This window comes from Fibrobacter sp. UWR3, from assembly GCF_900143055.1.
Taxonomy (GTDB): domain Bacteria; phylum Fibrobacterota; class Fibrobacteria; order Fibrobacterales; family Fibrobacteraceae; genus Fibrobacter.
The window spans coordinates 345,305-402,975 of the sequence record NZ_FRCW01000003.1; the positions used below are offsets into that span (position 1 = coordinate 345,305).

Below are 57,671 nucleotides of genomic sequence, written 5' to 3' on the forward strand. Positions count from 1 at the left end.
CGCGAGCGGTCCTTGCCGAGACTCGCATCCGCCTTGCCATTCGTCTTGATGTAGTAATGCACGTTGGATTCGTGGAAACTGATGGTAGCCGTCTTGCCATCGCGCACAATGATTTTCTCGTCCGGGTGGAGGTTCTTGTAGGCACGGAACGCGCCCGAGGTAATCAGGTGCGGGTCAAAGTTCACGAAGATGGAGGGCAACACCATGAAGGAGCAAATCACGTAGAACGCGACGCTGTAGCGGAAGCGCTTGCGATAAACGACAAGCAACGCGAAGCCTATCGCGAAGTCGAGAACCGCGGCAAGCACGAGGGCGCCCTTGAGCTGCAGCAGCGGAAGCAGCAGGAGGCCACCACCCGCAGAACCGAGAATCGAGCCGACCGTATTCCAGCCGTAGACCTTCCCGATGGGGGCTTCACTCTTGAAGGCGCGCGTGAGGATAATCGTAATGAGCGGGAGCGTCATGCCCGCAAAGAAGCTCGTGGGAACCATCCACAGCACGGAGAGCGCATACTTGAAGAGGCTCCAGCAAACGTAACCGTCGTTCGTCGGGTTGAATATCTGGTTCGCCTCGTTCATCATCTCCCAGAACGGCTTGTGGAAGTAGAGCGTGCAGAGCGCGAAGAAGGCCATCAGGATTTGCGCCATCGAGAGCACGACAAGGGAATCCTTCTTCAATAGCTTGCCCGAGACGGCACTGCCTATGGCCAGCCCGAGGATGAACGCCGAAAGCATCTGGTCAAAACTGTGGCTCGACGACCCCATCAGGAGGCTCAGCAGGCGAATCCACACGATTTCATAGACAAACGAAGTGAGGCCGGTGATGCCCGCAATCCAGAACCACGTGGATTTCGGGGGCATCGCAAGGTGATGTTCCGCCGCGTAGTCCTCGTTCAGGGGCTCGCGGGCAGCAGTTGCCCCCTCGGCGGCATCGCCTGGAAGTTCATCCTCGTCATCCTCGTGGTTCGGCGACGTGGTAAACCCGATATACCCGAAAATAGCGGCAAGCAGGAAGTTTATGGACGCGGCTACACACAAGGTAACGTGGTTCCCGAGAACCGGAATGAGCATGTAGCTCGTAAAAAGGATGCCAATAGCGGAACCGAAACTGTTCGTGAAGTAGAGCATCGGGAGCGAGAGCTCGGCGCCGCTCTTGCGCATGAGACCCGCCGCAATGAACGGGAAGGTCATGCCCACCGCAATCGCAATCGGGAGGGTCGAACCCGTAGCAAGCACAATCTTTGCAATTTCCGCGCCCGTAAACCCGAGACCAGCCACCCATTCGCTATCAAAGAAGAACCCTGTGAGCGCATTATACAGCGGATGATACGCCACACCGCCAATCCCGATGGCAAGTTCCACCGCGGCGTACCCGAGCAGCGGGCGCCTCACCTTCTCGACCATCTTGCCCGCGACAAAGCTGCCGATGGCAAGCCCGCCCATGTAGATGCAGAGCGTGAGCACCTGGCCGTAGCTGGAATGCCCGAGAAAGAGTTTGAGGTACCGCGCCCACGAACCTTCGTAAATGAGGCCAGCGAACCCGGAAAGGGCAAACAGAAAATAAATGAGAACGTTCATGTTGAGTAATTATAGTAAGTAGTTACTGGTTGCTAGTTACCAGTTACTAGAATTGCCGGCCTCAAGATGTTTATTGCCGGTACGCGGGCAATTACTTTACTTTGTTTCTTCGGTAGTTTCGCTGGGCTTCTTGAATATGGGCATCTTGATGGTCTTGCCGTCCTTGTCGACCGCCTTCCACGGGGTAAGCCCGACCACGTCTTCCACGGGGAGCGAGAACGCGATTCCCTGCCCCATCGTGTCGAGGCCCGCCTTCTGGTAAAGCGCATGCAGCACCGCGTCCTTGATTTTCGAGTCCACGAGAATCATCACGATTTCTTTTTCGGGCTGTATCGCAATGTGGAAGAACGATTCGGCCTCCTTGTTCGCCGTACCGCGGGCATTCAGGATAGTGCCTCCGCGGGCGCCGGCATCCTTCGCCGCTTCCATCACGGTTTCCGAGAATCCGGTATTCACAATGCAGAAGATGACTTCGTGGTTGAATGCGCTCATGCTTCGTTCCTCCGTACCGCATCGCGGTTATCGCTCAGGAAGTTGAAAATGGACTTGCCGATAATGCTCGACATCGGGATAGTGTAGGCAATTCCCTTGCCTCCCGCAATGGTATTGAACTTCTCGCCGAGGCTATCGAGGGCGGTGCGCAGGTTGTTCTCGCCAATGACGCTGAAGATGACCGCGCGTTCAGAATTCGCAAGGCCCATCGCAGTCGCAATCTCGCGCGGGGCGGTCCCGTGCCCGAACACGAGCATCTGCATGTTCACGCCGAAGGACTGGATGTGGTCCATGTAGAAATCCGCCTTTGCGCGGTTCACGACGGTCACGAGAATCTTGAGGCGGTTCATGGACACGCGCGAACGCCCGTTCGCCCGCCCGTAAAGCCTTCTCGCAATGCTTGACTTCTTAACCTCTGCCATGACCTACCTACACAAAATCGATAATCTGTTCGTCGTCGGCATCCTGGATGCGGCGCATCATCAGGCGGTTCTTGATTTTCTTGGATGCAATCGCCCTGAAGCCCATCACCTGGATGGTAATGAGCGGGGTCATCGCGACCATCGCGACAATCCCGAAGGCGTAACTCAGTATGGAATCGCCTCCATCGTGAATCACAGAACACGCGCCGATAGAGAGCGGGAGAATAAAGCTCGAAGTAAGCGGGCCGCTCGCGACACCGCCCGAGTCAAACGCGATGGCGGTATAGAGCTTGGGCACAAAGAACGATAGCGCAAGCGAGATGAAGTAGCCGGGAATGAGGTAGTAGATAATCGGGAAACCCACGATAATCCGGATCATCGACAGCCCGATGGAAAGCCCGACACCCACCGAGAGGGCGATGAGCATGGAACGCTTGCTCACGAGGCCGCCGGTGATGTCTTCGACCTGCTTGTTGAGCACGTGGACCGCGGGTTCCGCGAGCACGACCACCATGCCGATGACAAAGCCAGAAACAACAAGCGCGCGCGGCATCTTCGCGAGGTTGCACCCGAGCTCGAAACCCACGGGCATGAACCCGACCGTCACCGCCGTAAGGAACACGACAAGCCCCACGAAGGTGTAGCAGATGCCGAACGACATCTGCACGAGCTTGGAGCGCGAAAGCCTGAGCGCCACGAACTGGAGGGCGAGGAAAAATACCACAATGAGCCCGAGGGCCACAAGCACCTCGTGGGCGACCGCGGCGACCGTCGGGATAAAGTTCTCGCCGAGGCTTGCGTCAATGGAATAGCTCTCGGGCGAAAGTTTGTAGGTAAGGTCGCCCTTCGAGAAAATCACGAGACCCATGAGCGCAATGATAGGCCCGATGGAGCACAGCGCGATAAGCCCGAAGCTGTTCTCGTTCGCGTTCTTGCCGCCGATGGCGCCGGCGACACCTACGCCGAGCGCCATAATGAACGGCACCGTGATGGGGCCGGTCGTCACGCCGCCGGAATCGAAGGCGAGCGGCACGAGCTGCTCCTTGCCGAAGGTGAGCATGAGCATGCCCAGCATGAACAGCGCCATGTAGAAGAAAATGATGATGGTCGAGAGGTCCTTCTTCCAGACCACCTTCACGATGGCAAGGAGCAGGAAGAACCCGACTCCGATACCCACGGTAACGATAAGCAACATCGGTTCGACCGCATTCTTCACCTGCTCGGCAAGCACGGAGAGGTCGGGTTCCGCGACCGTAATGAGCACGCCCATCACGAAGCACACCGAAAGGAGCAAAAGGAGTTTGCGCGACTTGGTAAGGCCCGAACCCACGTGTTCGCCCATCGGCGTCATGGCAAGGTCCGCCCCCAGGTTAAACAATCCGATTCCCACCACAAGGAACACCGCGCACACCGCAAACACGAGCAGTTCCTTCGTAGAGAAACTCACCAGCGGGGTGAACGAAAGCACGAGTACTATGAGCGTAACGGGAAGTACCGACGCGAAGGATTCCTTCAGCTTTTCGGACAGGATTTTAAGCATTACTCGCCCAGGTACTCCACAGCGAAGATAAGCGTCGCGCCGCCCGGAATGGGGCCCGCGCCGCGACTGCCGTAGCCGAGTCCCGGAGGAATCACGAGGATGCGCTTTTCACCCGGAAGCATGCCCGCGACACCCAGATCCCAACCGCGAATCACGCGGCCCTGCCCGAGCGGGAACACGAAGGGCTGCCCGCGGTCGCGGGAACTGTCGAACTTGTAGCCGTTGGTCATCCAGCCGGTGTAATGCACCTTCACCGCGGCCCCCACCTTAGCGGGTTCGCCTTCGCCCTGCTGGATTACCGCATAGCGCAGGCCCTCGGAACCGTTCTCGAACGTGAGCGACGCCGTATCGGGGAAGAAATCCATATTGGCCGCCACCTCGGGGTCCACCATGGATTCCACGAGCTCGACGCGGAACACAAGCGTAGAGTTCGGCGGGATCATCGTGAACGCGCTCGCGCCGTATCCCATGGAAGGGGGAACGCGAAGCCAGCGGACACCGCCCTCGCGCATGCCGTCAAGGCCTGCTTCCCAGCCCTTGATCATCTTGCCCACGCCGAGCACCACCTCGAAAGGCTTGCCCAAATCCTTGGAACTGCCGAACTTGCGGCCCGACACGAGCCATCCCGTGTAATGCACCTTCAGGGTAGAACCCGCCATCGCAGGCTTGCCCGTACCCGCCTTCTCGTCATAAATCTTGAGGCCCTTGTCCTTCGCCTTCCACGCGAGCTTGTTCACATCCTTCGGGAACACGTCGGGTTCCATCGGCTTTTCGGCAGAGACAAGTTCCACCTCGAAATACAGGTCGGAATACGGGGGAATGCCCTCGAGAGAATTCTCGCCATATGCCAGCACGTAAGGGATTGTAAGCTTGCGGACCTCGCCCACCTTCATTCCCACAATACCCTTGTCCCAGCCGGCAATCACCTGGCCCACGCCAATCGTGAACTCGAGTGGTTCGCCGCTTGCATACGTATCGGCAAAGGGAGTAAGCGTATCTGCCGAGGCCTCGTCCACGAGCGCGCTATCTACCGCGGCACTGTCCGCGACTGCAACCGTATCGACCGGAGCCTTTGCCTTCTTGTCCTTCGCCTTCGATTTCGAGTCCTTCTTCGCCGTAGCGGCAGCGACGGAATCCGCCTGCGCCTTCGCGATAGAATCCTGGGCCGCAGCGACCTTCAGGCTGTCATAGTGAAGCATGTCGGCATACAGGTAGCCCCTGTAGTGCACCTTGATGAGCTGCCCTGCGCGAATCTCGTCGCCTTCACCGGTTTTTACCACATCAATATTGAACGGAACCGCCCATACAACGCTAGAAAACAACAGAACAATAAAAATCTTGAATTTTGACATAAAAACTCCTACTCCACAAGATAGAAAAATGCTAGTTTTTGAAAAAAGAGGAATTGCAATATAGAACGGGAAAGATTATGCTCTCTGTCGTCATTGTCATTGTTATCGTACTCCTGTCCATAATCCTCGCAGGGATCGGCGCCTACGTGGTCATCCACAGTGCCGACGAAAAAGAGGAAATCAAGCCGGTCATTGACGTATCCGGCAAGTACGCCGTGGTGGTCCGCCCGGCAAGGGAATCCATTACCGCAGTAAAGCCCTCCGAAAATTCCATACGCGCCTGGCTCGAGACACAGATAAACCTCACGCCCGAACAGAGGAAGGAATACCTCGACAAGTGGAACGAGAGCATCGAGGAAACCATCAGGACCATCGACGAGGGCGACCAGAACGGCACCGTCACCTACCGCATAGAACTTGGCCCCAAGGGCAAGGAATACGTGAAGTTCGTCCACGAGGAAAACTTCATTACCCGCGAACAGATTAGAAACCACGCCGAAATCCTGCCACCCTACGTACTCGGATGCGACTGCAAGCTCTTGCCCAAGCAGCCCTGGGAAAACCCGAGCAAGTCCGGCTGGAAAGCGGTACTCCCCACGCACGGAAGCAGCTACGACGTTCCGGACTGGAGGCAACTTGTTTAACACGCCACGCAACCTACTTTCCGCGCTCCTTTTTGCACCAGCACTCTCGCTTGCCGCAGGTTCGGCAATCATCACGCTCGAAATGCCCGTTGGCGCACGCCAGCTCGGTATGGGCGAAGTGGGTGCAGCGCTGGCCGACGACGCAACCGCCATGTACTACAACCCCGCAGGCCTCGCCTTCGGGCCGCTTGCCGACGAATGGAAGGTTTCGTTCCCCGCCGACGCAAAGACAACCCCGCACTTTACCAACATGGCAAGCCGTGCCAAGAACGGGTTCTTTTCCAAGAGCGAACTCTGGGCAGGTACCGTCAACGGCATCCTCAAGTTTGACAGCGAGCAGTGGGTAGACTACCACACCGTAACACTGCAGGGCAACGCGAAGGTGAAAGACGCCGTGCGCGTTTTCGCGGGTACCGAACGCGGGCTCGACGAATACACCCGCCAGGTCAAGAAGTTCAACGACATCAAGAACGCCGACGACGAATCGCACGTGGTGGAAGTGAAAATCCCGTGGAACCTCATCGTGAAGGACACTATCACGGCGCTCCTCTACGAGAGCCGCACCGAAAAACTCTGGGTAGGTACCCCGAAGACGCTCTACCGCTTTGACGGCAAGGCATGGAAGAACTACGAAGACGAAATCGGGAGCCACCGCATCACGGCACTCGTGAACCAGGGCGCATCGCTCTGGATAGGCACCGACAACGGGCTGTTCCTCTACCGCAACGGCCAGTTCGAGCAGAAGGGCAAGGTGCTCCCGAGCCAAAAGATTAACGCGCTCGTGTGGTCCGAAAGCCGCAAGGAACTGTTTGTCGCCGTCGATGGCGCAGGCATCGCAAGGCTCGTGCCCAAGAAGAGCGTGAACGACAAGGACCGCTGGAGCCTCTTCAACGAAGAGGACGGCATCATGGACCTGCACCCGACCGCACTCGCCGTCGACAGTTCCGCACACGTATGGGCGGCACACAAGGGCGGCCTCAGCCATTTCAACCTGCGCAAGTGGGAACAGGTGCAGTTCGACGGCAACGTGGTGAACGACATCTCGGTGGACCAGAAGGGCCACATCTGGATTGCGACCGACAAGGGCGTGTGGCGCCACCTGCCGGACTACGCGACCGCAAGCGGGCGCAAGGCGGAACTTGAACGAGGCGTCGCCGAACAGGAAGGCAGCGTCAAGAAGGAAGACGAATGGCTCCACTTCCACTCGGGCAACGGACTTTCCACGAACAAGGTATGGAAGGTTCTACCGCAGGGCAACGACGTGTGGTTCAGCACCGCAAGCGGCATGGAAATCTACAAGGACGCCGACTACCAGCTGAGCGCCTTCTACGAAAAGCTCCTGCCTGTCCTGAACATTCCCGACCTCTACCACCTCTTCGGCGGCATGACCGTCCCCGTTGCGGAATGGGGAACGCTCGGGTTCTTCGTGAACTTCGTGAGCTTCGGTTCCACGGTCGTCTCGGGCGACGTGGACGCCGATGACCTGGTGGCCTACAACAGTTCCGAAATCGTGGGCGGCGTAAGCTACGGTACCCGCTTCCCGAACAACTGGGGTCTGGGCCTCAGCATCAAGCTATTCTATTCCGACCTGAGTTCCGGTGCAGGTGCCGGCGAAGAGGAAGCGACCACCTTCGGTTACGCGTTCGACATCGGCGTGCTCAAGAAGGACCTGTTTATAGACAAACTAAACTTCGCCCTCGTGCTCGCGAACATCGGCCCGAGCGTGTACTACGTGGACAAGACCATCGAAGACCCGATTCCGCTCACCTGGCGCGTCGGGCTCTCTTACGAAATCCTTTCGCTCGCCGACTACAGGCTCACCATCGCCGCCGACTACAACCGTGAAGTCGTGTACGACGACGACAAGGGCGACCCGGAACCGTTCTACATCGCCTGCTGGAAATCCATTGGGCATCCGGAACGCGGCGGACACGGGTTTACCGCATTCAAGAACTCCCTCCTGCAGGGCGTATTCAATACGGGCCTAGAATTCATCTACGCGAATACGGTGGCGCTCCGTCTCGGTTACCTCTACGACCAGACCGGCAAGCGCAACGAGGCCGACTTCGGTATCGGATTCATGATTTCGGACATGCTCCAGTTCGACCTCGCGACCATCATGGACGTGGGCGACAACGACGGCGTGCGCGACGGACAGATGCGCTTCGGCGCCCTGTTCAAGTTCTAGCAGACTCCCAATCCTGCAAAAGCAAAACGCGGGCAACCGACCCGCGTTTCTTTTTTAGACACATATTGATTTTAGGACTGTGCAAGCACACTCCACCACTCTGTACTTATGCGTTCTTCCTTTACCTTGAAGCCGGCTTCTTCAAACCACTTGAGAATGTAGTCCTTCTCGGTCAGGAGCTGGCCGCTGATAATCAACTCGCCACCCGGCGCGAGCAGGTCCTCGATATCGTCACGCAGGGGCCAGAGTTCGCTCCGGATCATGTTGCACAGGATAACGTCAAACTTCGCGCCATCCCGGAAGGCATCCAGGAATCCGAGCACGCAGTCGCTCTCGCCAAAACCGTTGCGCTCGAAGTTTTCCGCGATGCAGGGAACCGTGAGCGGGTCAATCTCGGTACCTACTGCAAGTTTCGCTCCCAGACGGCGCGCGAACATCGCGAGGATTCCCGTACCCGTACCGATGTCGAGCACCGACTTGCCGTCAAAATCCACCGACTCCATCAGGGCGGCGCAACTGCTCGTGGTATCGTGCTCGCCCGTCCCGAACGCGGTCTTCGCCTCGAGTTCGAGCACTACGGCCTTCGGGTCGTCGGGAGTGAATTCCACCCAGGGCGGGCGCACCCACAGACGTTCCGACACATGGACCGGCTGCGCACGGTCGCGCCACCACTTGTCCCAATCCTTCGCGGGCTCCTCGCTCAGCGTAAAATGGTACTGCGGGAACTCCGCCACAATGCGGTCACGCTCGGCCTTGTCGCCGGTATAAAAACAGAAGTCCGTGCGGCCTTCCGCCTTGGGGTCCAGTTCCTCGAGCGTCGCCACTCCCGCCTCAAAGAGCAGGTAGCTTGCGAGTTCAAAATCTTCGATAGGGCAATAGCCCTCCGCCTTGTACCATGTATCGACTTTCTGCATATGGTGAAATTTAATAAAAGACGCGCCGGGAAAACCGACGCGCCTTTTTTTGGAAGTAAAACTTCTAACTAATTATTCCACAGGTTCGTATTTCTTGGCGCAGAATTCCTTTGTGTCGATGCTCGAAATGGTGGAGCCGTCGCCAAGGGAAATCTTGCGGATTTCGCCTACGTCATACAAGGCAACCCATGCATTGCTGCCATCGATAGCAACGATGTCCCAGGGATTGACCCTGTCTTCAAAGGCCTGCTGCCAAGCAACTGTCTTGGCGGTTGTATTTACCTTCGCGATGCTGCCCTTGCCCTTGCGGTCCATTACATACAGGCCGCCATTGACCGTCACAATCTTCGTGTCGGTGGAGAACTGGATGTTTTCGTCGCTAATATAATAGCCTTCATCTTCATCGTAATCAATCCAGTAAAGCTTACCGGCGTTAGCAAAGTCGCTAATGTAGACGAACACTTCGCCATTGATAACGGAAATACCGGCGGGCTGGTAACCCATTTCGTCGTCATAAAGGGCGGTGAGTTTCAAGCCATTATAAGAATACGCCACCATGGGTGTCATTTCATACGTATCGAAATCTATGGAGCCACGGTCGCCGATATAGAAGAGTTCTCCCTTGCGATCAAAGTAAATGGAACCACTAGCATCGACAACACCATCAATTTTCCTTACCGACTTATCATTCAAATCGACTTCGACAGCGGGAACATTCTGGTAAGCCTTGTAAACGGCAACAACAGCCTTGCCAGAAACCGGATCAGCATCCATCATGTACACGCCACCGCCAAGCAGCGTACCGCTCACCCAAAGTTCAGACTTCTTTTTCTTCAGGTCAATCTTTTCGATACCACGGGTTTCATCGGCATCAATACCCCATGTATCAGGATTGTATTCGCCCTGAGTACCCACATAAAGCGATCCCTTCACCATCTTGATGACCTGAGGGTTCTTGGTCACAAGCGGAATCGTATCAAGAAGGGTGCCATCACTCAACTTGTACAGGGCCACGAGACCATTCTCGTACTTCAGCAAGGACGAACCATCCGAATAGGAGCGCTGGAACACAGCGAACAGCGTGTCTCCGGAAACTTCGAGGTCGGCGGCGTTCGGCGTTTCGGACAGGTAGGTTACCTTCAGTTCGACGGAACTGCTGGACTCGGGTTCTTCAGAGGAACTAGATACCGGAGGTTCGGAACTGCTGGATTCAACCTTTTCGCTAGAACTGGACTTTTCGTCCTTCTTTTCGCTAGAGCTAGACTCATCGTCCTTCTTCTCGGAACTGCTGGACTTGTCATCCTTTGCAGAAGAACTCGAGTTAACGGAACTGCTAGAGTCGTCCTTCACGCTAGAACTAGATTCGTCCTTCGTGCTGGAGCTAGACTTTTCATCTTTCTTGGACGAACTGGACTTGTCATCTTTTTTGACCGAGCTGGAACTCTTGGCGTCGTCGGAATCACTGCTGATATCATCATCCAGGCAGTTTTCGTTATCGAGGCAATCCACGCCTGCGCTCGAGCTGTTGTCATCACCGCAAGCGCTCATGAAGAACGCAAGCGATGCCGAAGCAAGTAGTGTGAGTATTTTCTTGTTCATGGTTTATCCTTTCTGGCTTTACGCAATTACCTTGTCATAACCCTATGCACTCGGTAATGCGCGGGGGCTAGAACCCCTGTATGATTGTGAAACGGTATTCCCGACCGGGAGCCGGATAGGGCGTATATATGTTGCGGTAGGTCTCGTCCGAAATATTGTCCACCGCAAACATAACCTGCGTCTTTTCCCAAGGCTGCCATGCGAGCGAAGCGTTGTAACGGGCAACCGGGGGCTGCCTCGTAAAATTCATGCGGTCACTGAAGATACGCGTCCTGTACGTAGCCTGGAAAATGGCCCTCAGGTCAAACGGCAAGAAGAACGTGCCCTCGACAAAATAACTGTGCACAGGTTCACCCGGCAGCAAGTTCCCGTTATAGGCCTTGTTCGCGCCATCGTCACGCGGATCCTGGATGGTCCCGCGCAGCACGGCCTGGAAGAACTTCACCGGACGGCTTTCCAATTCGAGTTCCACCCCGCGAATAACCGACTTGTCGATATTGAATGCCTTCATCAGGTTGGTACTTATAATCCAGTATATCCCATTCTCGATGTGGTTTTCGAAATAGGTAGCGCGCAATACCGAACGGTTTTTCGGGGTGGCAAGCGAAAGCCCCGCGGCAAAGCGCAAGGCAGATTCATCCTTGAGCGTTGGGCTCGAGAGCGTTCCCGGATACACGCCATAAAGTTCCATCAGCTGCGGCTGCCTATAAAAGCGCCCAAACGAAATGTTGCCGCCAATCCAGGAGTTCTTCTTCCCGAGTTTCGCCTGCACCATTCCCGCAAGGCTCAGGTCACGATCCGTCGCCTCGTTCACCACCGCGGCACCCGTAGTCATCAGCACCTGACCGCCACCGATATCGTCGTACGTCTTCAGGATGTTACCTTCGGCAAAAAGCGAGAACCAATCCGTAAAATTGTATTCCGCATTGCCCGCAATGGAGCCCGCAAGGCGTTCCAGTTCAAAACTCTCCAGCGTTCCGCGCGATTTCCAGAGTTCCGCGCTACCCGCGAGGCGCAGGTAAGCCTCGAACTTATCCAGCAACAGGTTCGCCGACATCTCGGGAATGGCCCTGTAACCCGCAAGCCCGTACTCCCTGAAATCCTTCGAGAGGTAGCCTATCTTGTCAAGCGGGTAATACGACGAAGACATGTTCTTCTCGAACTTGCCGGTAATACCCGCCGTCAGGAGCAAGATGTCGAAATAAGTCGGGAATTCCATCCGGTACGCGACCTGCGCCATGTCGCCCACAAATTCCGCCACATAAGTCTGCAGGTCTTCCATGCCGGGGTTCCCTGCCTGCGTGTGCAGCGCGCTTGCAGACAAAATAGAGAAGGCTCCGTTCCCGTGGAGCATGCGGTACTGGAAACTGCCGGAATATTCCGTGAACTCCGCGTTCCTGCGCCTGTCCTTAAAATCGTCCTCGTCGTTATAGAGCGTGCCGTTACGATTATCGAACTCGTAGTCGTTGTCGCTGTGGCGCATGGATGCTGTCGCAGAGAACTGCACGCTGTCCTTGACTCTTGCGGAAACCTGCACGGAGCCCTCGAACGTGTTGTGCGAACCGTAGCTCGCAATGACGCGCCCCTTCGGGGTCTTGCCGCTATGCAGCGCATCCTTAGTCACGAAGTTTATCGCACCGCCAAGGCCCGCGCCACCGAACTTCGCCGGAACCCTGTCCTTGTAGACCTCTATCCTCTCGATATTGTTGAGGTCAATCACCCCCAAGTCAGCAGCACCGCCGCCCGCATCGTTCAGGGGTATGCCGTCAATGCAGATCAGCACATTACGCGCAGCAATCCCGCGGATAGACACCGTCTGGAAACTGCCCATGCCGCCCTGCTTGTAGCCCTGTATGCCCGAAAGCGACGAAATAACTTCGGATGCCGAAAGGCCGAGCCCCTCCCATGCGGAAGGCGTAATTTCCATGTAGTCCGTTCCAGGATTTTCTGTCTCGGCAATAGCGTAAGACTCAACCTCCGATACGCCCAGATCCTGCACAGGTGCAGACTCATCGACAGCGGTATCCTTGGATGACGAGGGAACTTGCGCGTAGGCACCAGCCCAAGCACAGCACAAAAACACCGCATATACAGCGGCTTTGCAGAATGACGTCGTTCGCATCGTTCCTCAACACAGTTTCCCGCAGTTCTTCTGGCTCGGGGATCAACCTACTCCCGGCTCCTTCACACGCGGGTCACGCGCATTGGTTCATGCCGGTTTCGTCCTCCCTTACAGCGGCGCGACCGCCCCCGGCTTTCACGGGGTTCTCTCCTTGCAAACTGCCCGGCTGGGCCACCTGCAAGAGCTTTTCAGGGCACAGGAAACTTTTTGCAAAATATAGCATCTTTTTCTACGCATACAATGCGTCAAAAAAATTATATTCTTACCATGCTGTTCATCCACCAATTCCCCGACTGGACTCACTTCCGATTCGATTCAAAGAAAGTGCTCGACGCACTCGGCAGGGCTCGTTTTGCCGAAGGGAAACTCGCCGGCATCTACGACATCTGCGGCAAACGCGAACTCGAAAACAGGCTCCTCGCCGAAGACATCGTGGCAAACTTCGCAATTGATTCGCACCCGCTCGACACGGAACCGGTTCTCACAAACATACTGCTGAAGGCACAGGGGAACGAACCGCACGTCAAGAACTACCTGGGCGCCATCGCAAACTCCCAGAACCCGCTCACGCCCGAACGCCTCCAAAGCTGGCACCAGGCACTATCCCGCACAAGCAGTTCCGGCCTCCGCGACACAGGAAGCACCGTAACCGAAAACGCACAGGGCATCCAATTCAGCGGACCCGGTCCCGAAAGGTTGCAGGGCGAACTTGAAAACTTTCTGAACTGGTTCGAGACCACCCCGCAAGAAGGCATGATAAAGGCTGCGATTGCGCACTTCTGGTTCCTTACGCTAAGGCCGTTCCGTGAAGGGAACGGAAGGCTCGCCCGCACCATTACCGCGATGCAGCTCTGCAGGGCACGGAACTCCACGCACCTGATTTACGCACTGAACACGCAGATACTAAAGAACCGCGACGAGTACCTCAGCATAATAAACAAGACACAGTGCGGGAACGGAGACATTACGGGGTGGATACTCTGGTTTTTGAACCAGGTCGAAAGCGCAGTACATACAAGCGAAAAAACGCTTGAACCCGGGCTAAAACGTTTCCAATTCCAGGCAAGGCACTCGGGCACGCCCACGGGCGAACGCGAGCAGGCGCTTCTGAACGCCGTACTCTCAGGGAGTATTCCGCGGGATTTTACGGCAAAGGATGCCGCCGCCCTTTTCGGGACAAGCCACGATACCGCACTGCGCGAAATCCAGAGCCTCATGGAAAAAGGGCTTGTCGCCGCAAGCAAGAAGGGCGGGCGCAGCAAGACCTACAGCGTGGTGGAATAACCGCCCGCACGTTTATCGCAGTTATTAAGCCGCTCTCGCGTTTATTGCAGTTATTAAACGGCGCCGCCGTTCTCGCGCATGCGCCTGCGGGCACGGCTACCCGGCCTGTTGCGGCGGCGATGCCTGCGAGCATCGCCATCCTGGCCGTTGCTTCTGGGCTTTCCACCGTTAGTTTGTCCGCTAATCTGCGGCTTATTGCCAACAGGCTGCGCACCCGCGTCACCCCCGCGTTTATTACCATCGTCACCCTCGCATAGGCGAGGGTCTTTGCGCATCTGCTCAAATTTCGAACCATGCGCATTTTCAGCCCGTTGTTTCTTCCCGCGGGCGGGTTTCTCGCGGGACTTATCCGCGCGGGCCTGCGCTTCCCCGCGGTTCATGCGACCACGTGCATTTCGCATCTCGCTCTCGGCAGTTTCCTTCTGCGGGGGCGGCAACTTCTCGTAAATCGCCTTGTCGCCTTCCGGTATGCGGATGCGGGTCAGCTTCTCGATGGCGCGCAAATCCTGCTCCTCGTCGGGCGAGCAGAAAGAAATCGCGATGCCGTCCTTGCCCGCACGCGCCGTGCGGCCAATGCGGTGCACGAACGTCTCGGGCACATCGGGCAGGTCGTAGTTGAACACGTGCGAAACGTCGTCCACGTCGATCCCGCGGGCGGCAATGTCTGTCGCCACGAGCACGCGGATTTTTTCGCTCTTGAAGTTCCCGAGGGCTTCCTGCCTGCGGTTCTGGCTCTTGTTCCCGTGAATCGCCGCACACTTGACGCCCGCCTTCTCCAAGACGCGCGTAATCTTGTCGGCCCCGTGCTTGGTGCGGCTGAACACGAGCACCTTCTTCATCTCGGGGTGGGCCAGCAAAAGCTCCTTCAAAAGCGCTCCCTTGCGGCGCTTGTCGATGCGGTAGAGTTCCTGGCGGATGCGTTCAATCGGGGTACTCTGCGGGGCAACTTCCACGCGCACCGGGTCCGGGCGCAGAATCGTCGCCGCAAGCTTCGTGATGTCGTCGGGCATGGTCGCGCTAAAGAACAGGTTCTGGCGCACCTGCGGGAGCAAGGCTACCACCTTGCGGATATCGTGAATGAATCCCATGTCGAGCATGCGGTCGGCCTCGTCGAGCACAAAGAACTCGAGCGCCTTCAGGGAAACCGCCTTCTGGCCAATCAAGTCGAGCAGCCTTCCCGGAGTCGCCACCAGCACGTCAACGCCGCGCACCAGGTTACGCTTCTGCGAGGCATCGTTCACCCCGCCAAAAATGCACGCCGTCGAAATCGCGGTAAACTGCGCGTACTGTTTGAAGCATTCCTCCACCTGGATAGCGAGCTCGCGGGTCGGCAGCAGAATCAGCGCACGGCAGGTTTTGGGCGCACGGAACTTCCCGGAATCGAGCAGGCGCTGCAGTATCGGGAGCGCGAACGCGGCCGTCTTCCCGGTGCCCGTCTGGGCGATTCCCAGCAGGTCACGGCCCTCCAGCAGGCTCGGGATGGAGCGTTCCTGAATCGGGGTCGGTGTCTCGTAGCCCACGGCGCGCACGGCACGCTGCAGGGGATTTGCAAGGGGAAGTTCCGAAAATAGCATAACGCGCCCAAAGATAGAAAAGCACGCCCGCTTTTCCTAGAGTCTATTCCTCGATGCCCATGAGCCGCATCGCGGCCTTCCAGGTTTCCCTGTTCTCGAAACCGTCGCGCTTGCCACCGCCGTAGCGGGCGTGCGCGAATTCCTCTACAATCGTTTCCCAGCCTTCGAGCCTGCCTTCCTTCACGAGGGCATCCAGGTTCACAGCGGCGGCACTTTCAAAACCCGCGGAAGAACCGCCCGCGCCGTCCTTGCCCAAATTCAATCCCGAGCCGCCGTCCTTACCCGAACCGGCATCTGCGCCGAACTTCTCGAAAACGAACTCCTTCGCTATACTTTCCAACTCCAGGAGCCATTCGCGGCTGTCCGCCACGTTCACGCGCTGCTTGAGCACCATCATACGTTCGCGCAGGGCCTCCTGGGCGGCATTTTTCGTGGCAACGGCCTCCCGTGCCGCCGCCCGCCTTTTCGCGCGCCACAGGCCCGCAAAAAGCACGCAGAGGGCCACCACTGCACCCACCGCAATCGGGAGCGGATTAAAGGGCTCCTCTACGCGAATATCCACGCTCTCGCTCCGCAGGTCAATCGGCTGCCCCATCTGGGCCGGAATCTCGAAGCGCATCGCCGGAATATGCAGGTTGCCCGTATCCTGCGCCGCAATCCTGTAGGTAAAGGTAATCGAGGCGATTTCCTTGCCGTCCTTGACGGACCGCGAAGATTCCTGCGACAGGCCCACCTGCGTGAGCCCCTTCGCGTTCGCGGAGCCTGCAGGCACCACCAGGAGGGCGCTGCCCTGCACGCTCCAGCTCACCGTCACCGGGAACTCGAACGTATCTCCCACGGTAATCGCGGGCATGCCGCCCGCCGGCCCCGCCGTAATCGAAATCCCGAGCTGTTCGGGCGTCGGCATCGCCGGCGCAACCGCCCCCGAATCCAAAGATGCACCCGAATCTGGCACGCTACCCGCACCAGCATTCAACGCGGAATCCGCCGCAACATTTTTCACATTCAAAGAATCATTTTCCATACGCTATGAATATACAAAAAGCCAAGTGTCGCGTGCTAGCTCGCTTGCACATGACCGAGGCGCTCAATATGCATCTGCGAAGCAGATGCCATATACAAAAAGCCGAGAACCGCGCACATCCCCACTCCCGCCATAAACTTTCCTATACCCGAAACAATCATCGCCTTCCCAACAATAAACATCCCATACCCCGCAATTCCAGTAACTAATAACCAGAGACTAATGACTAATAAAAAAAACGGCCCCCCGAAGGGCAGCCGTCTTTTCCACAATTTTCGTTTATCCTAAAGCGGGAGCGTCGCGGGCTTCACGAACAGGCCGTTCAGAAGTTCGCTGTACATCGTCATCAGGATATGCGGGAAGTAGTTGAACCCGCTGAAGGTCTTCGTGTTGAAGCTCGCCGTGCAGGCATCGAGCCATGCCTGGTTGCCGCCCATGCCGGTAAGGCACCAAGCACCGTGCCAGTTCGGCAGCAGCGAGTTCGTAGAACCGTCAGGCTGGCCAGCCACCGCAGAATACATCACCTTGCCGGTCGTCTCGAGGTTCGCCGGGTCGCCGCCCGACTTGGTCGAGATGAAGGTGTTCAGGGTGTTCAGCACCTGCTGGGCGCGCGGATCCTGCGTCCAGTAGTAGTCCCACGCAATACGCCACGGAATGCGCACGGATTCGTGGTAGAACATCCAGTAGGTCTTGTCGGCACTGCCGTTCTTCGGGTTCACCGCGACACCCGCCGTATTCGTCCAGTCGGGGAACACGCCCGTGCCCGCTGCCTGCACTCTCAGCATGTAGTCGTACATCGTGTTGAGCACGCCGGTCCAGTCGTGGTTCTTGTCCACCTGGGCAAAGAGCCTGATGGCAACCGGAGAGAAGTAGCTCAGGTTGAAAATCGGGTCCGCGGTCTTCCAGGTCGCCATGTTGCCGGAATAAATCATGAGCGACGGGCTGATTTCTTCGGTCCAGATAGAGTTCGCGATGGCAAGAGCATCTTCCAGGTACGGAGCCAGGCCCGTCTGGTAGTACGCAATGATAAGCGCAGTTGCAATATCCAGGTCGGCATCCGTCGCCGAAGAGGAATTCGCCGGAGCGCCGAGGGATTCGTACGAGAACGTACCCGTCTTCCACGGGGTCAGCTGCGGGCCTCCCTGGTAATCACGGTAGCCCTTGCTGTAGTACCACAGGGAATTGAACGCATCAAGGTCACCCGCGAACAGCGTAATGAGCATGCCGTAGCCGATACCTTCCGAAACGGTGCAGCCACGCTTCTTGTAGCTGTTGGTGCATTCGTCAATCACGCAGTAGGAGTCGCTACTCGTATCCCAGATGATTCGGGCAGGGAACATTCCCGCAGCCGTATAGGCACCGAATACCACGCCCCAGTCCTGTGCAAGTATCGGGTATGCAGCCGCTTCCTCGATATAGGACTTGTAGTAGGTGCCCTTCCACGAGGCGTACCAGGTGAGCGAAGCCGCAGGATTCGCGGTCGTGGGCAAAATACCGTAGGTCTGCGTGGTAGGCGTGGTGGGCGTCGTACCAGGATCAGGCGTAGGAGTCGACGGGGTGGACGGGGTACCCGGAGTCACAACCGGCGTCGACGACGTAGAAGAATCGTCGCCACAGGCCGAAAACATCATAGCGGCGCTAACAGCGAGCGCCGGCAAGAACCAATTGCGTTTCATTCAAAAAACCTCTCTGTTTTGCCTATAATATACTTTAGAATTTGCATTTTATCTACAAAATAAACAAAAAAACAGCCCGATGCCAGCACTGCAGGCCGCTTTTGTGAATCTTATCACTTATTGCTGAAACGAAAGGCCCCGGACTTTCATCCGAGGCCTTTAGAGATTCTACACAAAAGACTATTCGAGGATAATCTTCTGGGCGAACTTGACGTTCCTGCCTGCAACGCGGAGCATGTACACGCCCGCATCAAGGCCGGTGAGGTCCAGCGTGCTGCCCACGGTCGCGCTCTTCACCACCTGGCCCTGCAGGTTAATCACTTCGGCCTTGGCAGAAGAGATGCCCGAGAACGAGACGGTGCGGCCAGAGAGCATGGCCTTGGCAGAACCGGCAGCGGCGATAGCCTTGATGCCGGAGCAGCAAGAGCACATGCCGTTAGAACCGACCTTCTGGATGAGGAAGTCGCCAGAGGTACCGGCGGTGCCTTCGAACTTCAGCTTGATGGCCGCAGTCTTGGCGAGGACGGTAGCCTGGTCAACAATCGTGCCCCAGCCGGTGCCCTGCTTGAACTTGCTCCACGGGAAGTCGGAAACAGTTATAGTGGCAGCCTTGGCAACGGTAGCCTTGTAGTTGTTGTATTTAGTCACGGTAGCTTCGTCTTCAACACCGAGTTCGATGCCGAAACCAATCGTAGACTGGTACGCAAGGCAGATGCCTCCCCAAGCGGTAATGTCAACACCTTCCTGGCCTTCGCTCCAGATGTTGAAGCCGATACCGGCATACGGATAGTCGTAGCCAGCGCCGAGGGTGACGGTGGCCTTGATGCCGCCGTAGGCTTCGACGAGCGGGCCGTAGAAGTTGTCGTAAGCGTTGGGTTCGACGTCGGCCGGGAACGTAAAGGCAGAAGAACCGCCATCGTTCGCGTCGTTGTAATCGTACCAGTAGCCGGACGTTTCTTCGTCGGAACCGGTTTCGACCTTACCTTCGGTATCGGTGGTGCCGTCCCAGAGGAAGGTCGGAGAGACTGCGCCCTGAGCAAAAGCCATAGCGGCAGCGCCAGCAACGGCTGCAAATGTTTTTACCTTGTTCATAATAACCTCCTTGTGATTACCCACGTGCTTGTACCCCTTTAATCTATACAAAAATTCTCGCACGAGTAAAAAAAATGTGCACCCCCGTAAAAAAAAGCGCACCGTTTGTGACTCCGGTCAAGCAAGGCCCTGTAAAAGAGCATACAAATTATTCCAACTTGGAATACAGATAACTTAAAAATAATCTTTTGCAAGCATTAAAAAACAGGAAACCCCGGACTCGCATCCGGGGTTCCCTTAGACATTCAATTCAGGAGATTATTCGAGAACGATCTTCTGAGAGAGCTTGACGTTCTTGCCAGCAACGCGGAGCATGTAGACACCGGCGTCGAGGCTAGAGAGGTCCATAGCGGAGCTGACGGTAGCAGACTTCACAACCTGGCCCTGGAGGTTGATCACTTCAGCCTTGGCGGAAGAGATGCCAGAGAAGGAGAGGGTGCGACCAGAGAGCATGGCCTTGGCAGAACCGGCAGCGGCGATAGACTTGACGCTGATCGGACTGGTGGAGCACATGCCGTTAGAACCGACCTTCTGGATGAGGAAGTCGCCAGAGGTACCGGCAGTGCCTTCGAACTTCAGCTTGATAGCAGCAGTCTTGGCGAGGACGGTAGCCTGGTCAACAATCGTGCCCCAGCCGGTGCCCTGCTTGAACTTGCTCCACGGGAAGTCGGAAGCGGTAATGGTAGCAGCCTTAGCGACAGTGGCCTTGTAGTTGTTGTATTTAGTCACGGTAGCTTCGTCTTCAACACCGAGTTCGATGCCGAAACCGAGCGTGGACTGGTAGGAAAGGCAAATGCCGCCCCAAGCGGTAATGTCAACACCTTCCTGGCCTTCGCTCCAGATGTTGAAGCCGATACCGGCATACGGATAGTCGTAACCAGCGCCGAGGGTGATGGTGGCCTTGATGCCGCCGTAGGCTTCAACGAGCGGGCCGTAGAAGTTGTCGTAAGCGTTGGCTTCGACGTCGGCCGGGAACGTAAAGGCAGAAGCACCGCCATCGTTCGCGTCGTTGTAATCGTACCAGTAGCCGGACGTTTCTTCGTCGGAACCGGTTTCAACCTTACCTTCGGTATCGGTGGTGCCGTCCCAGAGGAAGGTAGAAGAAACTGCGCCCTGAGCGAAAGCCATAGCGGCTGCGCCAGCAACGGCTGCGAGTGTCATTTTCTTGTTCATAGTATCTCTCTCTTTTTTTTTTGTGAACGCCCCCCGAAGGGAGCAAGGTTTAACGCAAATATATCTTTTTTTTTTGAATGTGCAAGAACAAAAATCAAAAAATAAGCATTTTCCGAAAATGAGTTCATTTCGTCACACTTTTGCCCACAATCGTAGAAAATAGGAACTAACTACCCCGAACCGGCATACGCGGTCCGGCTTTGGTGCGACCTGCGTCACTGTAAAAAGAATTTTACTAGTAATTGCGGTTCTATTAAATATTTTTAAGGCGGGAAACGGGTGTAGTGTTTAGGACACGAAAGTAAACAAGGAAAACGACATTTTACATCAGAAATAAAGACATATAATTTATTTTTGATGCAAAAGGAGTCTTTTATGACGATGTTCAGTAAAACTGTCAAGGCGATTGCAGCAGGCGCTATCCTCCTCGGGGCGGTAGAAGCCAACGCAGCAGCCGCAAACGCAAAACCCCTCCGCATAGGTCCCGTGCAGGTGCATGGCGTCCTGGGAACCAGCGGCAACAAAATCGTCGGCCAGAAGAGCGGCAAAGAAGCCATGCTCCGCGGCATGAGCATGTTCTGGTCCGATGCTACCGGCATCCAGTACTACAACAAGGAAGTCATCAAGTGGGCCGTCAACAATCTGAAAATCGACGTGTTCCGCTACGCCATGGGTGTCCAGTACTACGATAGCGATGGCGGCACAAGCAACAAGCTTGATGACAACTATTCCTACATGAAGGCAGGGGACACGCAGAAGAGCAAGATCGACCAAATGGTCGAAGCCGCTATCGAGAACGACATCTATATCATCATCGACTGGCACAGCCACCGCGCCGACAGCGAAAAAAGCCAGGCCGCTTCGTTCTTTAAGGAAATGGCCCAAAAATACAATAACGTCCCGAACATCATCTGGGAAGTGTTCAACGAGCCTGTCAACCAAGGCTCAGGCGCTATCGCAAGCTATGCGAACGACGTCATCAGCGGCATCCGTGGCACAGGCAACAACAACCTCGCCCTCGTAGGTACCCCGAACTGGTCCCAGATGCCAAATGGGTCCTGCGGTACCGTAAACCAAAAGAACGTCGGCTACGTGTTCCACTTCTACGCAGGCACGCACTCCGTGGGTCAATTCAGCGGCAACATCAATAGCTGCAGGAGCAACAACGCCGTGTTCATTACCGAATGGGGTACCACAACCGCCGACGGTAAGAGCGATGCCAATACAAGTGCATCTTCCGAATGGACCAACTTCATGGAGCAGAACAAGATTAGCAACTGCAACTGGAGCTTGCGCCAGAAGGTGACCACGATCGGTAACGCATCCGATGAAGGTTCCGCCATGTTCGCCGGCGACAAGGCCCTAATTACGCAGGCAGCCCTCTCCGCTGCAAGCTACACCAATTCCGGCACCTTCGTGAAGAACTACCTCACCAAGAACGCTACCGACTGGGCTAGCCAATTCGCAGCGACACTCAAGAGTGGCAGCTGCTCCTTCACTGCAACCACCGTCAAGGAAACTGCGGGCAGCATCGCAAGCTCGCTGAAGTCGGGCTGCACCTATACTTCTAGCAACGAAGCCGTCGTAACGAACGCCGGTGCGATTGTCGGTCCGGGCTTTGTCATCATGACCGGCAATGACGGTTCCCAGTCGGTCGTCACCGTGACCGAAGAACCCAAACAGACCATCGCCGGCTTCGAAGACTTCAACTGCTACATCAGCGGCTCCTGCACCAAGAGCCACACCATGGATGACATGGATGGCGACGGCAAGCAGGAAGTCGTCGTGAACGCCACCGGCAAGACCGACCAGGGCGCCACCTACACCCTCAAGTCCCTGAACGAAAGCATCGTGAAGGTCAACAAGGCCACCTGCACCGGCAAGAAGTGCTACGGCAGCCTCAAGAACTCACAGGTGAACATGTTCGAATTCACGGGCACCATCGGTGAAGCCAAGATCGTGGCTACGGCACCCGCCGTCACGGGCTACATCGCCATGAACGACACCATTACCATTCAGTTCACCAAGACCGGCGACAAGGTCGGCGGCGACTTCAAGAACATGAAGGTCGCGAAGGGCTCCACCACGGCAGTTACCTTCCCCACCGAAACCACCTACGGCAAGGCCCCCATCACCTACACCTTCGACGGCCAGGCTGCCTCGCCCTACATTGAATATATCCCCGGCGCCCCGGGCTACCTCATCGCGGGTAACGAAGACGCCATCGTGACGGTGACGGCAACCGCTCCCGAAACCGCAGAACGCGCCGCAACCGACCTCTCGATTACCATCATCGTGGGCGACAGCGCCACTGCGGCAAGCAAGGGCAACGTGCCTATACCGTTCGTCGCGAAGGCTGCGGGCAAATTCTCCGCGCAGTTCGTCAACGGCGGCATGGTCCTGAAGGCGACCCGTAGCGGAAGCGCCTCCGTCGAGGTGATTACTAGCCTCGGCCAGGTGGCAAAGAGCATGCAGGTGAACCTCGCTGCGGGCCACAACTGGATTCCGGTTGCAGGCATCAGCACGGGCAAGTACATCGTCCGCGTAAAGCAGGGAAGCAGCATCCAGAGCTTCATCCTCGAAAAGAAGTAAGCCGGATTCCCTTACGCTAAGGCATTTAATCCCCGGGCAACACGCCCGGGGATTTTTTGCATATGAGAACGAGCATCTCTGTCGAATCCACATGCCCTTTTCCATAAAATACGGGACGGGTTAATAGCCCACATACGTCACTCTCGCGAAGGCGAGAGTCTATCTAGGCATTAAAAAGAATGGATAATCTTCTGGTTATTATCTCTATGATTTTATAGATTACAGCCCATGAACAGAACAAATGATTTAAAGCCATTCTCAACCTATATCTTGAGCAACTACAACAAGACTGTTCTCTACATAGGTATCACAAACGATTTAAAAAGAAGAATATGCGAGCATAAATCCAAATTAGATCCCAATTCCTTTACCGCAAAATACAACGTCGATAGACTTGTCTATTTCGAGCAATTTCAATCAATAAACGATGCTATCGCCCGAGAAAAACAAATAAAACATTGGAACCGTGAATGGAAAGAAAATCTAATAAACAGAAGCAACCCTAACTGGGATGATTTGTTCGATTATTCTTTATAATATTGATAGATGTCCGCCTACGCGGACATGACAAGAAACTTAGCAAGCACTATACATGCCATCACATAGGCGAAAATACCATTCCCCCATGCAAAATACATAAAAAAAGAAGGCTCCCTGAAAAGGGAGCTCTTAAACTTGCTGATAGAGAGCGAGAATTACTTCTTCTTCGCGGGCTTGTAGTTCACGTCCGGGCGAAGTTCCAGGCCAATCGTCACCAGGATGGAAACGATGGGTTCGTGGTGGTCCTGCGAGAGGTCGTAAACGGCCACGCCGGCGTAGCCATTGTTCTTCACGTTCTCGGCAACTGCCTTCACGGAAGGAATGCCCATGAACACGATGGCTTCTTCCTTGCTCACGGCGATTTCGGACTGGGAGTCGGAATCGTAAGAAACCTTGTAGTCCGGAGTATCGAACTTGCCCATGAGTTCCTTGTACGGCAGGTAACCTTCGTTACCGCTACCCGTACCGTTGTGCGAAGAACCGAAGCCTGTCGCACCGAGGAAGGACTTTCCGTAGAAGTACACGACCGGGTTCAGGAGATCCTTCTGGATGCCCGCACCGGCGGCCTTCTCGAGTGTCTCTGCAATGAACTTTCCGCCCTGGTTCGGAACGAGCGAGGAGTTGTCCTCGTTCATCTGGTCGGGCATGAACACGTTGATGTAGCTCAGCTTGTTCATCACTTCGGCGGTATAGGGTTCCATCGCCACGTAGGGGTACATGGTAGATGCCACGATAGAGCCGGAGAAGGCATCCACGAGGGCGTTCACCATCTTGGCATACCCTTCGGCATCTTCTGCCGTGAGATTCTGCCAGTCGAGTTCCACACCCTTCGCGTTGTGGCTACCGACCCATTCCTTCACGTTCGAAACGAAGGTGGAGAGGAGTTCGTCGGAACCGGCGATAGTCTTCAGGGCGCCCTCGGCTTCCATGCCGCCCACAGAAACCACGAGGTTCACGTTGTTCGCCGCGCACATGACAGCGAGCGAATCGTAGTTGGGGGCATCGTTCTCATCGGGGAAGGCAAGCGAGCCGTCTTCACTCGGAGTAAGGGACGAATAGTGAATATGGGTCACCGTGTTGTAGCGGATATCCTTCGGGTAGAACTGGGAATACTGGCTCCAGTACGGGAAATAGCCAATCACCTTGTCGGCTGCGGCCTGGGACATTGCCACGCAAGCAACCGCGACTGTCGTTACAATAAGCTTGAGATTCATGATATTTCCCACCTTTATTCAGCTGAACTTGAACTTTCTGCGGAGGCTTCTTCGCTGCTGGAACTGTCCGTAGCAGGCTCGCCGCCCTCGCTGCTGGAGCTATCGGCAGCGGGTTCGCCACCTTCGCTCGAACTGGATTCGTCACCTGCGGCATCGGAGGATTCCGGCTTAGCGGCAGAGCTCGAGCTTTCGGGCTCGTCGACAATCGCTTCGGGACAATCATCCTCGACCGGGTCGCAATCCATGCAGTAGGTCACGCCTTCGCTTGCGCAGTACACGTGCTTGGAATAACCAATCGCGGAATTTTCGTCCTGCTGGCATTCACCCTTCTTCACGAGGTTTGCATCCGTCGTGGCGCAAGTGCGGTACGGACGGCCACCAATGACACCATAAACAACGTACTGCCTTTCGATGGCGGCCGTATCGAGCGTAAGCGTATCAAAGATGGCGGCTTCGTTGTCGACACCATAGATGTTGTACGCCCTGACAACCTTCATCTTGTTCTTGTCGGTCCAGAAGTCCGTCTTGGTAAATCCCATATAGTTCGTTGCAAGCAATTCCACCGTCGGCGTATCCGCGAGGAAGGCAGCATCGTCGTTTTCGGCACCCGAAAGGGTGTTCATGATGAGCACCTGATCCTTGAGCTGCAGGCTACGCAGATCCGGGTTCACCTTGATATACTCGGCAGCCGACCAATCCTTCGGGAAGTTTTCCTCGATCGGGTTATCCACTTCCAAGGAGGAGCAAGCCAGGAGCACCAGGGTGGCGCCGGCTGCTAAAAGAGAAATCTTCACATTCTTCATCTACGACCTCACTAGAAATTGACCGTAACTTCGGCGGTGATAAGGTTCTTGTCGATAGAAAGTTCTTTCTTCTCGAATTCGCCAACGGCATTGATCGTCTGGTAGTCGACGCTGTTCTTGAGCATGCCGTAACGGACGGTAATGTAGGATTCGGGAGCGATGCGGACCTTGGGGCCCGCGAGCAGGAGCATCTCGTCGACAGCCTGCACGAAGGACATCCCGACCGGAAGGCCGGTCACGCCGACGCCGAACCCGTCGCCTTCGAACTTCTTGTTAAGCATCTGCACGCCTGCCTGCAAGGCAACCGGGCCCCAGATATCGGCGGTAAGGCCGGCAACGATTCTCTGGGCGGAGCGCTTGAAGTAGGAATCCTCGGTAGTCTTCTCGAAGGAGCCCTGAACCTCGAGCTTGCGGGCGAGCGAAGGAACGAGACGGCCCACGTTCACGCCGAGGCCTGCGCCGATGGTCGTGAACTTGTTGTCGCCTTCCACTTCGCTGTACTGCGAGAAGCGGCCGTTCAGAGTGATGGCGTCGTTCCAGTCGGCATCGAGAGATACCGCGAAGCCCTTGCGGTTAGGAGTTGCACGGCCAAGCGGCATCGCGAGATTCACGGACGGGTCCATCATGAGGAGAGCCTGGGCCACTTCCATCTTCTTCATGGTGTTCGCGTCGTAACCGTTGCGGTAGAAGTGCGCGAGCTTGAAGTTGTTGTAGAGGCGCCAGTACATGTTTTCCGAAACGGAGTTGCCCGAAAGCACGGTAGCCGTTCCCGAACTCATGAGGGTCGAAGCCGTCAGGAGGTCGGTATTGTAGACCATGAAGTAGAGGTTCTCGAGGTTACCCGAGGCGAAGCTCGATACGAGAGCCTGGTCGACATCGCCGTACAGCGCGTTTGCATTGAAGATTACGCCGTTGTTCGTGTAGTTGGGCGTGGAGGCGAGTTCGGACCAGAACTTTTCGTCGTTCTGGAGGTAAGAGGCATTCAGGTTGAAGCCGATGCCGGAGAAGTCACCCTTCGCGAAGAGTTCTGCGTAGAAGGCGGAACCCTTCTCGTCCATGACATCAACCGTACCGCGCTCGTTGTTGATCGCATCCACGATCGTCGCCACGTAGATGACGGAGTCCATCAGGTCGCCGTACGGAGCTTCCGTAATCTTGGTGCCGAACTTGGGGCTCGGCGACATGGTCTCGGCATCGATATCCCACCAGGACATTGCGTATTCGCCGTTAATCCCGAAGGTAATCGGCAGAGACGCAAGCATCTTCTTGGAATCGAAGCCCAGCTGGAACGAAAGCACGTGGTTGTCGTCGTACATGATCGTATCGTTCAGTTCCATTTCGCGGGAACGCGTGGAAAGACGGCGGTCAAACACGCTCACGTAGTTCGCACCGACATTCGCGCCGAACAGTTCAACACCACCACGGAGACCGTAGGCATAGCGGTCAGACCAGTCGAAGTCGAAAAACACCTGGTCGTTCTTCTTTGCGGTGTTGCGCATACGGGAACCGGTCACCTGCGCGTAGATGTTGTCGATGGAACCCACGGCACCGCTATGGTAGGCGGCGTTCAGGCCCTGCATCAGGCGGCGAGACGTAGTATCGAGGTTACGTGCCGCAAGAGCCTCCACGCGGTTCTGCGCGAAGATTTCGGGTTCCTGGAGGATTTCCATCTGCGGGGTGAAGATGGTGAGCGGGGAGTACGCAACACGCATGTAACCCAAGTTGAAATCCACGTGGTTGTTCAGGATATTGCCATCGTAGCTGAACCAGTGGCCAATCGCGGGGTTGTTGTTTTCGTCAACGCCGCTCTGCCAATCCTTGTGCAGGCGGAGCTGCACGTCGAGGCGGGTCTCGGAAGAAGGCTGGGCGAGGAACCTGAGGTTCACGTCGGTATAGCCCTGGTTTTCCTGAGTCGCGGACTGGTCGAGGAACTGGTCAGAAGAAGCCATGGAAGTGAGAGCCCCCGCCTTGGCGGTTCCGCCCAAGCGGAGTCCGAGAATGGACTGGTTCAGAGAATCCAGCTTCTGCAAGAGGGACGTCTGCTTTTCGGCAACCGCGGCATCGCCTTCAGCGAATGCGGCGACCGCAGAGAACATCAAGGCAGATGCAAAAATGATCGAGGTCTTTTTAGTATTCATCATTTTTCATTCCTCCCATTAAAATTCCACGTTAATGGAGGCTTCAACAATAGTTTGTGAGAACTTGCTGGTGAACTCGGTCGGCCAACCGGCATCCCCCTTCACGTTCTCCGCATAAACAGGCAGGTTCACAGCAGCATCCGGGTCACCGAGGGCGGTATTGTAGGTATTCTCAACCGTAACCATACCGAAATTCAGGGAGAGCCAAGCGTTCTTGTCGAGCGTGTAGTCGAGACCGACCATCCACTGCATCTGCTTGCCCTTGACCATCGGGGCCGTCATAGCGATAGGAGCGTATTCAACCTGGGACTGTTTCTGCTGGCCATCGTTCAGTTCCATGTTGATCATCTGGAAGCCGGCGGTAATGCCCAGGCGCGGCAGGTACTGCACGTAGATGCCGGCGTTGATGAAGTCCGTCTTCATTTCGGCAGTGCCGTCAAGCACGGCGGGCGTAATGCCATCGGCGGAGAGGTCCATGCGGCCGACCGTCGGGTCGAAATCCATCGTACGTTCGGTATGCTTGAAGGAGCCCGAGATTTCGAGCGGCTTCGAGAAACCGAGAACCTTGAACACGTCCACCTTCAGGCCGCCACCGTATTCCGTATAAGAAACATCGGTAAACCCGAAGAGCGGGGACACCTGCGTGTAGATGCCGAACAGGCCCTGGGCTTCGAGCCAGTCACCTGCGTTGGCAATCACGGTTGCACGGCCACCTTCACGGTTGGCGGTCGCCTTGCCGTTCGGGAGCACCATCTGGATTGCAGGGTCGGCCATCGCATTCAGGAGGGCGATCTGGGCCTTCGAGTAAACGTTACCCGTCCAGGAGTTCTTGTTGTACGGGGCGATGTTGTAGCTGTCGGACTGGCCCTTGTTCTTGAACGCGTTGTCGTCCGTCTTGAGGGAACGGGCAACCGGGGAGAACTTCGGCGCAAAGTTGTAGAGAGCGTCGAACGTGGTGTAGAGCGGGGAGTTCACGCTGTACTTCACAGTCTCGCCGTCGTAGTCGGAATTCTGCACGCGCTGCGCGAAGAACTTGGGCGACTGGGCAAGGTTGTTGAACCAGAGGCTGTCGTTGAACACCACATCGCCCACCAGGCGCACGCCCCAGGAGTCGGTCTTGTAACCGGCATTGAGGGTGGCGTTGAGGGCCACGCCGCTCTTGGTTTCCTTCTCGGAAACATTCTTGACTACCGCATTGCCCGTCTCGTCAACCACGATGTATTCGAGAACGCCGTCAGCGTCCATGTCAATTCCGAGAGCCGCCGGATCGTCGGCCGTCGTGTAGACAAAGCTCAGTTCTCTCTTGTAGTTGTCGTCCATCGACATGGCGAATTCTGCCGTAGCATCCAAGATGAGGTTCTTGTTGTTCATCATGCCGGCAACGTCGCCACCCACGCGGCCCGCGAGGATAAGCGTCTTCTGCGGGTCAAGCTCGAACGGGTTGATATCAGAGATAAGGAGATCCTTCGTCGGGTCGGTCGTAAGCTGGCCGTCCTGGTCGGGGTCGAAGTAGCGGTAGGTGTACGTGTAGGAATCCTCGTTGTCGAAGATGTACATCATGGTACCGCCCAAGTAGGCGTTCTTCTTCAGCGGGAGGAGTTCCAGGTTACCTGCCAAGAGGAACTTGTCGGTGTTGGCGGCCTGCGTAGCACCCGGCACCGAGTCGTTCGGGAGGATGTTGCCTTCCGCACCGGAGAGGTCGAGCATCTGCGCACGGTTCACGCGGGCGAAGAGGCCTTCCACACGCACCTGGCCGAAGATATCGTTCAGGTCGGCGCGGAACTGCAGGTTCACACCCTGGAGGTTACGCTGGTTGCCCTCGAGCAGCTGCTGCTTTTCGGCCATGTGGCGCTTGCGGGCGAACACCTGGGGTTCGTACATGATGTCCACATCCGGGGCGAACAACGTAAGCGGAGAGTACTGCTGGCGGAAGTCACCCACAACCCAGTAGAAGTTGTTGCCAATCTGGCCTTCGACATTGAGCCAGGGCACCTCGATAATCTTTGCCGCAGAAGCGAAGTAGTCCTGCATGCCCGCGTAAAGGCGCAGCATCGCATTCGCACGGACGCTTTCCCAGGGGCGGAAGCCGAAGTTGAAGTCGGCGTTCACGAACTCGTCCCTTTCGGTATCGGGCATGATGTTCTTGCCGTACGTATCCTGGTCGGTATTGAAGTAAGATGCCTGCGCGACACCGCGAACGGCACCGGTCACTTCGAGCCCGCGATGGGCATTGGCGGAATCCACCTTGCTTGCGAGCATTTCCTGGTTGTCGGCCACGGATGCGGCAGCGACTCCGGTCGAAAGCGCAAGGGCTGTCAAAGTTCTAGTAATCATTTTTGAAGCACTTTTATTGAAATTCATACTCTTATCGCGCCTCCATTAGAACCATACTTTAGTTTCGGCGGTAATGTAATGACCGGTCCAGTCATTATCAGGTTCCGTCTCGTCGGAGTGTGTAGCCCACTTGTAACGGAAGTGGATACCGGCACGATCAGCAAAGTTCCAGTCGAAACCGAGACCGAGGGCCGTTTCGAGGTAGTTAATCGGGGCCTTGCGGAAGTACATCGTAGAGACGTCGTTGAAGTAGGGCTTCGTCTTCGCGATGGTGTTCGTCGCGTAGTCGATGATGTAGCCGTATTCAGAACGGAACGTTTCGAGGCCGAGGATACCCACGAGGTGGAAGGTCGGCGTGAGGGCGATAGCCGGTTCAAGCTGGCCGTAGAAGCTCCACAGGAGCATGTCGCTCTGGGATTCGCTGTAGGCAAGCGGGGCAATCGTCTTCGAGACACCGGAGATGGAGGCGTAGCCGCTCATCACGATGTTCTTTTCGGTACCGAACCAGTGGCCGATATCGTAACCGCCCGCGAGGGAGAGGTAGCTGGACCACTTGGTGTGGCTCGGGATAACCGTATCCTGGATCTGCTTCGCGTCTTCGTAGGCGACGAAGGTTTCCCACATTTCCCAGGTACCGCCACGGAGGCCACCCTGCTGACGGGTCATCTTGACGCCGACACCCGGAGTGAGCACACCGGCACGTTCGATATAGCCGTTGGCGCGGGCGCCCGCGTTACCGGAGTCCGCCCAGAAGAGCGGCTTGTGCTTGGTCCAGGAGTTCGTGGATTCCCAGAGGTTACGGCCGTTCAGGCGGTAGTTGAAGAGGAGCACGTCGTCGCCGTCTTCGATCTGGCTGTGCAGGCCGTACTGGATGTCCAGGTGACCGCGGTTGAATTCGGGTTCGATCTTCAGGTTGATACCCGCCATGTTAGGAGCATAGCGCATAGAACCGGAGTTGAGGGCGAATTCATCCTTGCGCCAGGCGAGGAAGCGGGAGGGGTTGCTCATGGAGAACGGAGAGTAGAAGTCCTTCGGGAGGAAGATGGCCTCGAGGGTCATCGGCCAGCCTTCGAGGTACTTGCTCTGGGCCTTCACGTACACACCGACCTGCGGGGTGCTCCATTCGGTATCGTAGGAGCCCTTCTCGTAGCCGGAAATATCCTTTGCGCCGGTAGCCTTGTAGAACTTGAGCGAGTCGGTCATGCTCAAGGCCACATCGGCCATCAAGTAGAACTTCGGAGTGATGTTGCCCTTGAAGTCAATGGAGGCAACGTGCGTATTCATAACGTACGGGTCAACGCTCAGGGCGTTGTACTGGCCGTAGAATTCAGGCTCGTAGATAACGGCCTCGTCGAACACGACGCCCATGTAGTTGAGGCCGACCGAGAGGTTGTCCGCAATCTTGTTCTTGGCGAGGCGGCCATGGTACACGGCACCGCGCAGGTCGTAGTCACCGGACATTTCAAGTTCGCCCGGCTGGCCACCGTACATACGCAGACCGTCGCGGGTACCCACGTCCATGTCGGCAGGCTGCGACACCATCGCCTGGGCGGTCATGTCGAAGGGCAGCTGGTAGGCGCTCACGAACACGCCACCGAAGGAGCGGTTGGTCCAGAAGGCGCGGCCGCCTTCCTTCACCGGCTTGAAGACCTTTTCCTTGTAGTAGGTGCTCACAGTCTTTTCGTCTTCGAAGGTTTCGTACACCCAGGCGAAGCGCGGCATGGTTTCGCGTTCCCACATGGTAAGGGGAGAAGAGTTCGCCCAGATAACGCCACCCGCCGTAACGTAGGCGCCAAAGACGCCCGCGCGGATGTCGATACCGAAGTTCATTTCTTCATCGACAGTGGAGGAGTAGTAGTCGGTGGAGTGGTCGAACAGCACGCGCTCGTTAGAGGTGGGCACGGCGGTCGGCTGGGAACCCAGGTTGTTGCTGAACAGGCCCGAGAGGTCGAACGGGAAGGTGAAGTTCGTCCAGAGGGTCATGTAGGAGTTCGGCATGGCGACGACGTTCGCCTTGAAGATAGCGTCGACAGCGAGGCGCGCCTTGTCGGAGGCAAGGAGGGCCGGAGCATCGGGATAGCTGAAGTTCTTGAGGCGGAAGGCCATGAAGCCCGAAACCGCGAGGGGCGCGTCATCCTTGCCCATCATGGTGGATTCGAGGTTCTCGGCGATGCCATCCAGGTTGTTCTCGATGGTGTTCATCTGCTCGTCGGCAGAAAGCGTCGCCGGAGCGCCGACCACGGGAGAAGGACCGGCCACCGGAGCGGCAGATGCAAATTCCTTCTTGGGGGCTTCCTCGGGTGCCGGTTCGGCTGCAGCAGTCTCTTCGGCAGCGGGTTCCTCGGCGGCGGCCTCCTCTACAGGGGCCTCCTCGGCGGGAGCGGCTTCTTCGGCAGGGGCAGATTCCTCAGCGGCGGCTTCCTCTACAGGAGCGGCCTCTTCGGCAGGGGCGGATTCTTCCACGGCCTCAGTTTCAGGTGCGCTTGCCTCGGGGGATTCCTCCTCCTGGGCAAAGGCAAGGGAAGTGCAAAGCAAAGTCGTAAAGAGTAACGGTAATTTGCGCATGGGGACCTCTTAAATTGCGTTGCGGAACGGGTAGTTGGACGGGCCTTCGTAGGCCTTGCCCTGCTTCTTGATTACGATATCGTCAATCCAGACCTTGAAGGCCTCGTTCTCGTCCTTGCGGACTTCAAGACGGAAACCCTTGAAGTTCGACCAGGCGAACGGGAGCATGACTTCACGCGTGTTCTTCGCATCCCAGTACACACCCGTCATGCCGAACAGCTTGAGCGGGATGCTGAAATGCTTCCATTCCGTGGTAATTTCACCAAGGCTCTTGGAGCGGAGCTTCACCTGCAGGGATTCGCCGTTGCTCTTCACGCCGTCATCGACGAGCACGAACAGTGCGTTTTCGCCACCCTTGTCGCCCTTGATCCAGAACTCGAGGACACCTTCTTCCAGGTACGGGGTCAGGTCCACGGAACCGGCGATACAGATGGCCACGCCGGAGTAGTCGCTCGCGATAAGCTCGATTTCCATGGAAAGAGCGCCTTCCATGGCGTACTTGTCGGTGAGAATCGGTTCGGGGTTCTCGCGCGGGTACTGGTAGGTGTATCCACCGCCGCGGGGAATGGCTTCGCGCATAACGACGCTTACCACGTCCTTGTCCGGACGGAAGGGTTTGGCCTCGCGCGTGACGAAGCGGGAATTGTCCCTATCCCTGTAATCGCTGAAAGAAGCAAAGGAGAAAGACGCAAGAAGGAGTGAGCCCACGGCACACTTCCAGATGATGGTCTGCAGATGTGATTTCATAAGATACAAGATCTCCAAATTCAATGGCAACAATATAACTTGTTTTTAGGGGGTTGTTTTTCGAAAAAAAACAAAATGGGTTTACAGATGTACCCAAACGGGGCAAAATGTACCCAAAATCGCTAATTTTCGCATTTTTGACGAAAATCACACGTTTACCCAAGTAACCGAATTATTAAAAAAAAAGCAATCTTCGGCCATAAATATGTCTAAATTATCCATGTAAACAGCAACCGGAAGGTTTCCCATGAAGTTTTTCAAGTTTCTAGCCCCCATTACCGCAGCGTTCCTCCTGGCCAGCTGTTCTTCCGGCGACAGCGGATTGAACAAGGCCGACGAAGACGGCAACGGAAGCGGGCTCAACCGCACGAAGGTCGACTACTCCAAGGGCCGCGCCATGAACCAGAGGCTCGGGCGCGGCATCAACATGGGCAACTCGTGGGAATCCACGGGTACCGGAGCAAACGCCGACTGCGGGTGGGGCAACTGCCTCAAGGACGAGGACCTCCAGATAGTGAAGGCCGCCGGATTCAACTCCGTGCGCATTCCCGTACGCTGGGAAAGCGACGTCGACATCGCGAACACCATCGACCCGCAGCGCCTCGCCGGAGTCAAGGAAGACATCCAGCTTGCGAACAGCCTCGGCATGCCCGTTATCGTCAACTTCCACCACCACCAGGACATGAACAACGCCGCGGCAAACGTCGAGAACGACCCGGAATCGTTCCAGGCGGAACTGCAGAAGTTCGTCACCATGTGGACGCAGGTGGCGGCAGCCCTGAACAGCATCCCGGACGACATGATTGTGTTCGAAATCATGAACGAACCGCACGATATCAAGAAGAGCTCCACGGTGAACGAAATCATGACGGCATCCTACAACGCCATCCGCGCGGTGGCCCCGACAAAGACCATCATGTTCGAGGGGAACGGCTACTCCAAGTTCGCCGAAATCAAGAAACTCGACCTTCCCAAGGACGACGGCAACATCATCGTGAGCGGGCACTACTACGAGCCCTACGGATACACGCACCAGGGCACCGCTACCATGTACCCCTGCGGAACGGGAATTACCGGATCGGACCTGAGCAAGATTGCGAAAGACTTCAAGGCATACGTGGATAGCGCCATCGCGTACTTCCCCGACGTGGACGGAGTGCACGGGGTTCCCATGAACCTGGGCGAGTTCGGCGCCATCGGCCGTACCGGGTCGAAATGCGCAACCGAAGCGCCGAGCGAAGCCTCCCGCGCGCAGTGGGCCGACTACGTCATCAGGGCAGCCGAGAAATACGGCATCAGCTGGCACTACTGGGCCTACGGAAAGACGAGCGGGTTCCAGGCATACGACCAGGATGCAGGCGACTGGTTCCCCGAGATGAAAAAGGTCTTTGACGCCTATACCGTAAAGGCCTTCCCGGCAATCTAGTTTTAATTTGTTCTAGAATCTATTGCAAAGATTTCTTGTAAAAAAAAGTTGCAAACCATCGAATGGTTACGGCCGGACGAGAGAACCGCCCCAGTGCTCATCGAAAAAGGCTTGGAACAGAGGTTCCGGGCCTTTTTTCAATTCCTCGATTATCTCGGCCACAGGACGACCGCTACGGTAGAGTTCGCGATAGGCGCGGGAAAGCGCTTCAACGCGGGCCTCGGGGAACAAATCGGGATGCAGGCGGAGCGCATGCAGGTTGAGCCCGCCGTAGCGGATGGGGTTCCCGCACGCCTTGGTGCAGGGAGGAACATCGCGGTCCACCTTGTGCGTGCCGCCCACGAACGCGTAGGCGCCCACCTGGTTACGCTGTTGGATCCCTGTAACGCCCCCGAGGGTCGCGTACTCGCCGATGCGCACGTGGCCGCCTATCTGGCAGCCGTTCGCGATGACGACACCTTCGCGGATATCGCAATCGTGGGCGATGTGCGAATACGCCATAATCAATACCTTGTCCGCAATACGCGTGCAGCCGCCACCCTGAGCCGTGCCGCGGTTGACCGTCACGTATTCGCGCAGCGTACAGCCTTCGCCGATGCTCACGCGAGTCGGTTCGCCCGCATATTTCAAATCCTGCGGGGGAGCGCCGAGGATAGCCCCGTCAAACACGTGCGTATCCTTTCCGATGGAGACGCCTCCATACACATGCACGCGGGATTCCAGGACAACGCCCTCCCCTATTTCCACGCCGGAATCCACGATGCACCACGGGCCGATGACGGCTGTTTCGTGGACTTTTGCCTGCGGGCTCACAAATGCGGACGGGTGAATCATGGACTACAATTTAGTAATTAGTTGTTAGTCATTAGTTGTTAGTTATTAGCAAAAAAAATCATCTAGGTACTATTATAAGAACCAATGACCAATGACTAGTGACTAATGACCACATTCTTTTTCTAACTTTGTCCATATGGGCGGTATCATTGTCGCATGTCTCACGGCACTTTACGTGCTGCTGTTCCTATTCTTCATAATAGGTGTTACCCGTACACACCGTTACAGGGGGCCAAAGGCGACCCCGAGCGTTTCGGTGGTTGTCCCGATGCGTAACGAGGAAGAGTTTGCCGAGCGTACACTGGAAGCCCTCGCCGCGCAGGACTACGTAGGCGAATGGGAAGTCATCTGCGTGGACGACCGCTCGACGGACCGTACCCGCGAGATTCTCGAGAAGTTCGCCGCGACGCACCCGAAGTTCCGCGTGCTCAGCCTTTCGCCCGACCTGCCCGTAATCGCAAGCCCCAAGAAGCGCGCCCTCGAGAGCGCGTTCAAAATTGCAAAATACGATGTGCTATTGACGATTGACGCCGACTGCATACCGCGCAAGAGCTGGATTACCTCGATGGCGGGCCGGTTCACGGACGGGATATGCATTGTGCAGGGGCCAAAGCAGAACAGCGGGAACCATTCCCTGTTGCACCTGTACCAGAAACTGGAGACGCTCGGGTACACCGCGATGGAAGCGGCCGGGTTCAGCATGGGGCACCCGATTATCGCCTCGGCCACGTGCCTTGCCTACAAGAAGGAGCTGTTCTTCGCGGCAGGAGGGTTCGGCGAGCTCATCAACCTTTCGAGCGGCGACGACGACATGCTCATCCACAAGATGATGAAGGTCCCGGGCACCAAGGTCTGCTACAACCTCGACAAGGATGCCGTCATAGAGACCGCACCGGTCAACACGTGGAAGCAACTATTCAACCAGCGCGCCCGCTGGAGCAGCAACGGCACGAACTACGAGAGCAAGGCGTACGTTCTGCTGCTCACGCTCATCTACACTTACTACATCTGGATGTTCATCAGCCCCTGGTGCGTGGCTTTCCTGGATTGTCCGTGGCAGTGGTGCGCGTTCAGCATCGCACCGAAAATCGTCGTGGATTTCGTGTTCCTGATGACCGCCTCGTGGAAGTTGCATACCAAGCGGCGCATGATCGCGTTTATCCCGACCGAGTTCATCCAGATTCCGCTGATCGTGTTCGCCGTGCCGGCAGGTATCGCCGGAATGTTCCGGTGGAAATAGCGGAGGCTAGATAACGCCACGCGCCCAGGCGATTGCCTCTTCGGCGCTCGTAATCTTCCCGTCGAGTTGCAGTTCAAAACTCGCCTTGATAATCTCGCCCAGCTGCTTGCCGGGTTTTAGCCCCAAATCCAGGAGCATCTTGCCCGTAAGGAAGGGCTGTGGGGCCGATTCGAGCAGTCCGTATTTGGCGGCGGAATCCCACAGGGCAGCCGCAAAATCCGTGTTTTGCAGGGTTGCAAAATCCGAGTTCTGCGCAGTTGCGAAATTTGAGTTCTGCGTGGTTGCAAAATCCGTGCCACCGGTACTTTCGCAGGCGTAAAACCCGCGCGGGGCGCACTTTACCAGCAGGCAGAGCAGCTTGAGGCCGCCGAGTTTCACGGCGAGGCGGCGAAGTGCGGGGGCATCGTGCACGATAGCCGGGTCAAGCGTGCAGAACGTTTCCAGGAGCGGCGGCACGACCTTCAGCAGGTGAACCTCGTTCGTGATGCGTTCCAGGAACTTGAGTGAAGTCCCTGCACTGCCGGCCAGGAGCGCGGCAAACGCGAATTCCATTTTCTGGGCATCGGTAAGCGGTGCTAAGCCACCCTCATTCGAGTCCCGCAGTTCCGCCATCTTGTCGAGAATGCCGCCCAAAGCCTCCCAGGAGCCCTCGAACGGGCGGATTTCGGGGAAATACTCATTGAGCCTTATGTCCAGGAAGGCGCGGAGCCCGAGCGAGGGCCTGCCCGGTTTGAGGAGCCACTTCTTGAATTCCTCGAACAGGCGTTCCACGCTCAGGTCGTCGAGCGAGAGCGTGCGGCAGAGTTCAACAGTCTCGGGCGCGAGCGTGCACTCGAAGCGGCTCGCGAACTGCACCCCGCGCAATATGCGCAGGGAATCTTCCGCAAATGCCGGGCCCACATGGCGCAGCGTATGCGTTTTCAGGTCGCCGATGCCGTCATACGGGTCGCAGAGCGTGAGTTCGGGCAATTCCATGCCCATCGCGTTGATGGTGAAGTCGCGCCGGAGGGCGGCCTCCCTGAAACTGAGTTTCTCGTCTGTATGCACCACGAATCCGCGGTGCCCGTAACCCACCTTGCTCTCGGTGCGCGGAAAAGAGAAGTCGAGCGACAGCCCCTTCATGGCGAGGTGAATCACCCCGAACGCTTTCCCGACCAAATTGGTGCGGCCATACTTCGAAAGAATCGGCACCAGAGCGTCCTGCGCCATGTCGTAGACCTCGATATCGTAGTCCCTGCAGGCCTTGCCCAGGAGGGCATCGCGGACCCAACCGCCTACCAGGAAGGCACGGCCACCCGCGTCGCGGATATCGCCCGCGATTTTCAATAAACGGTTCGGCAGTTCCGGCTCGAACCACTCCCCCGCTAGCGTCTGGATGCGTGCCATCTACGGGACCGCCTTACTGGAAACTGCCCGCATCGGCAGCGGACGTGTCCGCAGTAGAATCCACCGCCTTGTAGCGGTCGTATATGCTCACCGTCTCCTGGCCCGAGGAATCCTTCAGCGCCTCCGAAACGGAAATGTTATCCCTCGCAGAATCGGCAGAAGCGCTGTCCGCCTGCCCACTCGCCGCATAGCGTTCGTAAATGCCCTGCCTTGTCTGCGCATCGGCACCGCGCTTCTTCGCTTCTTCCTCGCGGCAGACCCGCAATTCTTCTTCAATATAAGCGCGCTGGTCGGGGGAATACGTCTGCGTATCGAGCCTGTACTGGATTTCGGAACACACGAGCCCCTGACGCTCGCCCGCGCAGGCATACAGGCACAATGCGACAAGAGCCATCCCGCAAACTACAGACAAATTAAATGCAACCGACTTCATACATTCTCCGTCAGCGAATCACGAGGAACTTTCCCCGCTCCTTTTTCGACGAGGTCCTGACCACGTAGTAGTACACGCCGGGGGCGACATACCTGCCGTTTTTCCCCTGCCCGGTCCACTCGATCTTCCCGCCGGCGACCTCGTCACCGACAAAGGAGCGAATCAGCGAGCCGCCCCGGTTATAGATATCCACGCGAGCATTCTCGGCAATATTGTCAATGGTCAGGAACACGTGCTGCCCCGGGCGGAACGGGACCGGGTAAGCCTTCACCTTGGCCACTGCGGAATCCGTCATGAACGTCGTTGTTTCGCGCAAGTCGTTACGCCTATAGCGGGTAATTCCGTTCTCGTGACCGAACCATGCCATTCCCAGGCCCTTGTCTATAGCCACGTCGAGAATCCCGTCCGAAAGGAGGCCGTTCTTTGTCGTGTAGTGAGTTACGGACAAAGTATCAAAAGATTTACCCTTACGCTCTAGGCGGTACGCACCTTGGTTGGTGGAGCCTACCCAGACATTCCCATGCGGGTCAACGTCTATGGCGGAATACTCCGCGCCCGACAGCCCGTTCGTAGAGCTGGGCTTGCGTATCGTATCCTGGTCAAGTTCCATGTAGCCGATATCCGTCGTCGAAACCATCCAGAGCACGTTGTTCTTTTCGTCCAACGCAAAATCGACCGGAGTCCTCTGCTCGATATTCTGAATCGTCTTGAGCGTGGCCCCGACAATGCGCCCGCCGTTCATCGACGGCGAGGGGAAGCGGATTACATCGAGCGCGCCGGTAGAGAACGCGTCGAAGGATTCACGTGCCGACACGTACACTACCCAGTCCGAACCTTCCTGCCTTGCCACGAGCGGCCCGACATGGTGCGAGCTGCCTATCCCGGTAGCGCAACTGACATCGCCTTCCTTGGTCACGTAGATAAGGCTGTACGTGCCATCGCGCCTTGCCGTCGCCGAAAGAAACCCGGACTTGTCCGGAGCAACGGCAGTCCCGACCGCAACCGTGTAGTTCTCGACATACTGGTCCATGCACGTCTCTTTCCAGGGAGCAAGGAAGTAATAAGGGAGACGGCCCAGTTCCTTAAGAATCATCATCCCCTGCCCCCAGGCATGGTACATCATCAGGTCCGCGTCCAAGATGGAGAGCGCCTTCATGCGGTAGCTGAATGCCTCGGAATGGTTCCCGAACCCGCTAAAGAGGAGCATCGCGTCGGTCCAGAAAGTTCCCTCGCTTATGGCGCCAAAACCCTCGGGAGTAACGGCATACACGCCACCGCCAGGAATCGCCTGGATTTCGTAAACAGTCCCGAGCTTATAGAGCGAATAGTTCGTGACATCTTCCAGCGCTCCGTTTTCGTACCGGAGTATGATATCGGAACCGACCAGGTACGTGAAATTCGCTCCCTCGAGAATCCAGTTGATGCGGCTTTCCCCGGACTTGAACAGGAGCGTATCCGTTAGCGACACTCCCCCGACAATCACGTGCTTCGAATCCCTCGCAAACACATCGGATTCGACATGCACCCAGGTGGACGGATCCACCAGGCGGAAATCCCGAGAGAGGTCACTCCAGTCCATCTTGCGGGCGTATATCCCGTGTATGGTCTGGATGAACAGGGAATCGTTACGGCCCGCAATATCCTGCGGCGGGTAAATAGAGAGGGAAACATCGCCCACGCGGTCGACCAGGAGGAGCGACGAGCCGGATTCCGTATCGAAAAAGGCGAGCCCGTCCTCGAACAGTATCGCGATGTACTTGTTTGCAGAAAAGACCTTGCCGGGAACGACGCGGGCCTTGCGCGAAAGGTAGGAACGGTTGACGACTTTCCAGCGTTCGCCCTCGTAACGCGCGACAAGCCCGTATTCCGAAACGGCAAACAGGCTACCCTTCACGTTGGCCACTGCAGAAAAGGCCGATGTTTCCAGCCCCTTCTCGGAAGTATAGAGCACATCGACTTGCGGGCCCTTGAGACGCATGCCGCCATCGGTAGCGAGCATCAGGTCGTCGCCGATGCGGACCACATGCCTAATGGGGAAAGGCTCCGAAAAGCCCTGCCATTCCTCGTTGGCAAAAACGGGAAACAGGCACCCGAAAAGGGCAAGGATTGCAAGGAAATTCTTCACAGTACAAAATTACGAATTTATCGCAGGCAAGAAAAGCGATAGACTCGGTTTATTCCGCAATTTTTGTCAAGATGTCGTTTTCCGTGTAGAATCTGCGGAGCTTGGTAAACGCGTAGAGGCGCCTTTTGCGGATGGCGTTTTCGGACAGGCCCAGGATGCAGCTCAGTTCGTGAATCGAAAATCCGCCGAGGTAGCGCATCTCCAGAATCATCCGCTCGAGCGGGCCCAGCAACCCGAGCGTCTTGTAGAGGAACATGCGCTGCTCCACCGTCGCCGGTCGAGAATAAAACGCGGCGTCCTCCTCGCTGAACGGCATGTATTCCGGAGAATCCTCGAGTACCGCCGACATGGTCCTTGTGCGGTAGTGCTCCCACGCCACGTCCAGATGCGAATTCTTCAGGACGGTGATAATCCAGGGCATAACGTCTTCCCGTTCCAGGAGTCGCCCCAGATTTTCGCAAAACTTGAGCGCCACCGTCTGGAAAAGGTCCCTCGCCTCCTCCGCGGTAGCGCATTTTTGCTCACATAAAGTGTAGATTTCTTCCGAATGCCGGTTCCAGAGCTTTTCTGCCGTTTCGCGAAATTCTATTTTTTCCTGTAAGTGATTAACCATATGACCAAACCCATAACTGAAAGCAGCAAATTTATGAATATCGATACTTTTTTCAAGGCAAAAAAAAATTATGCATCAATCCGTTGCTTTTTTGCCATCATTTTCGGGGTTTTGTCAACAGCTGTTACCAAAACGCAGGCTCAAGAGTTCAACATGAACGCGATGGAGCCCCCGGAAGCGTCGATGGCGTTCTCCGCGGGCAAACTTTCTGACAAGTCAGAAGTCACCGTCGACATCGTAGTTCCCGACAACTGGCACGTAAACGCGAACGTCGCGGCCGACGAATTCCTGAAGCCCTCGTCCATCGAGATTGCTGCACGCGGGATTGAATTCGGCGAGCCCAAGTGGCCCGAGCCCATCAAGGAATACAACGAGGTTCTTGAATTCGAGAACCTCGTGTTCAAGGGACACTTCCAGATAAAGATTCCCGTGAAGGCGGTAGCCGACGGCTACGACACCCTCACCACGAACGCCACGTTCCATTACCAGGCATGCGACAACTCCATCTGCCTTGCGCCCGCGAGCGTGGACATCCGCATCGGAAGGAACGCAGGCAGTTTAAAAAAAAACGATAAAGGGAACGGGGCGGGATTAAACGGTTCCGCGGGGGACGCGCAGGGATTAAACAACGCCGCGGGTAACGACGGCTCTGCGGGTCAGGGCGGCCTTGCGGGCAAGGAAGGTGCCGCCGCCGTGGCGCTCCTGCTGTTCTTCGCGTTCATTGGCGGTATAATCCTGAACCTCATGCCGTGCGTACTGCCGGTGCTCTCGCTCAAACTGTTCAGCCTCATAAAGCAGGCAGGGCAGTCCCGAAGCAGGCTCGTCGCCCTCGGGATTTCGACGACCGCAGGCATCCTCGCGAGCTTCTGGGCGCTCGCCGGAATCGTAGCCGCCATCAAGGCCGGCGGCGGCGCCGCGGGCTGGGGAATGCAGTTCCAGAGCGCAGGGTTTATCGCCTTCATGGTCGTCATCCTCACCGCATTCGCGATGAGCTTCTTCGGGGTGTTCGAAGTCTGGCTCCCGGGTAGCGCCACAACGCGCATGGATGCCGCAGGCCACAAGGTCGGGCTTGTCGGCGCGTTCTTTACCGGAGCGCTACTCGTGCTGCTGAGCACGCCGTGCTCGGCACCCTTCCTCGGGACAGCGATGGGGTTTGCGTTTACCGCATCGACACCCGTACTCTTCTTGTTCTTTACTGCCGCAGGGCTCGGGCTTGCGCTCCCCTACCTGCTGGTGTGCGCCTTCCCCGCCGTGCTGAAGGTCTTCCCGAAACCGGGCAAGTGGATGGTTATACTCCAGAAGGCGATGGGCGTGCTGCTGCTCGCGACTGTCGCTTGGCTCCTGTGGATTGTGAACCAGCAGACAGGCAACACGGGTGTAGTACTATTCCTGGGCATTGTCCTCGTGAGCGGAGTATTCAGTTTCATCATCGGGAAGTTCGCTCCGCCGGGTGTTGCGTTCTGGCGCGAAGCGGTCTTGTTTGCTGCGGCGGCCATCGCCCTTGCCACAGGCTGGTTCGCCTTCGCCGCACCGCAATACGAAAAAGTCCTGAGCGACCGCTTCAATGCCCGCATGGCACAGCAGGTTCTCGAAGACGGGTGGTACCGCTACTCCCCGCAGCTCGTCGCCGAATTTGCGAAGGCCGGAAGGACCATCTTCATAGATGCGACTGCCGACTGGTGCCTTACCTGCAAGGCGAACGAGGCCGCAGTACTCAGCGACCCGGCGCTGTTGCAGAAGCTGGACAGCGCGGGAGTCGTGCGCATGAAGGCCGACTGGACCCGCGAAACACCCGAAGTGAACGAACTGCTCTACAGCATGGGAAAGTCGGGCGTGCCCGCCTACGCGATTTACCCGAAAGGTGACAAGGGCAAGCAGGTCGTGCTGCCGGAACTCCTGACCAGCGGGCTAATTCTGGAAGCAATTCCGTAGCGGCCGCGCATTTAAAACACGCGCATTTCAAGTCCGCGCAGGTTTAATGCCCGCGGGCTTTACTTTTTGAGAACCTTCGCGCCGTTCAACTTGTAGCGCTTTTCGCCGTCACGGACAATCACGCTGTTGCGCTCCCTCTGAACATTGGGGGCGTTTTGTTTTTGAATGTTTCGCGGCTGTAGGGCGCGCGGAATTGCGGACGATGTTACACTTTCATCAAAATAGACCTTGCCCAGATAAGCGGCAGGCTGTTCTTCGCCGCAAGACCCCATGCCGGATACTTCACGATTGGCGAATTCAACATTGCCGATTTTCAAGTACACCTGATAACTCCCTTTACCCTTGAGGTTTAATTTGGTTGAAATTTCAATTTCATTGTTTCCGTCAAACGTCATCACGGTATCACCGCCCGCAATAGAGATGGTGCGGCTATGGATGTTGCGGGAATCAACGTCCGGCAGCTCATAATAAGTCGGCATCGGGCACATGGCCAAATTGCTCCCTTCCAAATCCTCTAAAACGGCGAGCCTTACCGGAGCGTTCCACGTCAGGTTTCCAAAACCCACGTTCTGGATGCGCAGTTTCGCACGCAAAATTCCGTCGGCGCCTACCGTATCGCTCAGCCACGATTCGCGCAGCACAAAGCGGTAACCCAGGTGGTCGTTGATGTACTTGAAACCCGAAAGCGAATCGACTCGCGCCGGGTCATAGTCGAAATCCTTCTGCTTGAAGGGCGTCTTTTTCCAGCTGTCAATCAGGTTGTTGTTCCACTGGATGTTCAGGTAACTCGTATGCGTGCGGAAACCCTCGTACGCAAGAAACTCCGGCGTATTGATGACCTGGTAGCCGCTCGCCGTTGTGAGAGCCTCGCCGCCGTAGGGCGTGTTGACGCTGTACTTCTCGAGCCAGGCCACGCCTTCTTCGCGACAGATAGAAGTCTTGCAGTCGGCGCCCCAGGTGCCGTAATCGTACTGCGTTCCCAAATAGCCGTCGTTGAACATTCCCACGCGATACATCGTATCACCCTTCGCCTTCGCAATCTCCGCAAACTTTTCGCCATCGATATGGAAGTCTACACCCCAGTTGTCAAAGCCCAAAACCTTCGCGGAGTAGTTTCCTGTGCGGGTCAGAATTTTCAATTCCGGTGGAGTGTTGCGCAGCATCAGGTTCACCGCTTCTGCAACGCGGTCGTAAGTGATACTCGTGTCGGAATGCATCTCGCCGTAGGCGCCGTGCATGCCCATCTCGAGCGCCACGACTACGTCGGTATTCTTCGAGAGCACAGGAGCGAGCTGTTCCACGTGCTTCAGTACCCACTCGTGAGCCGGAGTCACGTTGCTACGGCCATTGTACCACGGGTCGTAACAGATGCGCACGATTACGTGCCCGCCAAAGTCGCGAATGTTGTCAAAGGTCTGTTGCAAAACATTCAGGGCGTCCTCGGTCAAGTCCTGGCTCACGCCGCGCACCGTATCGCGCTTCCCGCCCGTCGTGTCAATCGAAAGCCACGCGTTGCTGCTGAATTCTGAAATCTCGGCACGCAAGTGCAACAGCTTGCCATACGGCTTTTCAATCGGCTTGCCGCCCGAAGGTTTTAAATGCAACACCTGCGGCGTATAGAACCCGCGGTCAAAATTTTCGAGCGTCGCCATCGCATCCGTCGTATCGATAGACTGCTTCACAAGGCCAGCCGCAAAGAGCGGTACCGTCGCAAACAAGAATATGCCGATCACGGCAATCTGCACGACATTCCGCGTAATCTCAGAAATCTTCTTCATCGACACCCCCTAATAAAAAAAACGGGCATGAGGCGAACTCATACCCGTAATATACCTCTTTTTTCTCTAAATAGAAGATGTCCGGTCAAGCCGGGCATGATAATCTTCTAAGTTCTACCCGTTAAATAGATCCTGCTCCTTCGAACCTAATTCAACTAACGCTCTAAAGAGCGAAGTTTCATATATCGATTCCGTGTTTCGCACTTCACTCAGGATGACACGGAACCTGCCCTGAGCATAGCGAATGGGTGTCACTTGTTATAAATCGCCTCAAGCGCGGCGGCCAGGTACGCCAGCGGCGCGTTCCAGTTGATAGCCACCTCGTTGGTCGCGTAGCTGCAGCGGTCATCGATGTAGGCAAGCGCAGGCTTGTCGGCGGCGGCATAGTTCGGGCACTTCCAGGGTTCCTTGCCATCCAGGTTAATGTCCTGCTTGCCCAGGTGCGGGCCACCCACGAGCATTCCCGGCACGGGGTCGTCCACAAAGTCCGATTCGCTCGGGCGGTGGTGCGGATTGCGCGGGCTCCTGTAGCCGAATCCTGTCACGTAGGTAATGTCCATCGGGTTCTTGCCCAGCAGGTAGTCAAGGCACTGCTGCGCGCCATCCAGGTAACTCTTGTCGCCCGTCAGCAGGTAGGCATGCACCAGCACCATGCCGTTGTTCGCCATCGCGCTATTGCTACCCCAGTTCCAGCTCCACGGGAAGGCGGGCAGGCGGTAGGCGCTCGTGTCGCCCACGGCACGCAGGTTGTTCGCCTCGTTCAACACGGTCTTCTTCGCGGCGGCAACCACGTCCTTGTCGAATACTGCGGAATCGAGCGCCACGCGGAACGCAGCAATCATGTTCATGTCGCCCCACCAGGCACCGTTCGCCGTAAACGCGTTGCCCTTCAGGTCCTTCAGGTAACCGGCGGCAGCCTTGTCGCCCTTCGCACCGGCAGCGGCCTTCGCGCGGTAGAGTTCGGCAGCGGCCCAGCGGAACTCGTCCTTGCCGTCCTCGTTACCGGGCGCATAGCTACCCGTGTTCACGTCGGAAGGCTGCTTGTAGAATGCCTTCGGGTTCTTCTTCGCCCAGGCGTACGCGCTTTCCGCCGCCTTGAGCATCTTGTCGGCATAGGCCTTGTCGAACTTGCGGTACACCACGCTCGCCTGCGCCATCACGCCCGCAAAGTCGAGCGACGCGGTCACGTTCTTGATAATCGCATAGCGCGGGGCAGTATCGTCTTCGGGCAGCACGCTCCCGCAGAACTTGAGCGTAGATACCTTGTGGTAAACGCCGCCGTCCTTGTCCTGCATGGTAAGCATCCAGTCCAGGTTGTAGCGCACCTCTTCCAGCAGCAGCGGGAGCTTGCCGAATTCCCGCGGGATATTCCAGGAGAGCGAATCCGCATACTTCGGGAAGTTTTCGTATATCTCGAGCAGGGTCCACACGGTAATGCCCGAGTTCACGATGTACTTGCCGTAGTCGCCAGCATCGTACCAGCCGCGTGCGGAATTGAATACGGCCGCCTTCGGGTTCTTCGCCACGTTCTTCGCGCCGGTCGCCTCGGCAAACGTCTTCGCCGTCGCCGCATCGCTCCCGTAAACAATCACCTTGTCATCCATGTGGCCCGCGGCGCGCGCCCACTTGCCCGCGTACTGCGGTTCGAGCGGCATGCTTGCACGCTGGTAGTAGAACCACTTGAGGGCGGCCTTCACGAGGTCGCCGTAAACATCCTTCCCCACCGCAATCGGGTTGCCCACGTAGGCGCCGGCACGGAACAGGCGGTAGGTTCCCGGAGTCTTGATAGCAGAGATATCGAAGGTCTGCACCTCCTCGCCGCTGTAGTCCCAGTCATAAACATCGGGAGCGTCGAGGGTCAGCACCGTCTTCCCGTTCATGTCGCGCACCTCGAGGCCGCTCGCGTCGTTACCCGGATACACGACCGTCTTCTCGGCTTCGGGGTAAAACCCGAGCTGGTTCACGAGAGGGCCCGCGAAGGCAGAAACCGCAGACAACGAAAGCGCGGCAACAGCGACCGCGCGCACACCAAATACATTCTTGTATACACTCATACCCAGAATATACCTAAAAATACCAGGCACCGGAACCGTTTCAAGGGCTTTTCCCGTTTTCAAGTGAAAACATCTCCCCAAACAAAAGAAACCCGGCTCAAGCGAGTCGGGTTTTCTTTTGCAAGATCCTCGCTTTCGCGAGGATGACATCCGCCCATTACTTCTTAGAACGGTGGCTGTTCTTGATCCATTCGGTCTTGTGGACTTCCGGGATGTCGTCGAGCAGGCGGAGCGTATGCGGTTCGGTCGTGTTGTCGAGCACTTCTGCCGGAGTACCCTGGTTCACGATCTTGCCGTCGTGCATGATGAAGATACGGTCGCTAACGTAGTTCGCAAGGCCGATATCGTGGGTCACGAACACCACGGTCATCTTCAGCTCGTCTTTCAACTTGCGAAGGTAATCGAGGATGTTTGCACGCACGCAGGCGTCCACCATGGAGGTAGCTTCGTCGGCAATCAGCACCTTCGGGCGGAGCGCGAAGATACGGGCCAAAAGCATACGCTGCATCTGGCCACCGGAAAGCTCGAACGGGTACTTGCCTTCGATGTCGGCAGGCATCACGTTCACGGCCATCAGGCCTTCGTCCACGCGGCGGCGGATTTCGTCCTTGGAGGGCTTGTCCTTCAAGATGTTCAGGGCGTCTTCCAGCTGGCTACGGATAGTAAAGAACTGGTTGAAGCATCCGAACGGGTCCTGGAACACGGACTGGACTTCGTTCCAGTGGTCCCTCAGGTTCTTGATGGGCTTGTCGCGGTAAAGGAACTGGCCACGCGTCGGCTTGTAGAGGCCGAGCATGATCTTTGCGAGCACGGACTTGCCGCAGCCCGAACCACCCACGATGGAGATGAATTCCTCGTCATAGATATCAAAGGAAACATCCTTCACGGCGGTCTTCAGGCTCTTGCCCGCACCAAAGTCCTTGCTGATGCGCTTGGCAGAGAAAACAACGGGCTTATCACTTAGCATAATCGCACCTCACGTCACGATCGCCGACAACGCGGAGATTCTGAGTGTTCTTCTTAAACGGGCAGTCCTTGGCCTTGCTGCAACGCGGAGCGAAGCGGCAACCCTCAATCTTGTTCTTGAGGCTCGGGGGAGCGCCTTCAATAGCCACCGGGTGGCGGCCACGCTGGCTTGCCTCGGTACTGAGCATGGCGCCCATGAGTGCCTGCGTGTACGGATGGCGCGGGTCCTTCACGACCTGTTCCGCAGTGCCCTTTTCCACGAATTCGCCGGCGTACATAATTGCAATGTTGTCTGCAACGTGGTACAGGAGCGGGAGTTCGTGGGTAATGAAGATCATCGTGCTGAAGATACCCTTGTCAAGAAGATCGAAAATCATCTTGATCACTTCCTTCTGGGTCGAAACGTCCAGGGCGGAAGTCGGTTCGTCGGCAATCACCATCTGCGGGTTGAGCAAGGTGGAAATACCGATAACGGAACGCTGGCGTTCACCGGCGGTCAGCTGGATGGGGTAAGAATCGAGCACGCGCTTCGTGTCCATTCCGAACAGGTCGAAACGTTCACAGAGGCGGTCGTAAATTTCCTTGTGGTCGAGTTTCTTGCCGGGCTGCTGGTGAGCGGCAATCACGTCGGCGGCGATGTCCTTGATCTTGCGGACCGGGTTCAGGGCGTTGAACGCACCCTGCGGAATCATCGAGACCTTCTGGGCCAAGACGTTCGCACGGACGTCTTCCACCTTGCGGTTCATGAGCGATTCCATCTTGGTGCCGTTCCACACGCGCACGTCGCTCTTGCCTTCGGGGTAGAGCGGCGGGATGCACATGCCCATAAGGCCAGACACGAGAGTCGACTTACCGCATCCGGATTCGCCCGCGATGCCGAGGATTTCGCCCTGCTTCATGGAGAAGCTCACGTTCGTCACGGCATGGGTCTTATCGCCGAAGCGGCCCAAGTAATACAGGCTGAGGTTATCTACTTCAAAAACATTTTCTGCCATTTCGTTACCTCTTACTTGCGGAGCCTGGGGTTAAACACGCCTTCCATCGAAGTATTGATGAGGTAGAGCGCGAAAACCGTGAGAGTAATAATGATGGTCGCCGGGAGGAACGCAATCCAGATACCGCCGGAAAGCGCACCGTTGTCCTTCGCCTGGTTCAGAATGATACCGAGGGAAGTGGAATCCAGAGGACCGAGGCCAATCATGGAGATGGAGGCTTCGGAAAGGATACCCGAGGACACCTGCATGATGAACACCATGAACACGTACGAAAGCAGGTACGGGAGCACATGCTTCAGCACGATGGTGAGCGTCGATGCACCGTTGATGCGGGCGAGCGCGATGTGGTCGCGGCTACGCAGGGAGGATGCCTGCGCACGCACGGCACGGGCAGACCAGCTCCAGGCGGTAAGGCCGATGATAAGGCCAATCAGCGTGAGCGAACGGCCATCCTTCACGGCAGAGCTGATGAGCACGAGAATCACGAACTGCGGAATCACGATAAAGATATTCGTGAGCATGTTCAGGACTTCGTCAATCCAGCCGCCACGGAAACCGCCGAACAGGCCGACAAGCACACCAATAGTCGTAGCGATGACACCGGCAACCAGGCCCACATAGAGCGAGGAGCGGAGACCCGCAATCAGGAGCGACACGTAGTCACGGCCGAGGTGGTCGGTACCGAGCAGGTGGTCTGCGCTGGAACCGGCGTAGGGGCCAGCCATCATGTCGCGAGCGTTGATGTCAACGTGATAGAAGAGAGGTCCAAAGAGCGCAATCAAAAGCGACAGCACAAAGATGGACACGCCGATTACGAACATCGGGGACTTGAGAAGATTTCTAAGAAGTTTACCCATGATTACTTACCTCCCATCTGGAGACCGGCCTTGACGCGCGGGTCAAAGATTGCAATCAAAACGTCGACCGCGAAGTTAGCGACGAGCACGCAGGTCGAAATCATGAGCGTGCAGCCCTGAATCGTGGCGTAGTCGTTCTGCTGGATGGCGGTGAGCATCGCCATACCGAGGCCGGGGTAAGAGAAGATCATTTCGGTAATGAGGGCGCCGCCCACCATCGCACCGAGGCTCTGGGCAAGGCCAGTGAGCTGCGGGAGCATGGCGTTACGGAACACGTAGCTGATAATCTTGCCTTCACGGAGGCCCAGCCACTTCGCGTACTTCATGTAGTCGGTACCGAGTTCGTAGATGGACATGGAACGCATACCGGTCGCCTGGCCCGAAAGAAGAATCGGGAACACAGAGAAGAACGGGAGCACGTAGTAGTACCCGACGCTCTTGATGTTGTTCCAGGTGAAGGTAAGTTCCGGAATATCCGGGCTGTAGGCGCCCATGGCCGGGAACCAGCCGAGCGTAATGGAGAAGAGCGCCACCAGGAGCATACCGAACACGAAGAACGGCACGCCGTTGAGGAACATGGCGCACGGGAAGAACACCTTGTCGAAGATGCCGCGCTTGTATGCAGCGAAAGCACCGAGGAGGTTACCGACAATCCAGCCGAGGATAATGGTCGGGGCCTGGATAGCGAGGGTCCACGGGAGGGATTCCTTGATAATATCGGTAACCGGCTTCGGGTACTGGCTGTAAGAAAGGCCGAGGTCACCCTTGAAGACATTCTTGATATAGACCAGGAACTGGGAAATGCCCGAGGCGAGTTTCGGGTCGGTCTTGAGAACGACCTGATCAACCATGACCGTATCCTGATGCTCGGCCTGGACCTGCTCCATGACGGCGACAGTCTCGACCTTCGCGACCTTCTTCTTGGTCTTCGGGTCCTTCTCCATCACGGGCTTGCCCTTCGCGTCGAGAACCGGCTTCTCTTCGAATACCGGATTGCCCTGTTCGTCAACCTTCTGGCGTTCGACCATGACCGGGTTGCCCTCGGCATCGACGTCCTTGACCACCCTGAACACGGGCTTGCCACTTTCATCGAGCTTGGGGACCTTCACTGTCTTGACCTGGCCGTTCTCGTCGACCTCAGGTTCATAGACAACGTTGCCTTGATCGTCAAGTTCGGCCATGCCGAATGCCTTGAGCAAGGTTTCCTTCTTGAGCTTGGCCTGCTCCGGAGAGAGCCCCTGGGCGGCCTTACCCATGATGATATCGACGGGGTTGTTTTCACCCATGCGCGGCAGGGTGAAGTTGATTGCAACCGCTACGACAAACGTCAGAAGGTACCAGAATGCCTTCTGCAGGACATAGCGTAGCATAGGATACTGTTTAAGCATTTATAGTCCTTTTATTCCTTTGAATTACTTGAGCTTCAGGTTCCAGAGGACCTTCGTGCCAGAAGCGATCCACGGCAGCTGGGCCGGGGCGTAGGCGTTTTCTGCAGAGGGCCAGTTGGTCCAGACCTTGTCGCTGAACTCGTAGTACTGTTCCGGGAGGTAAGCGAGCGGAATCGCCGGCTGGTCTTCCATGAAGATCTTGTTGAGTTCGCGGTAGGCTTCAGCCTTCTTGGCTTCGTCGGTCATGAGCGGGATTTCGGCGAGGAGCTTGTCCACTTCGGGGCGGAATTCCTTGGTGCCCGGCTGGTTGTAACGGCCGATGTTGGTGCCGGCCCAGTCGCCGAGCTTCTGCCAGTCGCGGCTAGACATGACTTCGTTGAAGCGGCTCCACGGGAGAGACGGAGACACGTCTGCAGTCGGCTTGTGCATGATGAGGTCGAAGTTGCCGGTGCCCATGGCAGGCCAGTACTGACCGCCATCCACGAAGCCTTCACGAACGTCGATACCGGCCTTGCGCATGCCTTCGACAGCGATGTTCACGATGGATTCCCAGTCGGTCCAGCCGGCCGGAGAGGTAATGAAGAGGGTCGGGATCTTTTCGCCCTTGGCGTTTTCCATGTGGTCGAGAGAACCGTCGTCCTTGAACACGGACTTGTAGCCGGCTTCGGTAAGCATGGCCTTCACAGTCTTGAGACGTTCGGCCTCGTCAACGATGTCGAGCTTCACGCCGACCTTCTGGTCTTCGGCGTTGATGTACTTGCCTTCGAGGTTCGTCGGCATGATGAGGCCCGGCTGCAGCTGAGAGGTGTAACCGGAGAGAGCGAACTGACGGATAGCGTTGTAGTCGATGGCCGTAGCGAGGGCACGACGGAAACGCTTGTCGTTGAGGGGTTCCTTCATGGTGTTGATCATGAGCATCGGCATAGCGCCCGGAGTGAAGTACGGAGCATCGTTCAACCAGGTATGCACGCCGGCGCTCTTGAGGTCGCCAATACGCGGAATGAAGGACATGGAAGCATCGAGTTCACCCTTGCGGAGAGCGATGGTGTTGTGCTCGTTGCTCTTGTAAATCGGGTGGACAATGAACTTCGGAGCCGGGAGCTTGCCCTCGTGGAGAGCGGCGTTGCCCCAGTAGTCGTCACGACGTTCGAGGATAATCTTGTTCGCGGAGTAGTCCTTGATGGTGTACGGGCCAGAAACGACCGGGTTCTTGTCCATCATGAGCTTCTTCACTTCGTCGAGACCCTTTTCGGCAACGAGCGGTTCAAACACGTGAGCCGGCACGATGCGGATGGCCTGGAGGAGGTCCATCACAGAAAGCGGGTTGTTGCGCTTGTCCTTGGCAACGATGAAGGAAATGCGTTCAGCAACGGGAGCGTCCGCCGCTGCCGGTTCGGCCTTGAGGGTATCCACATGGATTGCGGAAATCTGTTCGGTGGTGTTGATGGAACCGTTCGTGAAGATGAACTTCACGTCGTTGGAGTTCACCTGCTTGCCGTCGCTCCACTTGGCGGCGGGGTTCAGGTCAATCACGATGCTGTCGTTGTTGGAAAGTTCCGGAACCAGCGTGCCAAGAAGGGCTTCGATCTGACCGTTCAGGGTGTTGTAGGTGACGAGCGGTTCGTACACCAGGTTGAAGCGGCCACCCACCGGCCATGCAGCCATCCAGCTTTCGGCGAGCGGGTTGAACGTAGCGGGGGCACCCCACTGCTGGCCAGACAAGTAAAGCGTCTGCTGACGGGGCAGGGCGCCTTCGGCGGCCTGCTGCTCGCTGCTGCTATCACACCCGAAAAGGGCACCTGCTGCCGAAACAACGGCCACAGTCTTGACAATCGATTTAATTCCGATCATGTGTATCCTCTTATTGTAAGCCTATTTACGACTTTTGATGAAATTCGGATTCTAATATAGATTTAAACGTATTGTTTGTTGCCTCCCCGACCTAAAAATTACGTTTACAAGGCGACACAGGGGCCGGTCCAGGGCACAAGTTAGAACCACCGCACAGGCTATCCACAATTCTTTAACAACATGAATGTTTACAGGAATTTACAAACCAGACGGAAGGCGGTTTTCGCGCCTAAAAAGCCCGGCAGTCTATAAACCCGCCACAGGTTCCCGACAGTGAATTGCAGACAAAGTAATCAAGTTATCGGCACACGCGAACAGATTACATACAAAAGAAGCGTCCCCTGATAGGGACGCCTCTTTCAGTAATTCTAATGGTTTAGATTACTTTTTGCAAGCCTTCTTGCAGCCGCACTTCTTGGCGGGAGCGGCCTTGCAAGCCTTGCGCGGGTCACCGGCATAGACAGCAGCCTTGCCGAGTTCTTCTTCGATGCGGAGCAAGCGGTTGTACTTGCAAACGCGGTCCGTACGGGAGAGAGAACCGGTCTTGATCTGGCCAGCGGCAGTACCGACGGCGAGGTCAGCAATGAAGGTGTCTTCGGTTTCGCCAGAGCGGTGAGAAACGATCGGGGCATAGCCTTCGTTCTGAGCGCGCTTGATGGCGGCGAGAGTTTCGGACACAGAACCCACCTGGTTCACCTTGATGAGGATAGCGTTGGCGATGCCAGCCTTGATGCCTTCGTCGAAGATGGTCGGGTTGGTAACGAACAGGTCGTCACCCACGAGGTTGATCTTGCCGCCGAGCTTGTCGGTCATGACCTTCCAGCCAGCCCAGTCAGCTTCGTCGAGGCCGTCTTCAATGGAGAAGATGGAGTACTTGTCGATGAGCTTTTCGTAGAGCTTCACCATGTCGGCAGACTTGACAGTCTTCTTGGTGCTCTTCTTGAAGGTGTAGGTTTCCGGCTTGCCAGCCTTGGTGTTCTTGTCGCAGAATTCAGAGGAAGCAACGTCAAGAGCGATCTTGATGTCAGTGCCGAACTTGTAACCGGCATTGGTGGTTGCAGCCTTGAGGGCGTCGAGAGCCTTTTCGAGGGTCATCACGCCAGTGATTTCGTAACCGAACTTGTTCTTGGCGGGCTTGATGCTGACGCCAGGAGCGAAGCCACCTTCGTCACCGACGGTCGTGTCGAAGCCACCCTTCTTCAGCACAGCCTTGAGGGCGTGGAAGATTTCGGTGACCATCTGGAGGCCCTTGGAGAAGGTCTTTGCGCCAACCGGAGCAATCATGAATTCCTGGAAGTCGATCGGAGCGGAGGAGTGAGCACCGCCGTTGATCACGTTGCACATCGGGCAGGGGAGCGTGAGCTTCTTGGTGCCATGGAGCTTGGCGATGTACTGGTAGAGAGGCATCTTGGCGTCGTTAGCAGCGGCGCAGCAAACAGCCATGGAAACGCCGAGGATAGCGTTTGCACCGAGCTTGTTCTTGAGCATGCGGTTGCCGTCGAGAGCGATCATGGCGTCGTCGACTTCGGTCTGCTTGGCCGGGTCCATGCCGATGATCTTCTTCGCGATCTTGGTGTTCACGTTCTTCACAGCAGTGAGCGTGCCCTTGCCGCAGTAGGTCTTCTTGTCGCCGTCGCGGAGTTCGCAAGCTTCGCGTTCGCCGGTAGAAGCACCGCTCGGGACAGCAGCGTGACCCTTCACGCCGTTTTCGAGGGTAACATCAACTTCGAGAGTGGGATTGCCGCGAGAATCGAGGATCTGGCGGGCAACAACGGATTTGATTTTAGAAGCCATTTTTTAGCCTTTTGGTTTAGTGTGAAAATTTAACGGGGAATAATATAGAAAAACTGGTTAATGGTTTGCAGTCGATGGTTAAGAAAATGTGGGCAAAAAAGGGGGCGGGTTTTCGCCCCTACATCACCCAGCCGTCACGGCGCTTTACAACTTCCCATTTCCCCGAACGCTTGGACAAGTAGTAATGGCTTAGGAAGTTAAAACTTTCCATGACGTCCAGTTTCACCATATCGTGAGCCTTGTTAAAGACGGCATTATCCATAATCGGGAACGAATTGAAATGATAGTAGTCGTCCCCGTGATGAGGAAACACATCTATAAATGGGAACCAGAAGGGGTATTTATTCGGCTTGATCGTATATCGCTCTTGCCTGCTCTCATGGACATTCGCCTTCATAAAAACGTTCAATAGGGTATTGTATTCTTTATTCAGAACAAGAATCCGCTGTCCCGTCGGCGCTTTTTCCATGCAGGCAGAATTCTTTTTTTTCCATTCTTCCTGTTCTATCCAATACATACGAAACTTCTCCAGCTCTTTCATATCAATGCCCTCAATATCAACATACCGCACCTGCAGCGTCTGGACAAAATAAGCGCGATTATAGCTGCTGCTAGAATCCTCTTTCAAATGTTTCAGGGCTTCATCAAACGGAATCGGCCGGGTTTTCGCATCTTTGATACTATCGGCTCCATCGAAAAGTTTCCGCCAGAAATCCGGATCTTCTTTCCATTTTTTTATAAAATCAGCAATGTCAATTGGATCAATAGGTTTAGCATTCTTTCTTGTTTCATTTAAAGTATCCTCATGAATGTCGCGCTCTTCCCTATCGAGAATATCACGATACTTACGTTTAGCTTCGAACTCTAGCACAACTTCATAGATGTCACGTAAATCGGCCGCCAACGAATCATCGGCCGGAACCGTAGCACAGATAGAATCCGTAGAAAGTTTCCACCTCGCAAAGAAGTGATTCCTGTAATCGTCCATGGAATCGCGCAGCAGCGTATCACCCGTCGCCTGGAACTGCTCGTAGAATTTATACGCACGCGTAAGGACCGTGTCCAATGGCAGTCCTTTTAACTCTTCAAAGCGTTTCGCCTTTCGCATTTCATCTTCATTGGACTGCGAGCACCCGCCAAGGAACATCGCCATCAATAGAACCGGCAGCCAACACAATTTCAAAAGTTTCATACAGCAATCCCTGATTATCAAACAAACTAGAAAGCATCTACAGGCTAAACATACAGCGATAAGGGAATTACTTCCTCACGAACCGCAACCCCGCCCAGATGGTGTGGAGGTTGAACATGCTGTATTCCTTTTCCGATTCGACCGGATTTTCAAACGCGGCGGTCAAGGCGACACCCATGTTCCACCTCTCGTTAAAGGCCCACGTGTGACCGACATCGAAGACGATGCTCTGGGTCAACGTTGAAATTTCCATAGCACCGTGATTACGGTCCCTTACGGCGTTCTTTTCCTCATCTACCTGGGTTTCGATAATGGAGAAGCCGAACGACGCGCCGGCATGGAATCCCGTCAGGGGCGATTCCTTTTTAGCAAAGGGGTAGAACGTAAAGCCGCCACCAAGGAACAGTCGCGTTGAAAGGGAATGGAGTTCACTGTAACGAATATACTCCTCATGCTCGACCCAATGATTGTGGAATGCATAGCCATCATCGTCGCCAGTGTATTCCACGGGCTCCTTCACCACATAACAGTCAAAATTATGGAACCCTTCGGTGTAAGTCCCCTGAATGACGCCAAATACGGCCAGCTTTTCCCAACCATAGCCTACCTTCAGGTCAAGCACGGGGCCATAGCCCACGTACTCCACCTTGTCGCGTGGCGCATATTCCCCGCTGGGACCCGTATCCTCGCAACCCTCAATGCCGAGGCATTCCCCCACATGGTCATCGGCCTGCTGCAACCTGCGGGGGCGTTCCTGCTCAACATAGTCCGCCTTGGCAATGCCCAAGGAGCCCTCCAGATAAAGCCCTTCGGCCGAAGCGCCCGCCGCAACAACACAAGCCGCCAAGATGCAATTCTTAAAAACGTTTCCCATAAATCCTCCTCATGCAATACAAGTAAAGTAGCACCATTGTAGTCTGTATTTCGCAGGCTTAATGCAAAAATGCGTCCTATTCCTTGTTCCGGATGCAGCGCACGTAGCGGTACGCCTTCTTCCATGCCGGGAGCTGCAGGTCAAATATATCGAAGTTGTACAGGTCAAAACCGAAACGATAGGCGTGGTTCACGCTTTCCTCGGTAGACGACCAGAACCCGACAGTGCTATCGGAGAACGACTCTACCGTCGGGTCGTAGATGCCCGACACAAGAATGCGGAATCCGGAAAGGTCAGACCCTATGGTGATATCGTCACGCTTGCTGT

General features: G+C 56.3%; 43 protein-coding genes and 1 riboswitch (2 of these 44 running past the window's edge). Of the genes, 8 read left to right on the forward strand and 35 right to left on the reverse strand.

Annotated elements, in window-relative coordinates:
* The 5 genes from BUA44_RS05530 to BUA44_RS15010 all read right to left on the reverse strand — a co-directional run.
* Positions 1–1,577 carry the 5' portion of a fused MFS/spermidine synthase gene (locus BUA44_RS05530; RefSeq protein ID WP_072809498.1) on the reverse strand. 1,426 nt of this gene lie to the left of the window's left edge, so 1,577 of the gene's 3,003 nt are visible here — the first part of the coding sequence; it begins with the start codon at positions 1,575–1,577; the stop codon falls past the left edge of the window.
* A 96-nt stretch (positions 1,578–1,673) separates the two neighbouring features.
* Complete coding sequence (locus tag BUA44_RS05535) at positions 1,674–2,069, reverse strand: P-II family nitrogen regulator (protein ID WP_141398284.1); 396 nt, start codon at positions 2,067–2,069, stop codon at positions 1,674–1,676.
* Positions 2,066–2,491 (reverse strand): hypothetical protein, encoded by a 426-nt coding sequence (locus tag BUA44_RS05540; RefSeq protein WP_072809500.1) that lies wholly within the window; start codon positions 2,489–2,491, stop codon positions 2,066–2,068. Before BUA44_RS05540 ends, BUA44_RS05535 begins: the two co-directional genes overlap by 4 nt.
* Before the next feature lie 7 nt (positions 2,492–2,498).
* Positions 2,499–4,031 (reverse strand): DUF1538 domain-containing protein, encoded by a 1,533-nt coding sequence (locus tag BUA44_RS05545; protein ID WP_072809502.1) that lies wholly within the window; start codon positions 4,029–4,031, stop codon positions 2,499–2,501.
* On the reverse strand, positions 4,031–5,383 hold the full coding sequence (locus BUA44_RS15010; protein WP_255370468.1) for an FKBP-type peptidyl-prolyl cis-trans isomerase: 1,353 nt from the start codon (positions 5,381–5,383) through the stop codon (positions 4,031–4,033). The genes BUA44_RS05545 and BUA44_RS15010 overlap by 1 nt, the downstream gene beginning before the upstream one ends.
* Before the next feature lie 77 nt (positions 5,384–5,460).
* On the opposite strand from BUA44_RS15010, the gene BUA44_RS05560 reads away from it, so the two are divergent.
* Positions 5,461–6,027 (forward strand): hypothetical protein, encoded by a 567-nt coding sequence (locus BUA44_RS05560; RefSeq protein ID WP_072809504.1) that lies wholly within the window; start codon positions 5,461–5,463, stop codon positions 6,025–6,027.
* Positions 6,020–8,215: a PorV/PorQ family protein gene (locus tag BUA44_RS05565; RefSeq protein ID WP_072809506.1), complete on the forward strand. Its 2,196-nt coding sequence runs from the start codon at positions 6,020–6,022 to the stop codon at positions 8,213–8,215. The genes BUA44_RS05560 and BUA44_RS05565 overlap by 8 nt, the downstream gene beginning before the upstream one ends.
* Before the next feature lie 71 nt (positions 8,216–8,286).
* On the opposite strand, the gene BUA44_RS05570 is transcribed toward BUA44_RS05565, so the two are convergent.
* The 3 genes from BUA44_RS05570 to BUA44_RS05580 all read right to left on the reverse strand — a co-directional run bounded on the left by BUA44_RS05570 (position 8,287) and on the right by BUA44_RS05580 (position 12,805).
* A complete protein-coding gene (locus tag BUA44_RS05570; RefSeq protein WP_072809508.1) occupies positions 8,287–9,129 on the reverse strand; it encodes a 50S ribosomal protein L11 methyltransferase in 843 nt (280 codons plus the stop codon).
* A 72-nt stretch (positions 9,130–9,201) separates the two neighbouring features.
* Positions 9,202–10,728 (reverse strand): hypothetical protein, encoded by a 1,527-nt coding sequence (locus BUA44_RS15615; RefSeq protein ID WP_072809510.1) that lies wholly within the window; start codon positions 10,726–10,728, stop codon positions 9,202–9,204.
* A 67-nt stretch (positions 10,729–10,795) separates the two neighbouring features.
* On the reverse strand, positions 10,796–12,805 hold the full coding sequence (locus BUA44_RS05580; protein ID WP_178348747.1) for a TonB-dependent receptor: 2,010 nt from the start codon (positions 12,803–12,805) through the stop codon (positions 10,796–10,798).
* A gap of 47 nt (positions 12,806–12,852) precedes the next feature.
* Positions 12,853–13,048, reverse strand: a riboswitch (cobalamin riboswitch).
* Positions 13,049–13,117: 69 nt separating this feature from the next.
* On the opposite strand from BUA44_RS05580, the gene BUA44_RS05585 reads away from it, so the two are divergent.
* Positions 13,118–14,134, forward strand: coding sequence for a Fic family protein (locus BUA44_RS05585; protein WP_072809514.1), 1,017 nt, complete (start codon positions 13,118–13,120; stop codon positions 14,132–14,134).
* Between the two features lie 53 nt (positions 14,135–14,187).
* Here the strand turns inward: BUA44_RS05585 and BUA44_RS05590 are convergent, their stop codons facing one another.
* The 5 genes from BUA44_RS05590 to BUA44_RS05615 all read right to left on the reverse strand — a co-directional run bounded on the left by BUA44_RS05590 (position 14,188) and on the right by BUA44_RS05615 (position 20,673).
* Positions 14,188–15,708, reverse strand: a complete 1,521-nt coding sequence (locus BUA44_RS05590; protein WP_072809516.1) for a DEAD/DEAH box helicase — start codon at positions 15,706–15,708, stop codon at positions 14,188–14,190.
* 43 nt (positions 15,709–15,751) lie between these two features.
* Positions 15,752–16,732, reverse strand: coding sequence for a BatD family protein (locus tag BUA44_RS05595; RefSeq protein ID WP_072809518.1), 981 nt, complete (start codon positions 16,730–16,732; stop codon positions 15,752–15,754).
* Positions 16,733–17,016: 284 nt separating this feature from the next.
* On the reverse strand, positions 17,017–18,408 hold the full coding sequence (locus tag BUA44_RS05605) for a glycosyl hydrolase family 8 (RefSeq protein ID WP_072809522.1): 1,392 nt from the start codon (positions 18,406–18,408) through the stop codon (positions 17,017–17,019).
* A gap of 180 nt (positions 18,409–18,588) precedes the next feature.
* On the reverse strand, positions 18,589–19,500 hold the full coding sequence (locus tag BUA44_RS05610) for a T9SS type A sorting domain-containing protein (RefSeq protein ID WP_072809525.1): 912 nt from the start codon (positions 19,498–19,500) through the stop codon (positions 18,589–18,591).
* A 258-nt stretch (positions 19,501–19,758) separates the two neighbouring features.
* Positions 19,759–20,673: a T9SS type A sorting domain-containing protein gene (locus tag BUA44_RS05615; RefSeq protein WP_072809528.1), complete on the reverse strand. Its 915-nt coding sequence runs from the start codon at positions 20,671–20,673 to the stop codon at positions 19,759–19,761.
* A 375-nt stretch (positions 20,674–21,048) separates the two neighbouring features.
* Here BUA44_RS05615 and BUA44_RS05620 point away from each other — a divergent pair, with 375 nt between their 5' ends.
* The gene (locus tag BUA44_RS05620; RefSeq protein WP_178348748.1) at positions 21,049–23,265 is read left to right on the forward strand and encodes a glycoside hydrolase family 5 protein; all 2,217 of its coding nucleotides are present in this window, start codon (positions 21,049–21,051) and stop codon (positions 23,263–23,265) included.
* Positions 23,266–23,493: 228 nt separating this feature from the next.
* Positions 23,494–23,802: a GIY-YIG nuclease family protein gene (locus BUA44_RS05625; RefSeq protein WP_072809531.1), complete on the forward strand. Its 309-nt coding sequence runs from the start codon at positions 23,494–23,496 to the stop codon at positions 23,800–23,802.
* Positions 23,803–23,960: 158 nt separating this feature from the next.
* Here BUA44_RS05625 and BUA44_RS05630 read toward each other — a convergent pair whose 3' ends face one another.
* The 6 genes from BUA44_RS05630 to BUA44_RS05655 are packed head-to-tail and all read right to left on the reverse strand — an operon-like array spanning position 23,961 to position 33,606.
* Positions 23,961–25,019 carry a glycoside hydrolase family 18 protein gene (locus BUA44_RS05630; protein ID WP_072809534.1) on the reverse strand — a complete coding sequence of 353 codons (1,059 nt, stop codon included), beginning with the start codon at positions 25,017–25,019 and terminating at the stop codon, positions 23,961–23,963.
* Positions 25,020–25,033: 14 nt separating this feature from the next.
* Positions 25,034–25,822, reverse strand: a complete 789-nt coding sequence (locus BUA44_RS05635; RefSeq protein ID WP_072809537.1) for a hypothetical protein — start codon at positions 25,820–25,822, stop codon at positions 25,034–25,036.
* An 11-nt stretch (positions 25,823–25,833) separates the two neighbouring features.
* Complete coding sequence (locus BUA44_RS05640) at positions 25,834–27,963, reverse strand: hypothetical protein (protein WP_072809539.1); 2,130 nt, start codon at positions 27,961–27,963, stop codon at positions 25,834–25,836.
* A gap of 15 nt (positions 27,964–27,978) precedes the next feature.
* A complete protein-coding gene (locus BUA44_RS05645; protein WP_072809542.1) occupies positions 27,979–30,294 on the reverse strand; it encodes a hypothetical protein in 2,316 nt (771 codons plus the stop codon).
* A gap of 45 nt (positions 30,295–30,339) precedes the next feature.
* Positions 30,340–32,859, reverse strand: a complete 2,520-nt coding sequence (locus BUA44_RS15620) for a hypothetical protein (RefSeq protein WP_178348749.1) — start codon at positions 32,857–32,859, stop codon at positions 30,340–30,342.
* 9 nt (positions 32,860–32,868) lie between these two features.
* Positions 32,869–33,606, reverse strand: a complete 738-nt coding sequence (locus tag BUA44_RS05655) for a carbohydrate binding domain-containing protein (RefSeq protein WP_072809673.1) — start codon at positions 33,604–33,606, stop codon at positions 32,869–32,871.
* 247 nt (positions 33,607–33,853) lie between these two features.
* Between BUA44_RS05655 and BUA44_RS05660 the strand changes: the two genes are divergently transcribed.
* Positions 33,854–35,032 carry a glycoside hydrolase family 5 protein gene (locus tag BUA44_RS05660; RefSeq protein WP_072809546.1) on the forward strand — a complete coding sequence of 393 codons (1,179 nt, stop codon included), beginning with the start codon at positions 33,854–33,856 and terminating at the stop codon, positions 35,030–35,032.
* Positions 35,033–35,098: 66 nt separating this feature from the next.
* On the opposite strand, the gene lpxA is transcribed toward BUA44_RS05660, so the two are convergent.
* Positions 35,099–35,866 (reverse strand): acyl-ACP--UDP-N-acetylglucosamine O-acyltransferase, encoded by a 768-nt coding sequence (gene lpxA, locus BUA44_RS05665; RefSeq protein ID WP_072809548.1) that lies wholly within the window; start codon positions 35,864–35,866, stop codon positions 35,099–35,101.
* A 136-nt stretch (positions 35,867–36,002) separates the two neighbouring features.
* On the opposite strand from lpxA, the gene BUA44_RS05670 reads away from it, so the two are divergent.
* A complete protein-coding gene (locus BUA44_RS05670; RefSeq protein WP_072809551.1) occupies positions 36,003–37,106 on the forward strand; it encodes a glycosyltransferase in 1,104 nt (367 codons plus the stop codon).
* A 6-nt stretch (positions 37,107–37,112) separates the two neighbouring features.
* Here the strand turns inward: BUA44_RS05670 and BUA44_RS05675 are convergent, their stop codons facing one another.
* The 4 genes from BUA44_RS05675 to BUA44_RS05690 are packed head-to-tail and all read right to left on the reverse strand — an operon-like array spanning position 37,113 to position 41,663.
* A complete protein-coding gene (locus BUA44_RS05675) occupies positions 37,113–38,492 on the reverse strand; it encodes a CCA tRNA nucleotidyltransferase (RefSeq protein ID WP_072809553.1) in 1,380 nt (459 codons plus the stop codon).
* 13 nt (positions 38,493–38,505) lie between these two features.
* Entirely contained in the window at positions 38,506–38,925 is a 420-nt protein-coding gene (locus BUA44_RS05680) for a hypothetical protein (RefSeq protein WP_255370469.1), read from the reverse strand.
* A 10-nt stretch (positions 38,926–38,935) separates the two neighbouring features.
* Positions 38,936–41,050 (reverse strand): T9SS type B sorting domain-containing protein, encoded by a 2,115-nt coding sequence (locus BUA44_RS05685; RefSeq protein WP_072809557.1) that lies wholly within the window; start codon positions 41,048–41,050, stop codon positions 38,936–38,938.
* Positions 41,051–41,099: 49 nt separating this feature from the next.
* Entirely contained in the window at positions 41,100–41,663 is a 564-nt protein-coding gene (locus BUA44_RS05690; RefSeq protein WP_072809559.1) for an RNA polymerase sigma factor, read from the reverse strand.
* 153 nt (positions 41,664–41,816) lie between these two features.
* Between BUA44_RS05690 and BUA44_RS05695 the strand changes: the two genes are divergently transcribed.
* Complete coding sequence (locus BUA44_RS05695) at positions 41,817–43,595, forward strand: protein-disulfide reductase DsbD family protein (protein WP_072809675.1); 1,779 nt, start codon at positions 41,817–41,819, stop codon at positions 43,593–43,595.
* Between the two features lie 59 nt (positions 43,596–43,654).
* Here BUA44_RS05695 and BUA44_RS05700 read toward each other — a convergent pair whose 3' ends face one another.
* The 11 genes from BUA44_RS05700 to BUA44_RS05750 all read right to left on the reverse strand — a co-directional run.
* Positions 43,655–45,373, reverse strand: coding sequence for a DUF4832 domain-containing protein (locus BUA44_RS05700; RefSeq protein ID WP_072809561.1), 1,719 nt, complete (start codon positions 45,371–45,373; stop codon positions 43,655–43,657).
* Positions 45,374–45,624: 251 nt separating this feature from the next.
* The gene (locus tag BUA44_RS05705; protein ID WP_255370470.1) at positions 45,625–47,427 is read right to left on the reverse strand and encodes a glycoside hydrolase family 9 protein; all 1,803 of its coding nucleotides are present in this window, start codon (positions 47,425–47,427) and stop codon (positions 45,625–45,627) included.
* A 157-nt stretch (positions 47,428–47,584) separates the two neighbouring features.
* Positions 47,585–48,394 (reverse strand): ABC transporter ATP-binding protein, encoded by an 810-nt coding sequence (locus BUA44_RS05710; RefSeq protein ID WP_072809566.1) that lies wholly within the window; start codon positions 48,392–48,394, stop codon positions 47,585–47,587.
* Positions 48,384–49,388: an ABC transporter ATP-binding protein gene (locus tag BUA44_RS05715; protein ID WP_072809568.1), complete on the reverse strand. Its 1,005-nt coding sequence runs from the start codon at positions 49,386–49,388 to the stop codon at positions 48,384–48,386. The genes BUA44_RS05710 and BUA44_RS05715 overlap by 11 nt, the downstream gene beginning before the upstream one ends.
* Positions 49,389–49,399: 11 nt before the next feature.
* Complete coding sequence (locus BUA44_RS05720; protein ID WP_072809570.1) at positions 49,400–50,245, reverse strand: ABC transporter permease; 846 nt, start codon at positions 50,243–50,245, stop codon at positions 49,400–49,402.
* A 2-nt stretch (positions 50,246–50,247) separates the two neighbouring features.
* A complete protein-coding gene (locus BUA44_RS05725; RefSeq protein ID WP_255370471.1) occupies positions 50,248–51,615 on the reverse strand; it encodes an ABC transporter permease subunit in 1,368 nt (455 codons plus the stop codon).
* Positions 51,616–51,657: 42 nt separating this feature from the next.
* Positions 51,658–53,484 carry an ABC transporter substrate-binding protein gene (locus tag BUA44_RS05730; protein ID WP_072809575.1) on the reverse strand — a complete coding sequence of 609 codons (1,827 nt, stop codon included), beginning with the start codon at positions 53,482–53,484 and terminating at the stop codon, positions 51,658–51,660.
* 381 nt (positions 53,485–53,865) lie between these two features.
* Positions 53,866–55,278, reverse strand: coding sequence for a phosphopyruvate hydratase (eno, locus tag BUA44_RS05735; protein WP_072809578.1), 1,413 nt, complete (start codon positions 55,276–55,278; stop codon positions 53,866–53,868).
* A 118-nt stretch (positions 55,279–55,396) separates the two neighbouring features.
* A complete protein-coding gene (locus tag BUA44_RS05740; protein WP_072809580.1) occupies positions 55,397–56,470 on the reverse strand; it encodes a hypothetical protein in 1,074 nt (357 codons plus the stop codon).
* A gap of 67 nt (positions 56,471–56,537) precedes the next feature.
* A complete protein-coding gene (locus tag BUA44_RS05745; protein WP_072809582.1) occupies positions 56,538–57,344 on the reverse strand; it encodes a hypothetical protein in 807 nt (268 codons plus the stop codon).
* Positions 57,345–57,420: 76 nt separating this feature from the next.
* Positions 57,421–57,671, reverse strand: the 3' portion of a protein-coding gene (locus BUA44_RS05750; protein ID WP_072809585.1) for an FISUMP domain-containing protein. 763 nt of this gene lie beyond the right edge of the window; the window shows 251 of its 1,014 coding nt (coding positions 764–1,014); its start codon lies off the right edge, out of view — the gene reads right to left on this strand; its stop codon occupies positions 57,421–57,423.

Coding starts and splice junctions, on each gene's coding strand:
- BUA44_RS05615 (WP_072809528.1), bottom strand. CDS start 20,673: ATGAACAAGAAAATGACACTCGCAGCCGTTGCTGGCGCAGCCGCTATG.
- BUA44_RS15010 (WP_255370468.1), bottom strand. CDS start 5,383: ATGTCAAAATTCAAGATTTTTATTGTTCTGTTGTTTTCTAGCGTTGTA.
- BUA44_RS05595 (WP_072809518.1), bottom strand. CDS start 16,732: ATGGAAAATGATTCTTTGAATGTGAAAAATGTTGCGGCGGATTCCGCG.
- BUA44_RS05605 (WP_072809522.1), bottom strand. CDS start 18,408: ATGAAACGCAATTGGTTCTTGCCGGCGCTCGCTGTTAGCGCCGCTATG.
- BUA44_RS05590 (WP_072809516.1), bottom strand. CDS start 15,708: ATGCTATTTTCGGAACTTCCCCTTGCAAATCCCCTGCAGCGTGCCGTG.
- BUA44_RS05660 (WP_072809546.1), top strand. CDS start 33,854: ATGAAGTTTTTCAAGTTTCTAGCCCCCATTACCGCAGCGTTCCTCCTG.
- BUA44_RS05560 (WP_072809504.1), top strand. CDS start 5,461: ATGCTCTCTGTCGTCATTGTCATTGTTATCGTACTCCTGTCCATAATC.
- BUA44_RS05655 (WP_072809673.1), bottom strand. CDS start 33,606: ATGAAATCACATCTGCAGACCATCATCTGGAAGTGTGCCGTGGGCTCA.
- BUA44_RS15620 (WP_178348749.1), bottom strand. CDS start 32,859: ATGCGCAAATTACCGTTACTCTTTACGACTTTGCTTTGCACTTCCCTT.
- BUA44_RS05745 (WP_072809582.1), bottom strand. CDS start 57,344: ATGGGAAACGTTTTTAAGAATTGCATCTTGGCGGCTTGTGTTGTTGCG.
- BUA44_RS05670 (WP_072809551.1), top strand. CDS start 36,003: ATGGGCGGTATCATTGTCGCATGTCTCACGGCACTTTACGTGCTGCTG.
- BUA44_RS05715 (WP_072809568.1), bottom strand. CDS start 49,388: ATGGCAGAAAATGTTTTTGAAGTAGATAACCTCAGCCTGTATTACTTG.
- BUA44_RS05705 (WP_255370470.1), bottom strand. CDS start 47,427: ATGAGTGTATACAAGAATGTATTTGGTGTGCGCGCGGTCGCTGTTGCC.
- BUA44_RS05635 (WP_072809537.1), bottom strand. CDS start 25,822: ATGAAGAATGTGAAGATTTCTCTTTTAGCAGCCGGCGCCACCCTGGTG.
- BUA44_RS05620 (WP_178348748.1), top strand. CDS start 21,049: ATGACGATGTTCAGTAAAACTGTCAAGGCGATTGCAGCAGGCGCTATC.
- BUA44_RS05570 (WP_072809508.1), bottom strand. CDS start 9,129: ATGCAGAAAGTCGATACATGGTACAAGGCGGAGGGCTATTGCCCTATC.
- BUA44_RS05545 (WP_072809502.1), bottom strand. CDS start 4,031: ATGCTTAAAATCCTGTCCGAAAAGCTGAAGGAATCCTTCGCGTCGGTA.
- BUA44_RS05645 (WP_072809542.1), bottom strand. CDS start 30,294: ATGATTACTAGAACTTTGACAGCCCTTGCGCTTTCGACCGGAGTCGCT.
- BUA44_RS05690 (WP_072809559.1), bottom strand. CDS start 41,663: ATGGTTAATCACTTACAGGAAAAAATAGAATTTCGCGAAACGGCAGAA.
- BUA44_RS05730 (WP_072809575.1), bottom strand. CDS start 53,484: ATGATCGGAATTAAATCGATTGTCAAGACTGTGGCCGTTGTTTCGGCA.
- BUA44_RS05610 (WP_072809525.1), bottom strand. CDS start 19,500: ATGAACAAGGTAAAAACATTTGCAGCCGTTGCTGGCGCTGCCGCTATG.
- BUA44_RS05700 (WP_072809561.1), bottom strand. CDS start 45,373: ATGAAGAAGATTTCTGAGATTACGCGGAATGTCGTGCAGATTGCCGTG.
- BUA44_RS05625 (WP_072809531.1), top strand. CDS start 23,494: ATGAACAGAACAAATGATTTAAAGCCATTCTCAACCTATATCTTGAGC.
- BUA44_RS05740 (WP_072809580.1), bottom strand. CDS start 56,470: ATGAAACTTTTGAAATTGTGTTGGCTGCCGGTTCTATTGATGGCGATG.
- BUA44_RS05680 (WP_255370469.1), bottom strand. CDS start 38,925: ATGAAGTCGGTTGCATTTAATTTGTCTGTAGTTTGCGGGATGGCTCTT.
- BUA44_RS05675 (WP_072809553.1), bottom strand. CDS start 38,492: ATGGCACGCATCCAGACGCTAGCGGGGGAGTGGTTCGAGCCGGAACTG.
- BUA44_RS05630 (WP_072809534.1), bottom strand. CDS start 25,019: ATGAATCTCAAGCTTATTGTAACGACAGTCGCGGTTGCTTGCGTGGCA.
- BUA44_RS05695 (WP_072809675.1), top strand. CDS start 41,817: ATGAACGCGATGGAGCCCCCGGAAGCGTCGATGGCGTTCTCCGCGGGC.
- BUA44_RS05725 (WP_255370471.1), bottom strand. CDS start 51,615: ATGCTACGCTATGTCCTGCAGAAGGCATTCTGGTACCTTCTGACGTTT.
- BUA44_RS05710 (WP_072809566.1), bottom strand. CDS start 48,394: ATGCTAAGTGATAAGCCCGTTGTTTTCTCTGCCAAGCGCATCAGCAAG.
- eno (WP_072809578.1), bottom strand. CDS start 55,278: ATGGCTTCTAAAATCAAATCCGTTGTTGCCCGCCAGATCCTCGATTCT.
- lpxA (WP_072809548.1), bottom strand. CDS start 35,866: ATGATTCACCCGTCCGCATTTGTGAGCCCGCAGGCAAAAGTCCACGAA.
- BUA44_RS05640 (WP_072809539.1), bottom strand. CDS start 27,963: ATGATGAATACTAAAAAGACCTCGATCATTTTTGCATCTGCCTTGATG.
- BUA44_RS15615 (WP_072809510.1), bottom strand. CDS start 10,728: ATGAACAAGAAAATACTCACACTACTTGCTTCGGCATCGCTTGCGTTC.
- BUA44_RS05540 (WP_072809500.1), bottom strand. CDS start 2,491: ATGGCAGAGGTTAAGAAGTCAAGCATTGCGAGAAGGCTTTACGGGCGG.
- BUA44_RS05720 (WP_072809570.1), bottom strand. CDS start 50,245: ATGGGTAAACTTCTTAGAAATCTTCTCAAGTCCCCGATGTTCGTAATC.
- BUA44_RS05585 (WP_072809514.1), top strand. CDS start 13,118: ATGCTGTTCATCCACCAATTCCCCGACTGGACTCACTTCCGATTCGAT.
- BUA44_RS05535 (WP_141398284.1), bottom strand. CDS start 2,069: ATGAGCGCATTCAACCACGAAGTCATCTTCTGCATTGTGAATACCGGA.